This is a genomic window from Streptomyces sp. AC555_RSS877 (assembly GCF_019049245.1).
Taxonomy (GTDB): domain Bacteria; phylum Actinomycetota; class Actinomycetes; order Streptomycetales; family Streptomycetaceae; genus Streptomyces.
Window position 1 is genome coordinate 119,220 of record NZ_JAGMUK010000181.1, and the last position, 50,970, is coordinate 170,189.

Annotated in this window: 44 protein-coding genes and 4 pseudogenes; 25 read left to right on the top strand and 23 right to left on the bottom strand. The window is 69.2% G+C overall.

Features of this window, described 5'->3' with window-relative positions:
• Positions 1-190: 190 nt before the first annotated feature.
• Positions 191-523, top strand: coding sequence for an antibiotic biosynthesis monooxygenase (locus tag KUM49_RS39055; RefSeq protein ID WP_217241685.1), 333 nt, complete (start codon positions 191-193; stop codon positions 521-523).
• A gap of 171 nt (positions 524-694) precedes the next feature.
• Here the strand turns inward: KUM49_RS39055 and KUM49_RS39060 are convergent, their stop codons facing one another.
• Positions 695-1,555 (bottom strand): helix-turn-helix domain-containing protein, encoded by an 861-nt coding sequence (locus KUM49_RS39060; protein ID WP_217241686.1) that lies wholly within the window; start codon positions 1,553-1,555, stop codon positions 695-697.
• A 127-nt stretch (positions 1,556-1,682) separates the two neighbouring features.
• Here KUM49_RS39060 and KUM49_RS39065 point away from each other — a divergent pair, with 127 nt between their 5' ends.
• Positions 1,683-2,678 (top strand): aldo/keto reductase, encoded by a 996-nt coding sequence (locus tag KUM49_RS39065; RefSeq protein WP_217241687.1) that lies wholly within the window; start codon positions 1,683-1,685, stop codon positions 2,676-2,678.
• A gap of 69 nt (positions 2,679-2,747) precedes the next feature.
• Here the strand turns inward: KUM49_RS39065 and KUM49_RS39070 are convergent, their stop codons facing one another.
• Positions 2,748-4,292 (bottom strand): fused MFS/spermidine synthase, encoded by a 1,545-nt coding sequence (locus KUM49_RS39070; RefSeq protein ID WP_217241688.1) that lies wholly within the window; start codon positions 4,290-4,292, stop codon positions 2,748-2,750.
• A gap of 283 nt (positions 4,293-4,575) precedes the next feature.
• On the opposite strand from KUM49_RS39070, the gene KUM49_RS39075 reads away from it, so the two are divergent.
• Positions 4,576-4,860 (top strand): hypothetical protein, encoded by a 285-nt coding sequence (locus KUM49_RS39075; RefSeq protein ID WP_217241689.1) that lies wholly within the window; start codon positions 4,576-4,578, stop codon positions 4,858-4,860.
• A 65-nt stretch (positions 4,861-4,925) separates the two neighbouring features.
• Here KUM49_RS39075 and KUM49_RS39080 read toward each other — a convergent pair whose 3' ends face one another.
• The 4 genes from KUM49_RS39080 to KUM49_RS39095 all read right to left on the bottom strand — a co-directional run bounded on the left by KUM49_RS39080 (position 4,926) and on the right by KUM49_RS39095 (position 11,261).
• The gene (locus tag KUM49_RS39080) at positions 4,926-6,128 is read right to left on the bottom strand and encodes a sensor histidine kinase (RefSeq protein WP_254402451.1); all 1,203 of its coding nucleotides are present in this window, start codon (positions 6,126-6,128) and stop codon (positions 4,926-4,928) included.
• 140 nt (positions 6,129-6,268) lie between these two features.
• Positions 6,269-7,471, bottom strand: coding sequence for a sensor histidine kinase (locus KUM49_RS39085; RefSeq protein ID WP_254402452.1), 1,203 nt, complete (start codon positions 7,469-7,471; stop codon positions 6,269-6,271).
• Positions 7,472-7,780: 309 nt separating this feature from the next.
• The gene (locus KUM49_RS49225; RefSeq protein WP_217241692.1) at positions 7,781-9,436 is read right to left on the bottom strand and encodes a VCBS repeat-containing protein; all 1,656 of its coding nucleotides are present in this window, start codon (positions 9,434-9,436) and stop codon (positions 7,781-7,783) included.
• Between the two features lie 16 nt (positions 9,437-9,452).
• Positions 9,453-11,261, bottom strand: a complete 1,809-nt coding sequence (locus KUM49_RS39095; RefSeq protein WP_254402474.1) for an alkaline phosphatase D family protein — start codon at positions 11,259-11,261, stop codon at positions 9,453-9,455.
• Between the two features lie 165 nt (positions 11,262-11,426).
• Between KUM49_RS39095 and KUM49_RS49230 the strand changes: the two genes are divergently transcribed.
• Positions 11,427-12,158 carry a DUF4232 domain-containing protein gene (locus tag KUM49_RS49230; protein WP_254402475.1) on the top strand — a complete coding sequence of 244 codons (732 nt, stop codon included), beginning with the start codon at positions 11,427-11,429 and terminating at the stop codon, positions 12,156-12,158.
• Positions 12,159-12,672: 514 nt separating this feature from the next.
• Here the strand turns inward: KUM49_RS49230 and KUM49_RS39105 are convergent.
• The 3 genes from KUM49_RS39105 to KUM49_RS39115 form a co-directional block, all read right to left on the bottom strand.
• Complete coding sequence (locus KUM49_RS39105; protein WP_308406954.1) at positions 12,673-13,098, bottom strand: class F sortase; 426 nt, start codon at positions 13,096-13,098, stop codon at positions 12,673-12,675.
• A 217-nt stretch (positions 13,099-13,315) separates the two neighbouring features.
• The gene (locus KUM49_RS39110) at positions 13,316-14,155 is read right to left on the bottom strand and encodes a DUF4397 domain-containing protein (protein WP_217241694.1); all 840 of its coding nucleotides are present in this window, start codon (positions 14,153-14,155) and stop codon (positions 13,316-13,318) included.
• A gap of 106 nt (positions 14,156-14,261) precedes the next feature.
• Positions 14,262-14,867, bottom strand: a complete 606-nt coding sequence (locus KUM49_RS39115) for a sigma-70 family RNA polymerase sigma factor (RefSeq protein ID WP_217241695.1) — start codon at positions 14,865-14,867, stop codon at positions 14,262-14,264.
• A gap of 162 nt (positions 14,868-15,029) precedes the next feature.
• On the opposite strand from KUM49_RS39115, the gene KUM49_RS39120 reads away from it, so the two are divergent.
• On the top strand, positions 15,030-16,037 hold the full coding sequence (locus KUM49_RS39120; RefSeq protein ID WP_217241696.1) for a MerR family transcriptional regulator: 1,008 nt from the start codon (positions 15,030-15,032) through the stop codon (positions 16,035-16,037).
• 99 nt (positions 16,038-16,136) lie between these two features.
• Here the strand turns inward: KUM49_RS39120 and KUM49_RS50910 are convergent.
• Both KUM49_RS50910 and KUM49_RS39125 read right to left on the bottom strand, forming a co-directional pair.
• Positions 16,137-16,239 (bottom strand): annotated as a pseudogene (locus KUM49_RS50910) (integrase); the annotation flags it as partial.
• Positions 16,240-16,317: 78 nt separating this feature from the next.
• Positions 16,318-17,151 carry a PIG-L family deacetylase gene (locus KUM49_RS39125; RefSeq protein ID WP_217241729.1) on the bottom strand — a complete coding sequence of 278 codons (834 nt, stop codon included), beginning with the start codon at positions 17,149-17,151 and terminating at the stop codon, positions 16,318-16,320.
• 255 nt (positions 17,152-17,406) lie between these two features.
• Here KUM49_RS39125 and KUM49_RS50030 point away from each other — a divergent pair, with 255 nt between their 5' ends.
• The 4 genes from KUM49_RS50030 (at position 17,407) to KUM49_RS39140 (ending at position 20,903) form a co-directional block, all read left to right on the top strand.
• Positions 17,407-17,535, top strand: a complete 129-nt coding sequence (locus KUM49_RS50030) for a hypothetical protein (protein ID WP_302185555.1) — start codon at positions 17,407-17,409, stop codon at positions 17,533-17,535.
• A 176-nt stretch (positions 17,536-17,711) separates the two neighbouring features.
• Positions 17,712-18,281 carry a TetR/AcrR family transcriptional regulator gene (locus tag KUM49_RS39130; RefSeq protein WP_217241697.1) on the top strand — a complete coding sequence of 190 codons (570 nt, stop codon included), beginning with the start codon at positions 17,712-17,714 and terminating at the stop codon, positions 18,279-18,281.
• 577 nt (positions 18,282-18,858) lie between these two features.
• Entirely contained in the window at positions 18,859-19,560 is a 702-nt protein-coding gene (locus KUM49_RS39135; RefSeq protein ID WP_217241698.1) for an SDR family oxidoreductase, read from the top strand.
• 368 nt (positions 19,561-19,928) lie between these two features.
• On the top strand, positions 19,929-20,903 hold the full coding sequence (locus KUM49_RS39140; protein ID WP_217241699.1) for an NmrA family NAD(P)-binding protein: 975 nt from the start codon (positions 19,929-19,931) through the stop codon (positions 20,901-20,903).
• Between the two features lie 168 nt (positions 20,904-21,071).
• Here the strand turns inward: KUM49_RS39140 and KUM49_RS39145 are convergent.
• A pseudogene (locus tag KUM49_RS39145) lies at positions 21,072-21,416 on the bottom strand (PQQ-binding-like beta-propeller repeat protein); the annotation flags it as partial.
• 991 nt (positions 21,417-22,407) lie between these two features.
• On the opposite strand from KUM49_RS39145, the gene KUM49_RS39150 reads away from it, so the two are divergent.
• Positions 22,408-23,472 (top strand): LacI family DNA-binding transcriptional regulator, encoded by a 1,065-nt coding sequence (locus tag KUM49_RS39150; protein ID WP_217241700.1) that lies wholly within the window; start codon positions 22,408-22,410, stop codon positions 23,470-23,472.
• Here KUM49_RS39150 and KUM49_RS39155 read toward each other — a convergent pair.
• The 4 genes from KUM49_RS39155 to KUM49_RS39170 form a co-directional block, all read right to left on the bottom strand.
• Positions 23,435-24,835: a glycoside hydrolase family 32 protein gene (locus KUM49_RS39155; RefSeq protein WP_217241730.1), complete on the bottom strand. Its 1,401-nt coding sequence runs from the start codon at positions 24,833-24,835 to the stop codon at positions 23,435-23,437. The genes KUM49_RS39150 and KUM49_RS39155 overlap by 38 nt on opposite strands.
• 5 nt (positions 24,836-24,840) lie before the next feature.
• Positions 24,841-25,701, bottom strand: a complete 861-nt coding sequence (locus KUM49_RS39160; protein ID WP_217241731.1) for a carbohydrate ABC transporter permease — start codon at positions 25,699-25,701, stop codon at positions 24,841-24,843.
• A gap of 65 nt (positions 25,702-25,766) precedes the next feature.
• Complete coding sequence (locus tag KUM49_RS39165) at positions 25,767-26,660, bottom strand: carbohydrate ABC transporter permease (protein ID WP_254402477.1); 894 nt, start codon at positions 26,658-26,660, stop codon at positions 25,767-25,769.
• 98 nt (positions 26,661-26,758) lie between these two features.
• Positions 26,759-28,168 carry an extracellular solute-binding protein gene (locus tag KUM49_RS39170; RefSeq protein ID WP_217241702.1) on the bottom strand — a complete coding sequence of 470 codons (1,410 nt, stop codon included), beginning with the start codon at positions 28,166-28,168 and terminating at the stop codon, positions 26,759-26,761.
• 208 nt (positions 28,169-28,376) lie between these two features.
• Between KUM49_RS39170 and KUM49_RS39175 the strand changes: the two genes are divergently transcribed.
• Both KUM49_RS39175 and KUM49_RS39180 read left to right on the top strand, forming a co-directional pair.
• Complete coding sequence (locus tag KUM49_RS39175; RefSeq protein WP_217241703.1) at positions 28,377-29,954, top strand: glycoside hydrolase family 32 protein; 1,578 nt, start codon at positions 28,377-28,379, stop codon at positions 29,952-29,954.
• Positions 29,955-30,367: 413 nt separating this feature from the next.
• Entirely contained in the window at positions 30,368-30,568 is a 201-nt protein-coding gene (locus KUM49_RS39180; RefSeq protein WP_374200256.1) for a hypothetical protein, read from the top strand.
• A 215-nt stretch (positions 30,569-30,783) separates the two neighbouring features.
• Here the strand turns inward: KUM49_RS39180 and KUM49_RS39185 are convergent, their stop codons facing one another.
• The 3 genes from KUM49_RS39185 to KUM49_RS39195 all read right to left on the bottom strand — a co-directional run bounded on the left by KUM49_RS39185 (position 30,784) and on the right by KUM49_RS39195 (position 34,294).
• Entirely contained in the window at positions 30,784-31,617 is an 834-nt protein-coding gene (locus KUM49_RS39185; RefSeq protein ID WP_217241704.1) for an alpha/beta fold hydrolase, read from the bottom strand.
• A gap of 100 nt (positions 31,618-31,717) precedes the next feature.
• Positions 31,718-32,557, bottom strand: a complete 840-nt coding sequence (locus tag KUM49_RS39190) for an alpha/beta fold hydrolase (RefSeq protein ID WP_217241705.1) — start codon at positions 32,555-32,557, stop codon at positions 31,718-31,720.
• Between the two features lie 588 nt (positions 32,558-33,145).
• On the bottom strand, positions 33,146-34,294 hold the full coding sequence (locus KUM49_RS39195) for a serine hydrolase domain-containing protein (RefSeq protein WP_217241706.1): 1,149 nt from the start codon (positions 34,292-34,294) through the stop codon (positions 33,146-33,148).
• 563 nt (positions 34,295-34,857) lie between these two features.
• Here KUM49_RS39195 and KUM49_RS39200 point away from each other — a divergent pair.
• The 4 genes from KUM49_RS39200 to KUM49_RS49240 all read left to right on the top strand — a co-directional run bounded on the left by KUM49_RS39200 (position 34,858) and on the right by KUM49_RS49240 (position 40,020).
• Positions 34,858-37,986 (top strand): BTAD domain-containing putative transcriptional regulator, encoded by a 3,129-nt coding sequence (locus tag KUM49_RS39200; protein WP_217241707.1) that lies wholly within the window; start codon positions 34,858-34,860, stop codon positions 37,984-37,986.
• Between the two features lie 894 nt (positions 37,987-38,880).
• The gene (locus KUM49_RS39205) at positions 38,881-39,462 is read left to right on the top strand and encodes a sigma-70 family RNA polymerase sigma factor (RefSeq protein ID WP_217241708.1); all 582 of its coding nucleotides are present in this window, start codon (positions 38,881-38,883) and stop codon (positions 39,460-39,462) included.
• 105 nt (positions 39,463-39,567) lie between these two features.
• A complete protein-coding gene (locus KUM49_RS49235; RefSeq protein ID WP_254402453.1) occupies positions 39,568-39,756 on the top strand; it encodes a hypothetical protein in 189 nt (62 codons plus the stop codon).
• 12 nt (positions 39,757-39,768) lie between these two features.
• A complete protein-coding gene (locus tag KUM49_RS49240; protein ID WP_254402454.1) occupies positions 39,769-40,020 on the top strand; it encodes a hypothetical protein in 252 nt (83 codons plus the stop codon).
• 31 nt (positions 40,021-40,051) lie between these two features.
• Here KUM49_RS49240 and KUM49_RS39215 read toward each other — a convergent pair whose 3' ends face one another.
• A complete protein-coding gene (locus KUM49_RS39215) occupies positions 40,052-40,564 on the bottom strand; it encodes a hypothetical protein (RefSeq protein ID WP_254402455.1) in 513 nt (170 codons plus the stop codon).
• Between the two features lie 615 nt (positions 40,565-41,179).
• Between KUM49_RS39215 and KUM49_RS39220 the strand changes: the two genes are divergently transcribed.
• From KUM49_RS39220 to KUM49_RS39235, 4 genes and pseudogenes are all read left to right on the top strand, one after another.
• On the top strand, positions 41,180-41,419 hold the full coding sequence (locus tag KUM49_RS39220) for a hypothetical protein (protein WP_217241710.1): 240 nt from the start codon (positions 41,180-41,182) through the stop codon (positions 41,417-41,419).
• The gene (locus KUM49_RS39225; protein ID WP_217241711.1) at positions 41,419-41,796 is read left to right on the top strand and encodes a fic family toxin-antitoxin system, toxin component; all 378 of its coding nucleotides are present in this window, start codon (positions 41,419-41,421) and stop codon (positions 41,794-41,796) included. Before KUM49_RS39220 ends, KUM49_RS39225 begins: the two co-directional genes overlap by 1 nt.
• 79 nt (positions 41,797-41,875) lie before the next feature.
• Positions 41,876-42,166, top strand: coding sequence for a hypothetical protein (locus KUM49_RS39230; protein ID WP_254402456.1), 291 nt, complete (start codon positions 41,876-41,878; stop codon positions 42,164-42,166).
• 177 nt (positions 42,167-42,343) lie between these two features.
• Positions 42,344-42,744, top strand: a pseudogene (locus KUM49_RS39235) (relaxase domain-containing protein); the annotation flags it as partial.
• 1,487 nt (positions 42,745-44,231) lie between these two features.
• On the opposite strand, the pseudogene KUM49_RS39240 reads toward KUM49_RS39235, so the two are convergent.
• Together KUM49_RS39240 and KUM49_RS39245 are read right to left on the bottom strand one after the other, a co-directional pair.
• Positions 44,232-44,454 (bottom strand): annotated as a pseudogene (locus tag KUM49_RS39240) (ABC transporter ATP-binding protein); the annotation flags it as partial.
• 380 nt (positions 44,455-44,834) lie between these two features.
• Positions 44,835-45,152, bottom strand: a complete 318-nt coding sequence (locus KUM49_RS39245) for an Imm51 family immunity protein (protein WP_217241712.1) — start codon at positions 45,150-45,152, stop codon at positions 44,835-44,837.
• A 354-nt stretch (positions 45,153-45,506) separates the two neighbouring features.
• On the opposite strand from KUM49_RS39245, the gene KUM49_RS39250 reads away from it, so the two are divergent.
• Positions 45,507-45,980, top strand: a complete 474-nt coding sequence (locus KUM49_RS39250; RefSeq protein ID WP_217241713.1) for a hypothetical protein — start codon at positions 45,507-45,509, stop codon at positions 45,978-45,980.
• 145 nt (positions 45,981-46,125) lie between these two features.
• Positions 46,126-46,725, top strand: coding sequence for a hypothetical protein (locus KUM49_RS39255; RefSeq protein ID WP_217241714.1), 600 nt, complete (start codon positions 46,126-46,128; stop codon positions 46,723-46,725).
• Between the two features lie 579 nt (positions 46,726-47,304).
• Here KUM49_RS39255 and KUM49_RS39260 read toward each other — a convergent pair.
• Complete coding sequence (locus KUM49_RS39260) at positions 47,305-48,318, bottom strand: LacI family DNA-binding transcriptional regulator (protein ID WP_217241715.1); 1,014 nt, start codon at positions 48,316-48,318, stop codon at positions 47,305-47,307.
• 288 nt (positions 48,319-48,606) lie between these two features.
• On the opposite strand from KUM49_RS39260, the gene KUM49_RS39265 reads away from it, so the two are divergent.
• From KUM49_RS39265 to KUM49_RS39275, 3 genes are all read left to right on the top strand, one after another.
• A complete protein-coding gene (locus tag KUM49_RS39265) occupies positions 48,607-49,626 on the top strand; it encodes a sugar ABC transporter substrate-binding protein (protein WP_217241716.1) in 1,020 nt (339 codons plus the stop codon).
• Positions 49,626-50,702 (top strand): ABC transporter permease, encoded by a 1,077-nt coding sequence (locus KUM49_RS39270; protein WP_217241717.1) that lies wholly within the window; start codon positions 49,626-49,628, stop codon positions 50,700-50,702. The genes KUM49_RS39265 and KUM49_RS39270 overlap by 1 nt, the downstream gene beginning before the upstream one ends.
• On the top strand, positions 50,672-50,970 hold a 299-nt coding region (locus KUM49_RS39275; RefSeq protein ID WP_374200258.1), incomplete at its 3' end, for an ATP-binding cassette domain-containing protein. The genes KUM49_RS39270 and KUM49_RS39275, both read left to right, overlap by 31 nt.

The window sequence follows — 50,970 nt, forward strand, 5'->3', positions numbered from 1 at the left end:
AACAAGGGTTGCCGCAGCTGTGCGAAATTCCGGCCCCGATGTGCGGGAGCTGACAGACCAGGAGCCGGGCAAGTTCTGCGGCCTCACCCGTCGGCGGACCTGACTGCTCATCGTGTAACGCGGTGGCCACCGAAGAACCATGTCAGTAGTCTTGGCGTCATTCGCTCCTTACCGATGGAGGGCCCTTCACATGACCACCTCGTTCGTCCGTCCTGAACCGCCGTACTACGCGGTGATCATCACCTCCCGGCCGACCGCGGATCTCGAAGGCTACGCGGCGATGAGCAAGCGCATGGCCGAACTTGGCGAGGTGCAACCCGGCTATCTCGGCCGCGAGTCGCTGACGGACGAGGACGGCCGGGACCTCGTCGTCATCTACTACGCAGACGAGGCATCGATAGCGGCGTGGAAGGCCCACCCCGAGCATCTCCAAGCACAGCGGCTCGGACGTGAACGCTGGTACTCCTCGTACAGCGTTGAAGTCGCGCGAGTGGAGCGCGCCTACGCATACAGCCGCGACTGAGGCAGTGATCCCGACGGCCGGTTGACGCCCGCCGAGCCTGTGGGTCGAAGGTCCGGGGGCGGAAGCTGACGCCGCACACAAGGAGTGCCTTCGGTGCCGCGGAGGGGCGGGGCCAGAGAGACCGGCATAACCTGACCGCCGGACCGAGCCGGTGCCTCATGGCCGGCCGCTTCACCGGGTCGTCGGGTCCGTTGCGCCCGTGGGGAATTCCTCGACGCCGATGACGCGCAGCAGCTCCAGCCGCTCGCGGGTCTCGGCGTCCGCCGGGGTGAGCACCAGGAGTTGCTGACCCTGGTCGGGAGTGACCAGGGTCTCGCAGTCCATCAGCAGGCGGCCGACCCGCGGATGCAGCAGGGTCTTGCGGTCGGCACGCCGGACCGCCACCTCGTGCTCGGCCCAGAGCCGGCGGAAGTCGGCGCTCGCGGCCTGCAACCGGTCGACGAGTCCGGCGACCGTGGAGTCGCCGGTCCGGCGTCCGGCGGCCGCACGCAAGTCGGCTACGAGCCGGCGGGCGTGGCGTTCGTGTTCCTCGGGCGGGGTGACGGCGCGTACTGCGGGGTCGGTGAACCAGCGGTACGCGACGTAGCGGCGGTCGCCGGAGAAGCCCGTGTGGTTGCCGGTGAGCAGGAGTGAGGCCCGGTTCTGGGCGAGGACTTCGCCCAGGTCGGACAGGACCAGGGCCGGGGTGTCGCCGAGCAGGTCGAGCATACGGATCAGGCCGGCGCGGGCCAGGCGGGCCACTCCGTCGGCGGGTGGGGGCTGGTGGCCGGCCAGGTGGAACAGGTGGACGCGCTCGTCGTCGGAGAGGCGCAGCGCCCGGGCCAGCGCGCCGAGCAGCTGGACCGAGGGCTGGCTGCTGCGGCCCTGCTCGAGGCGTACGACGTAGTCCACCGACATGCCGGCGAGCGTCGCCACCTCTTCCCGGCGCAGGCCGGAGGTGCGGCGGCGGGGGCCGTCGGCGATGCCGACATCGGCCGGACGCATCGCCTGGCGGCGGCGGCGCAGGAAGTCGGCGAGCTGGTCACGTTGCATGTTCCCCATGGTCCTCGCAGCGGCCGGGCCGATCCAGGGAGCGTCTCTCCCAGGATGAACGCTCCGCTCCCGTACATCGCGGCGCGGGCGCAGGGTGGGTGGCGGATCGACGACGAAGGAGAACGCGATGCAGACACGAACCCTGGGCACCACCGGCCCGGCCGTTTCCGCGCTGGGCCTGGGCGCGATGGGCATGTCGGGCGCCTACGGCGAGGCCGACCGCGCGGAGAGTATCGCCACCGTCCACGCCGCGCTGGAAACCGGCGTCACGCTGATCGACACCGGCGACTTCTACGCCATGGGCCACAACGAGCTGCTGATCGCCGAGTCGCTGCGCGGCCGGGACCGGGACGGCTACCAGTTGAGCGTCAAGTTCGGCATGATGCGAGGCCCGGGCCCGGAGTTCGGCGGGATGGACGGGCGTCCCGAGGCGGTGAAGAACTTCCTGGCCTACTCGCTGACCCGCCTGGGCACCGACCACATCGACATCTACCGCCCCGCCCGGCTGGACCCGGCGATACCGATCGAGGAGACGGTGGGCGCGATCAAGGAGATGATCGACGCCGGCTACGTCCGTCACCTCGGCCTCTCGGAGGTCGACGCGGCGACGATCCGCCGGGCGCATGCCGTGCACCCGGTCGCCGACCTGCAGATCGAGTACTCGCTGATCTCCCGCGCCGTGGAGGCGGACATTCTGCCCACACTCAGGGAGCTCGGCATCGGCCTGACCGCGTACGGAGTTCTCAGCCGCGGCCTCATCTCCGGGCACTGGTCAGTCGGCCACACCGCCGGCCCCGGCGACAGCCGCGGCTTCAGCCCGCGGTTCTCGAGCGGGAACGTGGAACACAACCTCGCCCTCGTGGAAGCACTGCGCCAGGTTGCCGACGCGAAGGGGTGCACGGTCGCTCAACTGGCCATCGCCTGGGTGGCCGCGCAGGGCGACGACATCGTGCCGCTGGTCGGCGCTCGCACCCGCGAACGGCTGGCCGAGGCGCTGCCCGCGATGGACCTGATCCTCACCGCGGACGACCTCGCGGATATCGAGAAGGCGGTGCCGCCCGGCGCGGCGCGCGGCGACCGATACCCGTCCGCGTTCATGTCCGGTCTCGGCGCCGGCAACTGAGTCCGCGGGATGACACGGCGGAAGGAATCGACCTCTCAGGTACGTCGGCAGGGGCTTGGACGTGTCCTGTCACTGGCCGCTGGGTGCCCTGTAGGGCTGGAGGAGTTGGTCGACGGGTGCGTAGTCGTCGGTGAGCAGTCGGGCATCGCCGATCCAGGAGGTGAGGTCGTTGCCGGTGGCGATTTTCCAGCCGGTTTGCCGGGCGTCCAGTGCTTCCTGGGTCGCGCGGAGGTCGACTGGTCGGTTGGAGGCGAGCACCACCATATTGCCGCCCTTGGAGGTGGCGGTCGGGTCGAGGCCGATATCGGCGGGTTCGCCGGCGAGGGCGACGTGCTCGAACGTCTCGCTGAGGGTGGCTACTTCGGCACGGGCGAAGGCCAGACCACCGTGATCGATGAGATTGGCGACGTACAGGCCGTCCTCGTTGAGCACTCGCCGTACGTCCGTCATCGCTTCCACCGTGGTGAGGTGCCACGGCACGCTGACGCCTCCGAAGGCGTCGCCGACGACGAGGTCACGACTGCCGGCATCCAGCCGCCGCAGGCCGAGCCTGCCGTCCTCGACGCGTACGTCGATACCGGCTGCTGATCTCAGGCCGAGTTGGTCGCGGTCGATGCCCACGACGCCACTGTCGATCTCGGATACGAGGCTCCGCGTCCCGGGCCGCGTGGCCGCGAGGTATCGGGGAAAGGTGAGTCCGCCGCCGCCGAGGTGGTGGGAAGCAAGTGGCTGACCCTTGGGAAAGGCGGCATCGACCACCGACGCGATGGCACGCACATACGTGAACTCCAGGAAGGTCGGGTCGTCGAGGTCGACGTAGGAGTGCCGCACGCCGTCCAGAACGAGTGTGCGGCCGCTGGCCCGGTCGGGGTCTGCGACGACCCGTGCGCAGTGGTACCTGGTCTCCGCGTCGCAGCCACCGGGGGCGACCAGGGTGGAGAGGCCGCCGGCAACGACGACGAGTGTGAGGGCAGGGGCGCTTCTCCACCCGCGCGTTCGCCACTCAACCAGCGCCGAGCCGACCACCAGCAGTGTCCCGAGGCCGATCAGGATGCCGCTGACCGGCAACCGCGACACGAGGACGAAGCCGGTGAGGACGGTGCCGACGATGGCGCCCACGGTGCCGACGCCGGACAGTCGGCCGACGACCGTTCCCGTCTCGGCGAGGCTGGTGAGACGCAACTTGGTCACGATCGGCGTCACCGCAGAGAGCAGCGCGCCCGGCACGAGGATGGTCAGCGACGCGATCAGCAAGAGCAGCGCCGGCGCCCACTCCGCGGTGGTGCGCAGTACGGCAGGGGTGAGAGCCACGACCGCTCCCGACACCCCGAGCGAAGGGCCGATGAGCCGGCGTGGATTGACCTGGTCGGCGATGCGCCCACCCAGCCAGGAGCCGAGGGCGATGGCGGTGAGGGCGATGCCGATCACCATGGTGCTGGTCTCGAGAGTGAGGCCGAGGTAAGGAGCCAGCAGCCGCAGAGCGACGATCTCGACCACCAGGACTGCGGCCGAGGACCCGAACACCAGCACGGCAGCGGCACGAGAGCCCACGCCGTCGTCGCGAGGCATGCCCTCGGCGACAAGCGAGGAAGACGATCCGGTCACAGGCGACATCCTTGCACGCTACCCGTCTCCGGACAGGAGTTGAGAGAAGCCGCCGGTCACGGGATCTGATCCGGAGACGGCGTGTCTGGTGCTACACCCCTGGTGGTACACCGGCAACCACCCTGGTTGCAGGCGCAGTTCAACCCCTGGGTGGGCGAGAGGGAGCAGTCCTTCCCACTAGCTTTCCCTGTACCCGGCCAACATCGCCTCGGGCGAGCGACCGCACCACCGCTGGGGGACGGGCTCCCCTGCATTCGGGAACCGAAGGGACCTGGAAATGAAGCGACAGCTCATGAGTACGTTCGCCATCCTGACCTTGGCCGGCTCCGGCCTCGTGGCCACGGCGAACAGCGCCTCCGCCGCCGCGTCAGCGATCTCGTGCACGAGGGTGTTCGACGACGGCAACACACTGGGGCTGAAGTGCACCGGCGCACCCTTCTTCGTGGCCGCGAAGTGCAAGAACGGGAAAACCGCACAAGGCGCCGTCGCGGCTTCAGGGACGACGTCGTACGCATACTGCACGAGCTACAACTCCTCACTCGCCAGCCCTCGGTCCTACCGCGGATATGAGGTGTAGATCTGGGCCAACCGTAGGGCGGCCGACCGCGTGCCGGCCCGCGCGTCAGGGGCCGAGACGCTTGGTCACTTGTCGCGGGACACGGGGACGGTCAGTGCGACTTCGAAGCCGCCCTGCGGGCCGGGCCCGGCGGTCACTGTCCCGCCGTAGATACCGGCCCGCTCACGCATGCCGATGAGACCATGGCCGGCGTGCTCCGCGGTGGTGGCGACGGGAATTGACTCCTGTCCGTCGTCGGACACGAGGACATGAACCGCGGCCTCGTCGTAGTGCACCGTGACGCTCGCGTTCGCTGTCGGCGCGTGTTTCATGACGTTGGTGAGAGCTTCCTGGATGACTCGGTAGACACACAGGTCGGCGCCGGGCGGCAGCGCGAACGGGGCACCTGTGATCCGGAGGTCGACGGGGACGCCCGCGGCTTGGACGCGTCGGGCCAACTGCTCCAGTCGCCCGAGACCGGGGGCCGCGTTGAGGTCGCTCGCCCCCTCCTGGGCACGCTCGGCTCCTTCCCGGAGCACGACCAGCATGCGGCGCATCTCCTCCATCGCCTCGTGGGCGCTGCCCGAGATGGTCCCCAACGCCTCGCGGGCCGTCCTTGGATCGGAGGTGAAGACGTATCCGGCCAGGCCGGTCTGGACGGAAATCGCGGACACGTGGTGGGCGATCACGTCGTGCAGTTCACGGGCTATGCGCATGCGCTCGGCCATGACGGCCCGCTGCGCCTTCTCCTCCTGTTCCAGGCGCAGTTGCTCGCTGAGCACCGCGAGCCGCTCGCCGCGCTCCGCGAGCCGGCGCGAGCGGTCACCGGTCACCCACAGGACGGCGACCGTCACCGTCACGAAGACCACACTCTGCGGGCCGATCCCGGGCTCGGCGAGCCGCGTGCCCCACAGCAGTACGAGCAGCGACCCAGCGGCGCACGTCGCCACGACCCTGCGCGGGCGCAACGCCGCGACGGTGTAGAACGCCAGGCCCAGTCCGCAGACGACGACCACGTGGTAGTAGCCCAGGGTGACATAGCACAGCGTGCAGGCCGCGGTGGAGACGAGCACGGTCAGGGGAGCCCTGCGGCGCACGGTCAGCGGAAGATAGACCGCTGCGATCAGCACGTAGGCCCATACGTCGGTTTGCCGCCAATAGCCATGCGAGTTCGGCCAGTTGTGCAGCATGGTGCCCATGATTCCGAGTGACACCACCGCGTAGACGATGTCTGCCACCTGCGAGAAGGCCTGGCGAACCGTCCCGCTCCACGTGAGCTGCGCGAACATCGTCCGAGCGTAGGCCCCCAGCGATCGATCCACCCGGCTTTCCACGACAGCTCCACCCCAGGTCGTACACCGGCGACCGGTCCGGGCGGACTCCCGGCATGCACTGGATCTGGCGGGAGTTCAGGGGCCGAGACGCTTGGTCACTTGTCGCGGGACACGGGGACGGTCAGTGCGACTTCGAAGCCGCCCTGCGGGCCGGGCCCGGCGGTCACTGTCCCGCCGTAGATACCGGCCCGCTCACGCATGCCGATGAGACCATGGCCGGCGTGCCCCGCGGTGGTGGCGGCGGGAATTGACTCCTGTCCGTCGTCGGACACGAGGACATGAACAGCGGCCTCGTCGTAGTGCACCGTGACGCTCGCGTTCGCTGTCGGCGCGTGCTTCATGACGTTGGTGAGAGCTTCCTGGATGACTCGGTAGACACACAGGTCGGCGCCGGGCGGCAGCGCGAACGGGGCACCTGTGATCCGGAGGTCGACGGGGACGCCCGCGGCTTCGACGCGTCGGGCCAACTGCTCCAGCCGCCCGAGACCGGGGGCGGCGGTGGGGGCGCCTGCCCCCTCCTCGGCACGTTCGGTCCCTTCCCGGAGCACGACCAGCATGCGGCGCATTTCGACCATGGCCTCGTGGGCGCTGGCAGCGATGGTGTCCAGCGCATTGCGGGCCGTCCTTGGATCGGAGGTGAAGACGTATCCGGCCAGGCCGGTCTGGACGGAGATCACTGACACGTGGTGGGCGATCACGTCGTGCAGTTCACGGGCAATCTTCATGCGCTCGGCCATGACGGCCCGCTGCGCCTTCTCCTCCTGTTCCAGGCGCAGTTGCTCGCTGAGCACCGCGAGCCGCTCGCCGCGCTCCGCGAGCCGGCGGGACCGGTCGCCGGTCACCCAGGTGACGGCGACCATCACGGTCACGAAGGCCACACTGAACGGGCCGCTCCCGGGCTCGGCGAGGCGCGCGCCCCACAGCAGCACGAGCAGCGATGCGGCGGCGCACTTCGCGGCGACCCGGCGCGGGCACTGCGCCGCGACGGTGTACAGGGCCAGGCCCAGTCCGCTGACGACGACCACGTGGTAGTAGGCCAGGGCGAAGTAACACAGCACGCAGGCCGCGGTGCCGACGAGCACCGTCAGGGGAGCCCGGCGGCGCACGGCCAGCGGAAGATAGACCGCTGCGATCAGCACGTAGGCCCATACATCGGTCTGCCGCCAATAGCCGTGCGGGTCGGGCAGGTTGCGCAGCGCAGTGCTCGAGATCCAGACCGACACCACCGCGTAGACGGTGTCTGCGACCTGTGGGAAGGCCCTGCGAACCGCCGGGCTCCACGTGCGCTGCGCGAACATCGTCCGAGCGTAGGCCGCACGCGATCGCTCCACCCGGCTTTCCTCCCCAGCTACACCCGTGGTGGTAGACCGACGACCACTCTGGTTGCAGGCGTGGTTCAACCTATGCGCGCCGTCGCGTGGATGCCGTGTCGCGGGCCTCCGGTACCAGGAACTGCGCAGGCCGGCACGTGGACCCGCGGAGGGTGGCCGACGCAGAGGCGGAGGCGGGGATGAAAGATGTCATGCGCCCCCGCCAGGCGGCCGGACCCCGTGGACGGCGACGCCAGGCAGGGCGCCGGACGGCCTCGCGTCGGCCGGCAGTCGTGCTCACAGCAGGTCTGCCCAGCCCGTCCAGCCGCTGGTGGCTTTCGTGACGCGGGGTTTGAAGGTGCCGGTGCCGGTGGCCGCGTAGAAGTACAGGGCGCCGGAGGAGTTCGTGGCCATGAGATCGGCCTTGCCGTCGCCGTTGGCGTCGCCGGGCGAGAAGAGTTTGCTGTACTGCTGCCAGCCGGTGCCGATCTTCACCCGGGCCGAGAAGGGGGCGGAAGCCGAGCCGGTGCCCGCGTAGCGCCACAGGGTGCCGGAGGTGTCCCGGGCCAGGAGGTCGGGGCGGCCGTCGCCCGTGAAGTCGCCTGCGCCGACAAGGGCGTTGTACTGCTGCCAGCCGGTGCCGAGCTTGACGCGGCCGGCGACGGACATGCCGGAGGCGTTGCCCTGGTAGAGGTAGAGCGTGCCGGTGCTGGTCACGGCGAGGAGGTCGCCCTTGCCGTCACCGGTCAGGTCACCGGGGCCGACGATGCGCTGGTACGAGGTGGAGTCGGCGGCCAGCAGGGGGTCCGCGAGGGCGTAGTACGCCGGGTTGGTCAGCTTGCCGCTGCTGACCGACTGGACGACCAGGTCGGCGAGGCCGTTCTCGCGGAGTGCGGAGGCGTACGCGAGGCGGGTGCTGGCGGACGGCCATGCCCCGCCGACCAGGAGCTTGCCGGTCAGCGTGCCGGTGCCGGTGACCTCGTAGCTGTAGACGTTTCCGGCCGACGTACGGCCCATGGTTCCGAACTTGCCGAAGTGCGGGTTGTTGCCGGCTCCCGCGAACTGTGTGGCCTTGCCCCAGCCCTTGCTGCGGGCGGAACGGGTGCCGAAGGTGCCGTTGCCGTTGCCCGCGTAGAACCACAGGTTGCCGGAGAAGTCCCTGGCCAGCAGGTCGGTCTTGCCGTTGCCGTCCCAGTCGCCGCCGCCGATGATCTGGTTGTACGACGCCCACTCGGTCTTCGCGTCCTTGACCTTGGCGCTGAAGGTTCCGCCCTTCTTGCCCAGGTAGCGGTAGAGGGCACCGGCCGGGGTGCGGGCCAGCAGGTCGCCGACGCCGTCGCCGTTCAGGTCGCCGGCGCCGATCATTTCGTCGTACTGCTGCCAGCCGGTGCCGATCTTCACGGGGCTGCCGAAGTCGCCGGTGCCCTTGCCCGGGTAGTAGTAGAGGGTGCCGGTGGGGGTGCGGGCCAGCAGGTCGGCCTTGCTGTCGGCGTTCATGTCGCCCGGGGCGGCGATCTTGTTGTACGTCTGCCACCCGGTCGCGACCGTACGGCGTGAACCCAGGCCGCCGGTGACGCGTGCGTAGATGCCGGGATGGAAGGACAGCACGCCGCTCGGGCTGAGGGTCAGCACGTCCTGGACGCCGTCCGAGTCGAGGTCGCCGGGGGTGAGTACGTCCTTCACCTTCGCGACGTCCGCGTCCAAGACCATGGTCTCGGCCGGGCCGGTGTTGATGTACAGCTGGCCCGCGACATTGCGGTAGACCAGGTCGGACGTGCCGTCGCCGTCGTAGTCGCCGCGCGCCGGGGCGATCGCGTCCGCGTCGCCGGGCAGCACCGCGAAGACGCCTGCCGCCAGCACCGCCGCCGTGCCGGCCAGCACGGATGCCTTCATGGCGAGGGGGCGCCGGTGTCTGTGACCCCCGTCGCGCAGCCGGGGTCGAGTGGTGAACACGTTCTCTCCCGGAGGGTCAGGGGGTGGTGGAGGGCGTGGCGGAGGGGGTCGTCGACGAGGTGGTGGAGATGTTGCCCGCGGACTCGGTCGCTGTGGCCGACGGCTCTCCCGACGTGGCCGAACCCGTCGGATCCGCTGAGGCCGTCGTCTCGGCCTGGGTGGCCGTGTCCGTCGGCGTCGCGGACGCCTCCGCGCTCGTGCTCGCCGAGGACGAGGACGAGGACGAGGACGGGGTCTGGACCCCGACCTGATACACGCCCGGGACACCGTCCTCCACCCGGAAGGTCGCGGCCTGGGTGGTCTTCCCGTTCCTCGTCGACACGGTGGAGACCGTCCTCAGTTGTGCCTCGATGCGGTCCGCGGTGATGTCGAAGAGGAGGTAGCCGCGCCGGGCGTCGATCATCTTCCAGTGCGGGTTGTCCGCCAGCTTGGGCGCCCACTCGGCGGCGAAGGCCGCCAGGTCCTCGTCTCCGGCACTGGAGATGGACGTCCCGACGAACTCCGCGCCGACCACGGGTGAGTTCACGTCGTCGAAGTCCAGCTTGAGGTCGCTGACGATGGTGCGGTGCCGGTCGCCGGAGAGCACCACAGGGTTGCGGACGTCCTGGAACTCCGCGAGCAGGGAGGCCCGTTCCCTCTGGTAGCCGTCCCAGGCGTCGTACGCCCACTCCTTGCCGACGCCGGCGAGGAAGTCGGTCTCGGCCATCATCACCTGGGAGGCGACCAGGTTCCACTGCCTGCCGGAGCTGCGTGCGCTGTTCACCAGCCAGTTCCGCTGGGTGTCGCCCATGATGACGCGGCCGGTCGCCGTGGCCCCGTCGGCGGTGGTCGCCTGGTCGTCGCGGTACTGCCGGGTGTCCAGGACGTGCAGTCGGGCGAGGGTGCCGAAGTCGAGCTTGCGGTACATCAGGACGTCGGGGCCGCTGGGCTTCTGCGCGGCACGGATCGGCATGTGCTCGTAGAAGGCCTGGAAGGCGGCCTTCCGGCGGGCCAGGAACTTGTCGGTGGGCCAGGCCACCGGGTCGTTCGCCACGTCACCGGCCCAGTCCTGCTCCACCTCGTGGTCGTCGAAGACGACGACGAAGGGGGCGGCGGCGCGCATCGCCTGCAGGTCCGGGTCGGTGCCGTACTGCTCGTGCCGGGCGCGGTACTCGGTGAGCGTGACGGGCGAGCCCGTGCCTTCGTGGCGGCGTACGCGGTAGGAGTAGGCGGGGCTCTCGTAGATGTAGTCGCCGACGAACAGCACGAGGTCAGGATTCTGGTCGCGCATGTCCTGGTAGGCGGTGAAGTAGCCGTGCGCCCAGTTCTGGCAGGAGGCGAGAGCGATCCGCAGTTTCTCGGGGGTGCTTCCGGCGGCGGGGGCGGTGCGGGTGCGGCCGGTGCGGGAGGTGCGGCTCAGCGCCTTGAACCGGTACCAGTAGTCGGTGGCCGGGGTCAGGCCCGTGACGTCCACGTGGACGCTGTAGCCGAGGCTGCTGCTCGCCGTCGCCGTACCGCTCTTGACGATCTTCGTGAATCCGCTGTCCGAGGCGAGCTCCCAGGTCACCGCCACGGTGGGCGGCAGGATGCCGGAGCTGCCCGGATTCGCGGGCAGCACCCTGGTCCACAGCACGATCGCGGTGGGCAGCGGGTCGCCGGAGGCGACGCCCAGCTTGAAGACCGTGCCGCTGACCGACGTACCGGCACCGGCCGTGGCGGTGGCCCCGCCCACGGAGGCCGAGGCGCTGCCCGACAGCAGTTGGCCGGCGGCCACCGCGCTCGCGGCTCCCAGCGTGACCGCTCCCGCGCCCAGGAAACGCCTACGGTGTATCGCTCCCGGGTCCATGCTGTTGTCGCTCGGGTGCACTGCCGTGCCTTCCCCCCAAAGGCGGTGCCGTGCGCAGCGCCGGTGAACGTGATCGTCGTGGATTCTATGCAATACCCTCACACTTGTGGGACCGGGTCCGTCAATTCGTTCGAGCAACCGGCAGGAGACATGCGCCGACCACTGATGTCCGCAGGCAGCACGGTCCTGTTTGTCGTCCTTGCCGTCGGCACGGCGGGGTGCTCGTCGTCGTCCGGTACCGCGGACGGTTCGGGAAGAGATTCTCGTACTGCCTCCGATTCCGATTCCGGTTCCGGTTCTGCTTCGGGCTCGGGCTCGTCGAGCGCGGCGGACGAGGGCGGGCCGCAGGCCGACGGTTCGCAGAACGGCGGGGCACTGAGCGCCGACGGAAGCGGAACTCCGGGCGGTAGTGACAGCGGTGGCAGCAATGGCAACGGCAGCGCGTCCTCCTCACCCGGGGTGCTCTTCGGAGCCGACTCCCTCCCCAGCCCCGCCGCGGACCACTGCCGTACGAAGAACCTGAAGGCCGTGGCTCGCAGCACCGGTCAGGGCCGGGCCTCGGTCGTGATCACCAACAAGGGGGCCGGCTCCTGCACGGTGAGCGGCTTCCCCTCCCTCCTCTTCGTCAGCGAGGCCGGCCGGACCGAGCTGCCCGTGGACTGGGACGGATCAGCCGCCGACGCCGCGAAACTCACGCTCGCTCCCGGGGACTCCGCTTCCGCCACGCTCACCTTCACCGGCCTCGACGAGTGCGACCCGATCACCGGACTCGACATCGTCCCTCCCGGAGAGTCCCGCCCCCTCACACCTGCTTTCACTGACACCGGCGGGAAGAAGCGGGCGGTACGCATCTGCGACACCGGAGTACGAGTGAAGGCGTTCTCGTCCGGGCGGTGAGGTTCCCCGGGCGGCTCCACCACCAGATGACGGCGATGCCCGTGAGAAGGCCGAGTGCGTATCCGATCGTCCGACCGTCGAGGTTCGTGGGGCGCCGGGTGCGATGTGGCTGGGCCGATGCCACGGAAAGGCCGTGAGTCGACTTCACGGACGGTGGTGCGGGAGTCTTCTCGGTTGCGGACAACTCCGCTGTGATGTGCTGCCATACCCGCTCCGGAGGGGTGGTCGGGAGGTCTGACTCCTCCACGCCACGGGCGGAGACGACGACCCGTGTGATGAGGCGCAGTTCCTCCTGGCAGCGGCTACATGCGGCGATGTGCTGCAGGGCGCCGGGGCCGTTTCTCGAGATGTCATTTCCCAGTGCCAGTTCCAACAGGTGTGCGGGCTCGACATGTGGCACCGTCACCCTCCTGTCCTGTCCTGTGCTCCGCCCCGCCCCGCCTCGCCTCGCCCCACTTTCCCGCCCCGGCCCCCGGCCCGGGCGATGTCCGTGTACGGATGCGCTCGCCCGGATTCAGGCCGCGAGCGGCTCGGCGGTGACGACCAGGTTGGCCTGGTAACCGCCCTTCTCGTGGAGGAACGGAGGCGCACAGGTGACGAGGGTGAGAACCGCGGGGCCGCTCCGGCGGAAGGTGGCGGACGGGAGGTCGTCCTTCGGTACCGTCGAACGCGCGGTGACGCGGTAGCGAGCCGGCTCGGCGTCGGCGCGCAGCACCTCGATCCTGTCGCCGGGCTCCACGTCGTAGAGCGCCGCGAACTCGCCGAGGGCTCCTGTGTCGCTGTCCACGTGTCCGACCAGCACGGACGACCCGTGCGCGCTTCCGGGAGCCGGTCCGAAGCGATACCAGCCCGCGACGGCCGGATCGGCCGGGATGGCCATGGCGCCCGCTTCCGTCACGCCCACTGGCTGGACACGGGCGTCCAGGCCCACGTCGCGCACCAGAATGCGTTGGGGAGGATGCCGGGGTTGAGCCTGCGGTGGGGGACTCGACCGTGCCCCGGTGGCGGGGGAGAGCGTGGGTGCGGCGGCTCGTGCCGGAGTAGGCGTGCCGAAGTCGCCCGGGGCCGACGCATGTTCCGACGGGGCGGCCCCCAGAGTGAGGACCGCCGCCAGGGCGGCGGTCGCCACTGTGAGGCCGGTGAGCCGTCGTGTCGTGTCACCCACGCCGGCTTGCGGCCCGGCGGGTCACCAGGACGCCCGCCAGGGCGACCCCCCCGGTCGCGGCCGCCCAACCCAGCCACTGGTCGGAGGAGTTCGCATTCACGGCGGCGCCGTTGCCGCCCGCGTGGACGGCGTTCGGCGTGGATTCCATGCCGCTGAGCGTCTGTGTCGCAAGCGCGAGATTCTTGTCGGCCGCGCTGCCCCAGGCGTAGACGATGTTGCTGGTGCCCTCCTTGAGGTTCAGGTCGGCCGGACCGATCGCTACGGTGTTCGTGCCGGCGAGCACGACATCGGCCGAGACGGTGCCGGCGTCGACGACAGTGGTGTCCTGCTTCGGATTCTCCAGTCCCTTGAAGACCGGCTGTCCACCCGCTCGGACATCCACGGCCGGGGCGGCGGCGACATGACGTACGGTCAGCCGGGCGTCGCCGGCGGCGATCTGGGAGGTGTCGTTGACGAAGGCCGTCAGCTGAGGCTTGCCGTCGGCGGAGAGGTGGGCCGCGATCGTGGCGTTCGCTCCGGCCGGCACCTCGATCTTCTTCTCGATGGCCGGTGTGCCGTCGGGGCTCTGCCCCGCTTCGAAGACCTGGATGTCGTAGGTGCCGGCGTCGAGGGACTGCGGGTCGGTCACGGTGCCGGGCTTGAAGTCGCTGAGCAGTTCGTTGCCGTTGGCGTAGACGTCGACGGTCAGTCCGGGGACGCCGTGGAAGACGGACACCATCGCCGAGTCGTCCGTCGCGGCGGCGGGGGCCGCCATGACGGGGGCGGTGATGCCGAGAGTCAGGGCGCATGCGCCCGCCGAGGCGGCGAGGATGAGGGGGGCCCGGAAGGTCATGTGGATCATCCCTTCGGTGAGAGGTTCCGCCGGTTGCGGAGTCTCGTAGCTGTTTCTCGCGCGGGCACCGCCCTGGATGCGCGCGGCGGCGGATTCCGGTGCTCGCCTACGCGGCGATCTCGCGGACGCGGCCTTGCTCGATCCCCTCACGCAGCCGGTGCAGGCCACGCCGGGTGTGGCTCTTCACGGTGCCCAGGGGGATACCGGTCTGCTCGGCGATCTGGGCCTGGGTCAGGTCCTCGTAGAACGCCATGCACAGCACCTCGCGTTGGTGGCGCGGCAGCCGGGACAGGGCATCGACCAGGAGCACCCGGTCCAGGACGTCGTCCGGCGCGCCCACCTCGTGGCCGTGCACGTCGGCGTCGGACGCCATCGAATCGATCAGCGTGAGACGCCTCGTCCTGGCTGACAGTGCGTCGATGATCTTCCGGCGCGTGATGCCGACCAGCCAGGCGCCGAGCGGTCCCCGCTCCGGACGGTAGCCGTCCCGTCCGCGCCAGGCGCCGAGGAACACCTGCTGGGTCACGTCCTCGGCCTCATGGGAGTCGCCGAGCGAACGGGTGGCCATGGTGTGGACGAGTGAGCCCCAGCGCCGGTAGACGGCCGCGAACGCGATCTCGTCCGCCGCACACAGGCCCCGGGCCAGTTCCTCCTCGCACGGCGTCTCGTCCGCCGGGGAGCGGGCACCGGTGGATCGCGTGTTCGTGGTCATGGGCTTGTTCCTCCTGCCGTGCGTCCGTGCGGGGGCCGGGAGGCTGCCTGCCGAACCGGTCCGGTCGGCGGGCGCCGTAGCGACCGAGCGCCTGCCTGTCAGTGTTGGGAGCGGAAACGACGCGCACAACATGCGTCGATTGTGCGTCGTACGATGGAGGGCATGAGCCTGGAGAGAGACGACGGTGATCACGAGGATGCGCCGCGTGGTGGCGGGCTGACCACGGGTGAGGTGGCGAGGCGTCTGGGGGTGGCACCGACCACGGTTCGTTCATGGGACAGCCGCTACGGTCTCGGCCCCACGGCCCACACCGGTGGTCGGCATCGCCGCTGGACCGCCGTGGACGTGGCGCGGCTGGAGCGGATGTGCGCGCTGACGGCGACCGGGTTGGCGCCCGCCGAGGCCGCCCGCATGGCGCTCGGAGGGGTGGGTCCGGAGGCGCCCACGCCCCAGGCGGGTTCCGTGGGTCCCGTTCGGTCCCCGCGGCCGGCGGCCGGCGGCCGGAGCCGGGCCGTCACCGGTCTTCGCCTGGGCGACGTGCGTCAGGAGTGCAAGGGGGTCGCCCGAGCGGCCCTGCGTCTCGACGCCCCCGCGCTCGACGGGTTGCTGAACGCCGCGATCGAGGAACACGGCCTGGTCGCGGCGTGGTCGGAGGTGATCATGCCGACTCTGCAGGCGGTCGGCCGCAAGTGGGAGAGCTCGGGCGAGAGGTACGTCGAGGTCGAGCACTTCCTGTCCTGGCACGTGTCCGGCGTGCTGCGGCGCCACACCCCGCCCGCGGTCGCCGACCGGCGCGGCGCCACGACGGTCCTCGCCTGTGTGCCGGCGGAGAACCACACGCTGCCGTTGGAGGTCCTGGCCGCCGCCCTGGCCGAACGCGGCCTCCCTGTACGCATGTTCGGTGGCGCGCTGCCCGTCGAGTCACTCGTGGCCGCGGTACGCAGGACCGGTCCGGTCGCGGTGGGGCTGTGGGCGCAGTCGCGCACCACCGCGAGCCGGCCACTGGCTCAGCACGTCGCCGCGATCGAATGGGGTGTGCGGGGTGCCCGCAGGAAGCCGGTCGTCCTGACGCTCGGGCCCGGCTGGGCCGGGCAGACCGTGCCGGGGTCCCCGCATCCGCCCGGACTGGCACAGGCCGTCACGGCGGTGGAGTCCGTCGCGCTCAGGTGATGTGGTGGGGCAGGGAGAGGAAGCCGTCGGTGCCTCTGCGATCGAGGGCAGGGCGTCGCTGCCGTCCGTACCGGACCGCGATCGCCACGACCGGGCTGGTGTAGCCGCGCCGTGACGGAGGCCGTGCGGGCGGGAGACCGGAGGCAATGGCGAACCGCTCGAAGAGGTCGGTGACCTTGCCGGGATGCGGCCAGGAGCCGTCTCCTGGGAGACGGCTCGGGGCGCAGCGGGTGCAGGCTCCGGTTCTCCGCGTGTCCGAGGGACGGCCGCCGGCCGGAGCTCAGCGCAGGCCGGCGAAGAGGTCGTTCTCGGGCAGGGGCGCGCCGGTGGTGTCGTGGACCCTGACGAACGTCTCCACGCCCATGAGCTGCGTGAACCGCTCCTTGCCCATCCGCAGGAAGAAGATGTTCTCACCCTGGCTGGCATGCGCGGCGAGCGCGTCGAACTTCTGGCTGCCGAACTCAGTCGTGTCCACCCACGTGGTGATCTCCTCCTCGGGCAGGCCGATTTCCGGCCCTTCTGCGGCCTCGGACGGATCCGGCTCCTCCCAGTCCGCGCCGAACTCCCGCATGATCTGCCCGAACTCCTTCATCATCGAGCGCGGCGCCGTCGTCCAGTACACCTTCGACGCCATCCCGGTCAGCGACAGTGCTGCCATCGTGATCCGGTTCGCCTGGATGTGATCGGGGTGGCCGTAGAACCCGTACTCGTCGTAGGTCACGACGACATCAGGCTGGTAGCGCAACATCAGCTCGGCCAACCGAGCGGCTGCCTCATCCACGGGTGTACTCCAGAACGACCCGGGCGCGGTGTTGGCCGGCCAGCCCATCATCCCGGAGTCGGCGTACCCGAGCAGCTCGAGATGACCGACCCCCAGGACGTCACAGCTCGCCTCGAGCTCGCCTCGACGTATCGCGGCAACGGCAGCCGGATCATGCCCGGGGTCGCCCGGCTTGGCACCCCCCGGGCCGTCACCGCAGCTACCGTCGGTACACGTGACGAGCACTGTGCGGATGCCCTCCGCCGCATAACGGGCCAGGACACCCCCTGTTCCCGTGGCCTCGTCGTCCGGGTGGGCGTGCACTGCCATCAGCGTCAAAGGCCGGTCAGTCATAAGATCCATCTCCTGGGGCGTCAAGCGATCAGTGCCAGTCTGCGGCACAGCGGTGTCTGACCGCCCGCAGCCCGCGGAAGGGCGAGCCCGGGCAACCGCCCTACGGCTACCACGCAGGAACTGCCTGAGGGTCTCGCCGCCCGTCGATCGCCATCCGTCGATCGTCGGATGGCCGAAGGCGGACGGTGCAGCCCTCGCGCAGCAGGTCCATGGGACCCGGTCGGCCGCTACCGGTCACGGTGAAGGTCTTTGATCATGGGCGGGGCGTCGAGGACGAATCCGGCGAAGACCGAGACCGAGACCGAGACCGAGACCGAGACCGAGACCGAGACCGAGACCGAGACCGAGACCGAGACCGAGACCATGATCGTGGCCGCGGCCTAGCGGAACGCGGCTCATCCGGCGCGCACAGCGTCATGGCTCGGCGACCGCCTCTCCAGCCAGGGCCGTCGCCGAACCTCTGCGTGGGCTTCAAGCGTCCGCACGGCGCCAGACGTCTTCCCGGCACCGTGGGAAACCGATCGGTTTCTATTTCGTCCGATTCGAGTTAACCTCGCGGTATGACCACCGACGTGAAGCCAAGTCCCAGAGAGCGGCTGCTGGAGGCGGCGGCCACGCTCACCTACCGAGACGGCGTCGGCATCGGCGTCGAGGCGCTGTGCAAGGCGGCGGGGGTGTCCAAGCGCTCCATGTATCAGCTGTTCGAGAGTAAGGATGAGCTGCTGGCGGCGAGCCTGGAGGAGCGCGCCGCTGACTTCGTGGCCGGGCTACTGCCGGCGGCGGATGATGGCCGCTCACCCCGCGAGCGGATCCTGCAGGTCTTCGAGAGGTTGGAGTCGCAGGCGGGTGTCCCCGAGTTCGGGGGCTGCCGGTACCTGGCTGTGCAGATCGAGCTCAAGAATCAGACCCACCCCGCGAGCCGGGTGGCCCACCGGATCAAAGCGAACCTGACGGCCTTTTTCCGTTCTGAGGCCGAACAGGGTGGCGCGAGCGATCCCGACCTGCTGGCCCGCCAGCTCATCCTGGTCTTCGACGGCGCCAGCGCCCGCGCGGGCATTCAGGCCGACAATCTGACCGGGCTCGTCGCCCCCACTGTGGCCGCCCTGCTTGATGCGGCGGGCATGCGCTGACGCGCCCCGTCTTCGAGCAGACAGGTCCGTCGTCCGGCATCGGGAAGGAAACTGCGCTCGCACTGGTCACAGCGGGTTCGACGTGGTCGGCGCAGGTCGCGACACCTCGCCTGTCACCCCCCTCGGCGGAGTGACGTTCCCCGGCCAGGGCACGCTCGACAACTTCACCGCCATGCGCCGGGCCGGCTGCTCCGCCACGCTGATCATGGGCCCGTGGACCCACGCCAACTGGCAGTACTTGGTCGGCGACGTCAAGACGCGTCCGAGATCCACACGGCTGACATGGATTTCCCTCCCACGCACCGGCGACTGGGTCCCAGGTCCTTGCGCCGCCGGCAGTCGGCCGCCCTTGGTCGCCGACCGTCGGGCGCGTCGGTGACACCGAGCCGTACGGCGCGCCACTCCTCAAGTCGCTCCGGTGAACTCCGCCTGACGTCCGGCAGGGTTACGTCGATCACGCCCGACGCCACCTCGACACCGCGCGCCGTAGTCATCCGCCACTCACCGACTTGCATGACAAAACCGATCGGTTTACGGTGGATGAAACCGATCGGTTTCTCATTCTCTGGAGACAGTCATGACAGCGATCAAGGGCGCCAACATCTTCGTCACCGGAGGCAGCCGGGGCATCGGCAAGGTGCTGGTAGAGGAGCTCTACGCGCGCGGCGCCGGCAAGGTCTACGCCACGGCCCGTGACCCGCGCGCGGTGACCCACCCCGATGCCGTTCCGCTGGCGCTCGAGGCCACTGACCCGGCATCCGTGGCAGCGGCCGCCGAGCAGGCCCAGGACGTCACCATCCTGATCAACAACGCCGGGGCCTCCGTCCGCGCTTCGTACCTCACGTCCCCGATGCAGGACGTGCGCCGGGATCTGGAGACCAACTTCTACGGGCCGCTGCTGGTCACCCGGGCCTTCGTGCCGATCATCGAGCGCAACGGCGGGGGCCACATCCTCAACGCCCACTCCGCCCTGTCCTGGCTGGCCGACGGCACGCCCTACGGCGCCTCCAAGGCCGCCCTGTGGTCGCAGACCAACTCCCTGCGCCTGGAGTTGCAGCCGCGCGGCATCGCGGTGACCGGACTCCACATGGCCTACGTGGACACCGACATGACCTCGGGCGTCGACGCACCCAAGGCGGACCCCCGCGACATCGCCGTGGCCGCACTGGACGGCATCGAGGCAGGGGCGCACGAGGTGCTGGCCGACGACACCACCCGCTGGGTCAAGTCCCAGCTCTCCTCCGACCTGGAGGCCATGTACGCCCAGCTGGCGAAGTAGTAGCACGCACTCGCGCACGGCGAGGGGATCGGCGTGGACAGTCCGTCACCCACCGCTTCGTGGACGTGGACGGTGTCCGGATGTACATCGCCGAGCAGGGGCAGGGGCCGCTGGTTCTGCCGGAGAAGGTTCGCGCGGTGGGGTCGGAGAATTCGTTGGCGGCCGTCGCGCCTCAACTGCACGGCCCGGTGGTTCTGCCGGGATACGGCCACTGGACACAGCAGGAGCGTCCCGCCGAGGGCCCACTCCGCACTCCTCGACTTCCTCACCCGTATCGACGGCTCCGCGTCCCGATGACGCTATGCGGCATCCGCCTCGTGGCTTTCCCAACAGCTGACTCCCCCCACCACCAGACAGAGGACACCTTGATGCCAGAGCGCAATCCCATCCTGATCACCGGTGCCGCCGGCGAAATCGGTGGTGTGAGCCGAACGATGGTCGACATGCTGCTTGAACAAGGGCACCTGGTGCGCGCGTTCGTGCGCCAGGACGACGAACGCGCCCACTCGCTCCGCCAGGCCGGGGCCGAGGTCTTCGTCGGTGACCTGCTCACCATCGCCGACGTGAGTGCCGCGTTGAGGGGCGTCCGCCGCATCTACTTCAGTATGAGTCTGTCGCCGTACTACACCGACGCCGTCAGCCTGATGGCCGCGGCGGCGCGGGCCCAGGGCGGCATCGAGGTCTTCGTCAACATCTCCGAGTACGAGCAGTCGTTCATGACGTTCGAGAAGATGACCGCTCCCGAGGAAGAACGGCGTGCGTGGCTCGGCGGACTCGTCGCCGACTGGTCGCCGCAGCAACGGGCCCACTGGGTCGCCGAGCAGGTGCTGGAGTGGTCCGGCCTGCCGACCGTCAACATACGGGCGGCCATGTTCGTCGAGAACCCCCTGATGACCTGGCTGGCGCTGCAGCCGCTGGGCAACGGTGAACTGCGCCTGCCCTTCGGCCACCACAAGCTCGCTCCCATCGCGGGATACGACGTGGCGGAGCTGTGCCTGAAGATCCTGGCCGCCCCGGAGCAGCACATCTCGAAGTCCTACGACCTCAACGGCCCGGAGCTGAAGGACATGCACGGCTTCGCGGAGGACTACGCGGCCGTTCTGGGACGCGAGGTCACGTACGTTCCCGAGGACGTCGAAACCTGGAACGAGACCTACGTGGACACCGCCCTGGCCGCGTTCCCGCACACCGCGGAGCACCTGAAGACCCTGACCCGGCTGATGGGCGGCGGCGGATACCGCGGAGCCACCGACCAACTGGAAACCCTGCTCGGACGCCCGCCGAAGACCGTGCGGTGGGCGTTGGAGAACCATCCGCGCATCCGGAAGCTGGCGTCTGCCTGAGAGAGGGATGCCAGGTCGAGGAGGATGGTCTGTTGTGGGGCGGGGCAGATGAACGTCACTCCCGTCTACTCCGTCTGACGGACCGTCCCTCATCGATCTGCTCCGTCCGCCACCCCTTGCGGCGCTCGCGGCCGCGCTTTCTCTGCCTGCACGGCCGGCGGGGATGGGCTACCGGTGTCGAGCGGTGTTCTGCTCGGTGAGGGTGGTCACGCGTCCGCCGGAAGTGTGGAGGGCCTCGACGGCGCCCCCGCCGGCTGATGCACTCCCGCGCCTCTCGCCGGTGGTGCGGTTGAGGGCGTACACCCGTCCGTCCTGGGCGCCGACGTAGACGCTGCTGCCCGAGACGCGGGGTTCGGTGGTGATGTGGCCACCGGCCGGTGCTGACCAGTCGCGGGCACCGGTGGCCACATCGAAGGCGTAGAGGCGCCCGTCGGCGCCGGCGACGTAGACCTGCGACTGGTCCGGGACGGGTGATGAGGTGCTGCGTCCGGCGGCCGCGGACCAACGGGTTTCGCCGGTGTCCTGGTGCGCGCCAGTACCTTGCCGAAGGCTTCCAGATCCCGTTCCGCCGCCGCGACCGAGCGGGCCTGGCGCAGCGCACGGTCACGCTCGGTCTCCAGCTGTGCGCAGCGGTCCTCCAGCGAGATGATCGTTGCTTCGAGGACCCGGATCGTGTCTTTGTTGTCCAGACGCACCTGCTGGACTTCGATGTGGCCGCGGCGGGCCTCATCCAGCCGCAGTTGCAGGTCCCGCAGCTGAAGTTCCCGCACCGGCAGCGTTGCACCGTCCGCAGAGGCACGGTTCTGCGCGGCCGCAGCTGCCGCGGCAGCACGGTGCAGGGCACCTACCCGTTTCCGCTCCACCCCCTGACGCCGGGGCTCGGTGATCAATGTGGTGACCACGGTGCGCAACAGGCCCAGGGGGATGGGCTTGTGACCGTTGCGGAACTCTCCCCACGTGGCGCGCTTGTAGGTGCCGAACTCGGCGACCAGCTCGTTCAGCGTCCTGCCCGCGGTGATCTCCCGAAGCCAGGCAGCCAGCGCATCGCCCTCCGGGCTCCGACCCGCAAGCGGCCCGTTACGCCGCCCTCCCCGAACCCTTGTCTGGCCCCCGCCGGGCATGCACACACCCCTTCACCGGTGCCCGTCCAGGCACGTCCACCCCGTACCACCCCGCTCAGCTGCGGCAACACCGCCACCCAGTCGTGGACAACAGATCGCCGGTCCAGGCTGGTGCTCCACCCTCACACACCCCCGCACCACCCGGGTTCCCGTGCACATATTGCGCCGCAACCGTCTGATCACGGCCATATCCCGACCACTTCCGACCACACCAGCCGAACACACATAGCCCGTCGTCGACGACCGGACCACGAACCCTCACCCCAGGCTGCCGTACGTACTCCTGGTCATCGGCGCCCGCACACCCGACTGCGGCGGCGGGCTTTGCGACATCTCCCGCGGGTAGGCTCTGCCTGATCAGGCGAAGTCGGTGGGGACGAGGCATGGGCGGGGTCGAGAAGACGCGGGGTGGCGGGGCTGAGCGGGCGACCTCGCGGGATGTTGCCCGGCTTGCCGGGGTGTCGCACACGGCCGTGTCCTTCGTCTTCAACGGGCGTGCCCAGGGCAACCTCTCCGCCGAGACGCAGGAGAAGATCCGCAAGGCGGCCGAACAGCTCGGCTACCGGCCGAACGCGGTCGCCCGTGGCCTGCGCCGGAGTCGTACCGCCGTGATCGGTCTGGTCACGGACGAGATCGCCACCTCGCCGTTCGCCGGGCGGCTGCTGCGCGGGGCCATGGACATGGCGTGGAGCAGTGAGCACCTGGTGCTCACCGTCGACTCCGGGCAGGACCCGGTCGCCGAGGACGCGGCCGTCGCCGAACTGCTCGACCGGAGGGTCGACGGGATCATCTACGCCGCGCTGTCGTTGCGCCGCGCCCGAGTCCCGGAAGGGCTGCACCGCACGTTTGCCGTGTTCGCCAACTGCCTCCCCGAGGACGGCTCCCTCCCGGCCGTCATCCCCGCCGAGCGGGCCGGTGGCCGCAGCGCCGCCCGCGTCCTTCTCGACGCGGGCCACCGCCGTGTCGCCCTGGTGGGCGGTCTGGACGACATCGCGACCGCGGAACGGCTGCGCGGCTTCCGGGACGCGCTGCGGACGGTGGGGCTGACCGCCGAGAAGGACTGGATCATGCGGACGGGAGGGGAGATCGCCGCCGGGTACCAGGGCGCGCTGCGCCTGCTGGACGGTGTTCCCGCCCACCGGCGGCCCACGGGGATCGTCTGTTACAACGACCGGGTCGCCGCGGGCGTCCTCCACGCCGCCGCGCGCCTGGGCCTCGACGTGCCCGCCGAGCTGTCCGTCGTCGGCTATGACGATCAGGAACACATGGCGGCTTTCCTCAGTCCGCCCCTCACCACGGTCGCTCTGCCCCATCGCGCGATGGGAGAGACGGCCGTCCGCCTGCTCCTGGACGCCATCGACAGCGGGACCGTGCCGCCGGTCACCACCCGGCGGCTGGAGTGCCCCGTCGTCACGCGGGGTTCGGTGGGACCAGCTCCCAGCCCGTGATCTCGACGTCCGTCCCCGTCACGGTCAGCTCCGCGATGTCGTCGTCCCGTCGGTACACCCGTTCCGTGGCCGTCGCCCGGTCGCCCGCGAACAGTTCCAGCAGGGAGCCGTCCACGAGGATCCGTACGGTGAGGGTCTCGCCCGGCGGGGTCGGCAGGACCAGGGCGGCCGTGCCGTCCGGGCGGGAGTGTGGCCAGGCCGTGCGGTCCAGGGTCACCTTGCCGGACGCCGGGTCGAGTCGCAGGGTCAGTTCGGCCCCGGACGTGGCCCGCAGCAGACTCACGGTCGCCGCTGAACGGGCAGTCACCAGCAGGTCGTACGCGAGGGGGAGTGGCCGGTGTGGTCCTGGTGCGGCCGTGAACGGGACGGCCGCTCGCAGTAGTTCGAGCTCCGGAGCCGGTACGACCCGTAGCGTGCCGTCCTCGTGGGTGTCCATCACCCGGGGTGCCGTGAGGACGCCGGACCAGCCCGCGCGGTCCACCTCCTCGGGAGGGCGTGACTCCCAGGACCAGCCCCAGAGCAGGGCGCGGCCGGACTCCGTGTCCTGGAGGACGGAGGGGGCGTAGAAGTCACGGCCGAGGTCCAGCGGGCCGCCGCCCCTACCGGCCGCGAACCTAGGTCCACCGTCCGCCCGCTCCACCAGACGGCCCGTGACGTACGCGGTGCTCAGCGGGTCGCCGTCCCACAGGGCCACCGCCAGCACCCAGTCGCCCCCGGGGGTCGCCCACAACTGCGGGCACTCCCAGCCGATCGCCCGCCTGCCGAAGGCGCGGGCCGCCGCCGGGTCCCGGCCGTCCAGCAGGACCCCGGCGAACCGCCAGTCGTACAGGTCCTCACAGTCGTACACCAGGACGGACGGGGTGCCGTCGGCGTGGCCGGCGCCCATCAGCGCCCAGCGGCGTCCGGCGAAGCGGAAGACGAAAGGGTCCCGGAACATCGTCACGTCCAGGCCGGGTGGTGGGCCGGCGACCACCGGCACCGGCAGTTGCTTCCACTTCTGGAGGCCGTCGTCCTCGGTCACGGCGAGACAGATCGCGCTCAGGCCCTGGTGGTCGTGGTCGATCCCGGAGTACACCGCTGTCGGTACACCACCGTCGTCCACCACGCAGCCGGACCAGCAGCCCGCCTCGTCCGGGCCGTCGGGCGTGGGGCGCAGGGCGATCCCGTGGTCGTCCCAGTGGGCGAGGTCGCGGCTGGAGGCGTGGCCCCAGTGAACATTCGTGTGCACGGGGGCGTCGGGATTGTGCTGGTAGAAGAGGTGGTATCGATCGCCCCAACGGAACGGGCCGTTCGGGTCGTTCATCCAGTTGGCCGGCGGGCGGACCCTGAAACGAGGGCTGTTGGCGTCGGTCGACCGGCTCACGGAACTCAACGATTGACTCCTGCGGATGTGATGCCCTCGCGCAGAGGGCGCTGGCCGACGACGAACACGGCGACGGCAGGGATCATGGAGAGGACGACTCCGGCGAGGACGACGGAGATCGAGCCGGTGCCGAGGTTGCCCTGGAGGGAGACCAGGCCCAGGGGCAGCGTGAGGTTCTCGGTGGAGGTTTCGAGGATCAGCGGCCGGAAGAACTCGTTCCAGTGGTAGTTGAAGGCCAGCACGCCGACGATGGCGAGACCGGGGGCCGCCAAGGGGGCGTACACCGACCGGAAGACGCGCCACGGACCCGCGCCGTCGATCATCGCCGCCTCGCCCAGGTCCTTCGGCATGCCCAGGAAGTACTGGCGCATCAGGAAGGTGCCGAAGGCCGTCGGGAAGGCCGGGACGATGAGGCCGAGCAGGGTGTCGGTCAGACCCATCGTCTTCAGTTCCAGGAAGACCGGGACCATCGTGACCTGCAACGGCACCATCATCGTGGCCAGGACCAGCGCGAACAGCGGCTTCTTGAAGCGGAATTCGACGCGGGCGAAGGCGTAGCCCGCCAGGCCCGCGGTGATCATCTGGCCGGCCGCGATCAGCGCGGTCACCAGGGTGGAGTTCAGTGCGTACAGCCAGACGTCGATCTGGTCGAAGACCCCGCGGTAGGCGTCGACGGTGGGGTCCGTGGGGATGATCTTCGGCGGCAGGTCGAAGGACTCCGCCGGCGTTCGCAGTGACGTCGACACCGTCCAGATGACCGGGCCGAGCGTCAACAGGGCGCACAGCGCCAGGCCTGCGATCCGGCCCCAGGGCGCCAGGCCGTGCCGTACGCGTGACGCGGTGGGGCTCGTGCGGGGACCCGGCATCGAACCCGACGCCGCACCCGATACCGAACCCGAGAGGGAACTCGTGCTCATCTGACTCACCCGGCTCACTGGTAGTGGACGTAACGCCGGCTGAGCCGGAACTGGAGTGCGGTGACCGCCATGATCAGGGCGAAGAGCAGGACGCCCACGGCGGACGCCTCGCCGAAGCGGAGCTGCTCGAAGGCCGTCTCGTAGATGACCATCACGACCGTGCGCGTCGAGTCGCCGGGACCGCCCGCCGTGAGGACGTACGGCTGCTCGAAGACCTGGAGGGCGTTGATGATGCCGACCACGGACGCCACCAGCAGCGTGGGCGACAGCAGCGGCAGCGTGATGGCGAGGTGTTTGCGCACCCCGCTCGCGCCGTCCAGCGAAGCCGCCTCGTGCACCTCTTTCGGGATGTTGTTCAGGCCGCCGACGAACAGCAGGAACGAGAAGCCGAACTGCTGCCAGACGTACGCCAGGACCACGGCCGCCATCGCCCCGTTCTCCGAGGTCAGCCAGGGGACCGAGGGGATCCCGGCCGTGCCGAGGAGCCAGTTCACGGGGCCGAAGTCCTGGTTGAACAGGTACTTCATCACCACCGAGATGGACGCGGCGGACAGCACCAGCGGGAAGAAGAACGCCGAACGGAACACGGCCCGCAGCCACTTGGGCATCCGGCCGTTCACCGCGATCGCCAGCACGAGCGCGATCAGCAACTGGAGTGCGACCGCGAGCACCATGAACACGAGCGTGTTGCGGAAGGAGACGAGGACCGTCGAATCGGTCAGGATCTCCCGGTAGTTGGCCGCTCCGGCCCACTGCGGGTCGTCGATCACGTCCCACTGGAAGAGGCTGAGGACGACCGAGCCGACGATCGGTACGACCGTGAAGACGACGATGCCGACGACGGTGGGCGCGAGGAACAGTACGGCGAGGAGGCGGGTGCCCCGGGTGCGGATGGTGGTGGCGGCCATGGACCCGGATGCCTTACGGGTCCGACCGGTCCTGCGGTTCCTGCGGCTCTTGCGGGTGCGGGCGGGCTCCGGCCCCACGGGCCTGATCTCGGTGTTCGTCACACTTCACGCTCCATGGCCTTCTCCAGGTCCCCCTGCAGCCGGCGCAGCGCGGGACGCACCGCGCCGGGGCTCGCAAGGGCGGTTCCGGTGTGCTTGATCAGCAGCTGCTCGACCTCGTTGACCTGCGGCGGGGCCGGGATCGGGCCGGTGGTGGGGATCTTGTCGAGGGTGTCGTAGAAGACCTGCCAGTGGGCCGGTCCTGTCTCCCGGTAGCGGGCCTCGTCGACCATGGAGCGGCGGGCCGGAGTGGTCTGGTTGGCCGCGAAGAGCTGGGTCATCACGTCCTTGCGGGCGGTGTACTTGATGAACTCCCAGGCCTCGTCCCGCATCTTCGACGTGCGCAGCATCGCGTACCCGGCGGCGCCGAACTGGTGACGCCGGGTACGCCGGCGCGGGAAGTACTGCACGTCGTAGTCGGCCGGTTTCATGCCCGCCTGATGCAGGCCGCCCGCCCAGAAGCCGCCCGCGGGCGTGACACCGACGCGGCCGGTGGAGAAGACGCCGACGAGGTTGCGGCCGTCGCCGCCCTCCGGCCGGGTGCACAGGTCCTCCTGGACGAGGGAGGAGAGGTAGTCGTAGACCTCCGCGACGCGGTCGGAGTCGGCCAGGGGTGTCGTCCACCGGTAGCCGCCGCCCCGGCCGCGCCGCTGTGCCTCGGGATAGAAGGAGTTCCAGAGCCAGTCGCCGCCGGGGGCCTTGGACTCGGTGAGGAGGTTGGTGTCGTTGGCGAAGAGCCAGGGGACCACGCCGCCCCACAGCCGGTTGGTCCAGAAGTACGGGGTGAACCGGTCGCCGTTGCTCCGTTTCATCGCTCGCAGCAGCGTGGTGAAGTCGTCGTGGGTCCAGTCGTCGTCGGGGAGGTCGGCACCCGCGCGTTCGAGGACCCGGCTGTTGAGGTACATGTCGGCCGCGTTGAACTCGACCGGCAGCTGGTAGAGGCTCCCCTCGTACATCATCGACTCGACCAGCGAGGGATGGACGTCGGCGAAGTACGTGCGCAGCTCGGCCGCGTCCCGCTTCGCCCACCTGTCCAGCGGTACGCCGAGCCGCTGGGCGAAGAGCTGTACGCCCTCGGTGGCGACGTACACGAGGTCGGGTGCCGTGCCCGCGGCGATCTGGGTGAGGATCTTGGAGAAGAAGTCCGACCAGTCGTAGGCCTGTACGGGGTTGATGCGGATCCTGATGTCGGGGTGGGTCTCGCGGAATCCGTCGCGCAGGGCGCGCTGCGCCTCGGGGTTGAAGGCGGAGCCCAGGGTGGCGATGACGAGCGAGCCGTCGTCGCGGCCGGGGATGTCGGCGGCGGTGAGGCGGTCCCAGCCGGCCGCGACACCGGCGAGAGCGGCGGCTCCGGCGCCGTATGCGCCGTAGCGCATCAGGGCCCGTCGGGAGAGGAGCGAGTCGGTCATCGGCGAGCCTAACTCGTGTTAGCCGAGGTTTGATTCCACGATGATGAGAACCCCGCTGGGGCTCTGTCAAGGGATGTGAGCGGATAGGAAGTTGGGGAACGGCCGGTGCGCGAGGGCTTGACCTTTAACGTGTTAGGTATACGGTTCCGGTCGACATGAGCCGCGTCCCGACGACGACGTCGGGGAAGGGAGCCGCACGATGCGTGGCATGAAGAGGAGTTCGCTCGGCCCGGGGGAGACACTGTCCAGGCGGTCGTTGCTGACGGCCTCGGCCGTCGGCGCCGCCGGTGTTCTGCTGCCGGACCTCGTGAGACCGGCGGTGGCGGTGCCCCGCGAGGCGACGGCCGCGTGCACGGGCAGCTACCGCGCCGAGTACCACTTCACGGTCCCCGACCAGTGGATGAACGACCCGCAGCGCCCGATCTGGATCGACGGCGAGTACCACTACTACTACCTCTACAACCCCGACTACTCGACGGGCGGCACGACGGCCGGCACCGCCTGGCGCCTGGCCACCAGCACCGACCTCGTCTCCTTCACCGACCGGGGCATCGCCGTGCCGAAGGACACGACCCCGGGCGGCGATGTCTGGTCCGGCTCGGCGGTGGTCGACACGGACGACACGGCGGGCTTCGGCGCGGGCGCGGTGATCGTCCTCGCCACCATGGCGCCCGACGACGTCACCCAGGCCCAGTACCTGTACTACTCGACGGACGACGGCCGCACCTTCACGAACCACGGCACCGCCCCGGTCCTCCCCAACCCCGGCGTACGGGACTTCCGCGACCCCAAGGTGATCCGCGACGAGGAGCGCGGGCGGTGGGTGATGCTGCTCGCCGAGAACGACAAAGTCGGCTTCTACCACTCCGCCGACCTCAAGGCGTGGACGTACGTCGGCGGCTTCATAAAGGGCGGCATCGGCGTCCTGGAGTGCCCCGACCTGTTCCGGATCAGGGCGGACGACGGGACCTGGAAGTGGGTGCTGGGCGTCAGCGCCAACGGCAAGGGCTCCGGGCTGCCGAGCACGTTCGCGTACTGGACGGGTTCCTTCGACGGTACGACCTTCACCGCCGACGCGTCCGATCCCCAGTGGCTGGACCACGGCTGGGACTGGTACGCGGCGGTCACCTTCGACAAACGTGACGCGCGGGGAGCCCTGGACCCTGACGTGCGGTATGCGATCGGCTGGATGAACCACTGGGACTACGCGAACACCACGCCCACCATCGAGTGCGACGGCTTCAACGGCACCGACTCGATCGTCCGCGAGGTACGACTGAAGCACGCGTCGGGTACGTATTACCTGGCGTCCCAGCCGGTGGCGGCCCTGGACGACCATGTGTCGCGCACGGTGGACCTCGGCGACATCGCGGTCGACGGCACACGACCGCTCGACTACACGGGTGCCGCGTACGAGCTGACCTGTGAGATCACCTGGGACCAACTGATGGGCGCCGGCCTCCAGTTGCGGCGGTCGTCGGACGGTGGGCGGCACATCGACGCGGGAGTCTACGGCGACTACGCCTTCGTCAACCGCGGTTACACCGTGAGCCCCGACACCTCCGGCCGCTGGCAGGAGAGCCGCACGCCGTTCGACCTGTCCGCCGGCACGGTCCGCCTGCGGATCCTCGTCGACCGCACGTCCGTCGAGATGTTCGTCGACGACGGCCGGTACGTGCACTCGACCGAGGCCTTCCCCGACCCGTCCGACACCGCACTGGCGCTGTTCACGATCGACGGGCAGGCGGTGTTCCGGAACGTGGTGATCCGGGAGTTCACGGTCTGATCCGACGGGGAGGTGGCCGGGGCGGGCCGAGAGGCTGCCGACGACCGGCGCGCCAGGGCTCTCTGCCCTGTCCTGGTACTGCAGCGGGGCCGGTACCAGGGACCATGAAGGTAGTGCCCATGTCCTCCGCGGCACGTAACGCGAGGGCCCATGTCTCCCGGGCGGTGCCACAAGGCAGTGCTCGGCGAGGCATCGGAAGGGGCCGATGAGTGATGGCGCGAAGACCAAGGAGGTGCCGACGAACGGAGGCGTCGTGACCGACCTGGAGGGCATGACGACGGCGACCCCGGTGTCCTTGTCGGTCGACAGGTTCAGACTCACGGGCGCTCCAGGATCCACTGCGGCAACCCGGTGCCCGGGACCGACGGGATCGAGGCGACCCGACAGGTCATCCGAGCTCCCCACAGAGCAGAGTGCTGATCCTCACCTCCTTCGACCTGGATGAATACGCCTTCGCCGGCCTCAACGCCGGAGCCTCGGGCTGCCTGCCGAAAAACACCAGGCCGCAGCCGGTGAAGTCCCATCTGGGCGGATCCTGCAAAAAGCTCGAACTCCGCGACCGGATACAGGCCGTGGTCTTCGCCTACGAAAGCCGCCTCATCCACCCGGCATGACGCCGCCGCCCGGACCCAACCGCGATGTCCTCAGCGCCGGGCGGTACCTGCGCTACACGATCCGTCCGACGTAGCTGTCACGACAAGGGTGGTGCCCGAAGAACTCGTCCACCCCGCCGTCATGGCTACGACGGCGGGGTGCGCACGGTTCACGGTGGTCCTGCCGACGAGCGGCCCGCGAACGAACGAGCAGGCTCAGGGTCGTCGGCCGTCGGTCACTTGGCCAGGAAGGTGAGGAGGGCCTGGGTGACTTCCTGGGCGTGGGTCCACAGCAGGCCGTGGGGGGCGCCGTCGATGACGACGTAGTCCGCCTGCGGGAGTGACTGGTGGAAGCGTTCTCCGGTTGCCTCGATGGGCAGGATGCGGTCTGCGGTCCCGTGCAGGATCAGCGCCGGGACGTCGATCTTGGGGAGGTCGGCACGGAAGTCGGTGGACCAGGTCGCCACGCAGGCCAGGGAGGCGTACGAGGAGGCTCCGGCGGCGACGTTCCAGCTGTTGCGGACGGCGTCCTCGCTGATGCGGGTGCCGAGGTTCTCGTCGAGGTTGTAGAAGTTCTCGTAGAACGCGGTGAAGTAGGCGTATCGGTCGGCGGTCACGGCCCCTTCAATGTCCTTGAAGATGGTGCCGTCGACGCCGCCGGGGTTGTCGTCGGTCTTGAGGAGGAAGGGTTCGAGGGAGGCCAGGAAGGCTGCCTTGGCGATCCGGGCGGAGCCGTAGGTGCCCAGGTAGCGGCCGACCTCGCCGGTACCCATGGAGAAGCCGACCAGGACGACGTTGGTGAGGTCGAGGGTCTCCAGGACCGTGTTGAGATCGGCGGCGAAAGTGTCGTAGTCGTAGCCGGTGGTGGGCTGGCTGGAGCGGCCGAAGCCGCGCCGGTCGTATGTGATCACGCGGTAGCCGGCCGACAGCAGGGCGGCGGACTGCTTCTCCCAGGAGTGGCCGTCGAGCGGGTAGCCGTGGATCAGCACGACCGGCTGCCCGGTGCCGTGGTCCTCGTAGTACAGCTCGATGCTGGTCGAGTTCTCCTGGCCGACGGTGATGAACCCCATGGTGGTACTGCCTTTCGGTGAGAAATGCGTCTGGTGGTGAAGTGCCCGGACGGGCATGACTGTGGGCACGTGCGATGCCGCGACAGGGCGGAGCTGCCGGTCAGCGGACCGTGCGGGCCGCCTGCTCCACGATGCTTGCGACGGCCTCGGGGCGGGACACGGACACCGCGTGCGACGCGTCGACGACCGTGGTGCGAGCCCCGGCACGGGCCGACATGTAGCGCTGGGCGGCCACGGGGATGTTGAGGTCCTCGGTGGTGACCAGCGACCAGGAGGGGATCGTCTTCCAGGCGGCCTTCGTCGACTTCTCCTCCAGCGCGGCGGCGGCGATCGGACGCTGTCCTGCTGCCATGAGCCTGGCCTTGTCCGCCGGCACGTCCGCAGCGAACTGGTCCCGGAACTTTGCCGGCTTGATGTACACGTCGGCGCCCTGACCACCGTCGGGCAGCGTGTAGTTGACGGACTCGATCGCCTGGCCGAGGGTGCTGCCGGGGAACTTGTTCGTCAGCCCGAGCGAACTCTCGCCCGTGTCGGGCAGGAACGCGGCGATGTAGACCAACGCCTTCACCTTGCCCTCCAGGCCCGCGGCAGCCTGGCTGATGACGGTACCGCCGTAGGAGTGACCGACCAGGACCACGGGCCCGTCGATGTGCTCGACGACGCTGCGCAAGTAGGCGGCATCAGTCGCCGGACCACGCAGCGGGTTGGCCGCGGACACCACGGGATAGCCCGCACGCTGCAGCCGGGTGACGACACCGTCCCAGCTCGCCGCATCGGCGAACGCCCCGTGCTCCAGCACGATCGTCGGACGTATCGGGTGGTGGGACGCCGCACCGGCTACGCCGGGCAGGGTGACTGCGGCCACAGACAGCCCCACGGCCGCTGTGACACCGAGCAGGGCGGATCTGCGGCTCGGACGGGCCAGGCGGGTGATGCGCATGCGTGAATGTCCTCTTCCTTGGTTGTCGTCCCTCACCGGACCGTGCCGGCGAGGTGGGCCGGTGCGTTCGAGAAACGAAGCACCGAGTTCCTTTGTGGATGACCGAGTTGTCGTGCGTTCCGTCTGCGCCAGGTGGTCAGCGCGAATCGGACGGGTGGTGGGCGACACGCGACAGCGGCCCGGAGAGCGGCTGCCGGGCTGCCGCCCGACCAGCCCCTGGAGCACCGCCTGCCCTCCAACTGGCCGGGGCAGAGCGTCTTTCGTCCTGTCCTACGATGAGAAGACACGGCCGGTTCACTTCGAGAACGGGATGTTCGTTCGCGGGCGTCGAACGTGGCGGCGGGGCACGGTGGTCAGCCGCTTCCCGATGTGATCGAGCCCGCGCCCTGGGCACGCTCGCCGTGCGCTTCTCGGGGGCGCTGATCAACGCCCTGGTCATCGGGTGGTGCGCCCTCGCACTGCGGCGGGCGCACAACACGAGAACGGCACTCTGACGGGCGAGTTGAACCGGTGAGTCTCGGTTTCGCCCTCGGAGCTCCTGGTCCGGGCCTCCGGGCCTCCGGGCCTCCGGGGTGGAGCGGGCGGGCCTCAGCCGGTGGAGTCCAGGACTTCGTAGACATGCCTCATGTAGCTGAGGGTGCGCTCAGAGCCGAGGATTCCGTCGCCCAGCCGGTTCATCGTGTACGAGAACGTGACGCGCCGGTCGAGGTCCATCATGACGATCGAACCGCCCCGGCCGACCCAGAAGCAGATTCTTCCGGTGGGCATGTGCGGCATCGTCCTCGCATCGGCGAGCGCGAAGCCGATGCCCCAGCGCACGGGAACGCCCAGGAACAGGTCGACGCCGTCGGCCTGTACGTCGAGGGCCTTGTCCACCGTGTCCGCGGAGAGGAGCCGGTGGCCGTTCACCTGGCCGCGCCGTGAGATCACGGAGAGGGCACGGGCCATGCCTCGCGCGTTGCCGTGTCCGTTGACGGCTCCGAGTTCGGCACGACGCCACTGCGGGGTGTCGACGTGCTCGTCCCGGGCGGGGCTGCCGAGCAATGTCTTGATGAAGATCCCCTCGGGATCGAGACCGGCGGGCATCCCGGAGAGCTGCGACGGGGCCACCAGTTCGGCGATACGCGGCCAGTCGGCCTGCCGCGCACCGATCTGGACGTCGGCTTGTGACGGCTTGGCGATCTCGGTGTCGACGAACTCGGTCAGGGTACGGCCGCTGACCCGCCGGACGAGCTCTCCCACCAGCTGTCCCTGAGTCTGCACGTGGTAGCCCGAGGCACTGCCCGGCTCCCACCAGGGCGCCTGCGCGGCCAGCCGGGCGCTCGCGGTCGGCCAGTCGTACAGATCGTCGATGGTGAAGGGCTGCTGCCAGCCGGAGAGCCCCGAGGTGTGTGCCAGGACATGCCGCACCTCGATGTCCTGCTTGCCCTGAGCAGCGAATTCGGGCCAGTAATGCGCGACCGGGCGGTGCAGATCCAGTGCCCCCCGGTCGACGAGTACGAGGGCCGCCAGACTGCTGAGGGTCTTGGTGGTCGACCACAGGCTGACCAACGTGTCCTGGTGCCACGGAACTGTCCGCGCTTCGTCGGCATGCCCACCCCACAGATCGACTTCCATGACTCCGTCGACATCGACGGCGATCGACGCCCCCAACTCCTCGCCGCACTCCAGGTGCGCTGCCAGCGCCGCCCGGACCGGTTCGAACCGGGCAGTGCTCGTTCCTTCGACGATGACCATGTCTTTTTCCCATTCCTGACGACGACCGTTCGATCACTCAACGGAATGAACGTCACGCCGGTTCACGCTTCCTCGCAGGTGAGAGGCATGTGTGGTGGGCTCGTCCCGAGCCATCTGGCGCACACCGTGCTCAGCGCACCACAAGCCGCGTCTCCCTCGTGGACGAGGAAGCCGGCCAGCGCCTGGCCGCCGGCAAGAGACTGCCTCTCAGGACGGGTGGGATGGGGCGTGGCTGCAGGCGCCGTGGCCGGCGAAGGCGCCCCTGTCACCAGAGCGCATCGACGCTCGTCGGCGAAGTCATCGCGCCGGGTGACGTCCTGCTAGTGTCCTGTCCGGTATGCGGGCAGCGGACGACGGGGTCCTTGCCGCTCCGATCACCTGCTCCGGCCCCCACCTTGGCGGACAGGTCACCGCGACGGGGGCGCGCGGGTGTCCGGGTCTGCCGGCGCCCGGTTTTCGTCACCGCGGGAGCGGGTCGCCCACATGCCCGCGGGTCATGGTCAAGGATGTGCCCCCGATGGCGGCGCCGTCGAGCGGGATTCTGAGTGGGTACGGTGACAACTGTGAGGCACGGTCTCGACTTCGGGCTGCTGGGTCCGCTGGTGGTACGGCGAGCGGGCACGGTACTCGATCCGGGTCGGCGCAGGCAGCGGCTGTTGCTGATCCGCCTGCTGCTCGCCGACGGCCGGGCGGTCGCTCCGCAGACGCTGTGCGAGGAACTGTGGCCACAGCAGCCGGGAAGGACACCGGGCGGAGCGTTAGGCTCTCTGCACGCCCACATCAGCAAGGTTCGCGCGGTCCTGGAACCCCAACACCTGCGCCGACAGGGTGCCTTCGAGGTGCTGGTCACCGAACCCCTGGGCTACGCCCTGCGTGTGCCGCCCGAGAGCCGTGACACCGTGCGCTTCGAGCGGGCCCTTGCCCAGGCACACCGGTTCATGGAGCAGGGCCGGCCCGAAGGCGTCGTGGAAGAGGCGGGAAAAGCCCTGGAGATGTGGCGCGGCATCCCGTTCGCCGACGCCGCGCACCACCTGTTCGCCACCCACGAGGCAGCACGCCTGGAAGAACTGCGGCAGACCACCCGCGAGATCCGCACCACTGCCCTGCTCCTGCAAGGACGGATCACCGAAGCCCTGGACGCGGCACAGGAGATGACCACGGAGCATCCCCTGCGGGAAACCGGCTGGGCCCTGCTGCTGCGCGCCCTCTACCTCGTCGGCCGGCACCCCGAAGCGCTTCAGCGCTACACCGATCTGCGCCGGCACCTCGCCGACGAACTCGGCCTCGAACCCGGCCCATCCCTACGGGCTCTGCACCACGGCATCCTTCACCACGACCTGCCACCCCTTCACTCAGCCGATGAACTGCACAGATTCGGCGCGGCATCCGCCCCCGGCGGGAGTGCCGGGCACGGCCGCGATCCGAGCGGGGCGGCCATGTCCGGGATGCCGGACGATGGCGGGGCAAGCGCGCCCGTCGGCCCGGCCGCCGACGCACCGGCCGACGTGGCCGATCGGTCCGGTGCGAGGTGCGGCCCGGCCACGGATGATGAGGGAACCACGTCGCCGCCCCTGGCACGGCCGGCACAACTGCCGCGCAGTCTCCCGGTGTTCGCGGGGCGGGCGGCCGAGGGGGCGTGGCTGTCGGCCGTGAGCGGTGCACCGGGCCGGCCCGGACCGACCGCTGCCCCTGTCGTCGTCATCAGCGGTGCTCCCGGTGTCGGCAAGACCACCTTCGCCGTTCACCACGCCCACCGCGTCGCTCCCTCCTTCCCCGACGGTCAGCTTTTCGTCAACCTGTGCGGATTCCACCCCCACGCACCCGCCGTCGAACCCGGCAACGCCCTGCACGGCTTCCTCACCGCCCTCGGCGTTCCCGCCCAGCGCATCCCCGAAGACACCCCCGGCCGCAGCACACTCTTCCGCAGCCTCCTCGCCGACCGGCAGATCCTCCTCGTCCTGGACAACGCCCGCGACGAGCAACAAGTGCGCCCCCTGCTCCCCGCCGGAGCGGGCTGCCTCACCCTGATCACCAGCCGCAACCAACTCCCCGGCCTGATCACCACCGACGGCGCCAAGCCCCTCACCCTCCCACTGCCCTCACCAACCGAGGCCCACCAAGCCCTCGAACGACGCCTGGGAACCGAACGACTGGTCGCCGAGCCCACCGCCACAGCCGACATCATCCGCCTGTGCGGACGACTTCCCCTGGCCATGGCCGTGGTCGCAGCCCGTGCCGAACTCGATCCGTCCTTCCCCCTTCACGCCATCGCCGACGAGCTGCGACACACCCACGGCGGCCTCGACGCCTTCACCGGCTTCGACACGACCACCGACGTGCGCGCCGTCTTCTCCTGGTCGTACCAGTCCCTGGACGAGCCCACCGCCCGGCTCTTCCGCTTCCTGGCCCTGCACCCCGGCCCCCACATCACTGCCCCCGCCGCCGCCAGCCTCGCCGGCCTTCCCCTCCCTCGAACCCGCCGCGCACTCGCCGGGCTGGTCAGTTCCTGCCTCGTGGAACAACCACTGCCCGGCCGCTACAGCCTGCACGACCTCCTGCGGGGCTACGCCGCCGAACTGACCCACACCCACGACACCACCCAGGAACGCCACCACTCCACCCTCCGGGTCCTGGACCACTACATGTTCACCGCCCACGAGGCCAACCAGCTCCTGAAACACGACACAACGCCCGAGCTCGACCTCGGTGCACCCAACCCGGGCGTCACCCCGGAGAACCTCACCACCATCAAGCAGGCAACCCGATGGCTCACTGCCGAACACCGGGTGCTGAACGGCCTGCTCCACACCGCCGTCAGCCAGAAGCTGGACCACCACACCTCCGGGCTGGCCTGGTCGCTCAAGGACTATCTCTACCGCCAGGAATTCTGGCCCGAGGCCGTCACCGCACTGACCCCCGCTCTCGAAGTGGCCCGGCGCCAGAACAACCGTCTCGAAGAAGGCCGTTGCCTTCGCCACCTCGGCGGCGTCCACGGCTATCTCGGCCATCAGGAACAAGCCCTGCACCACCTGCGACTCGCCACCACGATCTTCGAAGAGCTCGACGCAACCGGTGACCTGGCCCGAGCTCACTACGTCACGGCGTGCGCGCTGTTCCTGTTCGGCCGGATCCAGGAGGCCGTGACGTCCTCCGAGCGGGGACTGGAGCTGTCCCGGGAGACAGGTGGAGAGTTGTGGTTGGCCGAGTGCCTCGTCGAACTCGCCTGGTTCCGCTCCAACCTGGGGCAGCTCGAGAAAAGCCTTCAGTACAGCGAGGAGGGCATCGCCTTGTTCCAGCGCCTGGACGCGCCGTGGCAGCTGGCCCAGGCCTGGGACGTTTCGGGCTACAACCTCCGTATGCTCGGCCGTTACGAGGAATCGGTCGCCACCTACCAGCGGGCGACGCGGGCGTTCGAGGAACTGGGCGACCACAGGAACGCCATCGGCTCACTGATGCGTCTGGGCGACACCCGGCTGGCCCTGGGCGATCGGGAAGGCGCACGAGCGGACTGGGTGCACGCCCTCGAAAGCGCCGATGAGCGAGCCATGTCGCACAGCGCCCAGCAGGTCCGTGACCGGCTCACCGCCCTGGACATGGACGCGGATCCCACGCCCACCGTGCCGGAGAGGGCGGCCGGGGGCCATAAGCTCCCGGTTCCGAGGAGTGGTGATCCTGCGCGCCAGGTGTATTGATCACGAGCGATGTCAACACCGACCGGGATGGTTCAGCAGATGATCACTCGTCCGCGCATCCGCTGAGCTCCAGCGGGCGCGGGCCTCCTCTCACCCGCAGGCAGGGGCGCAAGGCATCCCCACGTCGGCGGCCGGGTCGGGGTCGGCCAAGCAAGTGGTGCGAGGCTTCGAACGAGTCGTAACGGACTGCAGCGTTGCTTTGAGCCCCTCAACCTCGCGAATGCCTGACCACCTGGGCACAGGGTCGGCGAGCGAGGTGTCGCCACCTGGCCCGCGGCCCCGATGTGTAGGCGTTCGGTCTGCTGAACGTGGCGGGCGGCCCTCCGGTTCACCCTGTTCTCATTGCTGTCCTCGGAGATTTCGCCGAAGACAGCGTCAATGCTCTTCCGCCAACGGCCGACGGCTTCCTGGTCGCTGGCCATCCAGGTTTCCCATTCACTGAGTCACATGTGCCGACCGCCGGGCCCCACACAGCCCCTACGGGCCCGGTGTGCGACGCGGGCACTCAGCGCGTGAAAACGGCGTCCAGGGCGGCCGGTTCGCCGTGCGTCGGCAATCGTGCGGCGGATGCGCGGCGGCGGACCGGCCGATTGGTGCGGTGCCTGGTCGACGCGTACCAGCGCGTCATGACGGGTGTCGCGACGCGAGCGGGCGCCAGCTCCGCGCCCGCGGCCTGATCGCCAGGGCGGCGGTCCTTCGGTGTGCGATTCGGCCCGGAAGCGCGCTCCGCAGCGGACGCCAGGACTTGGCCGACGGCGGTCAGCGAGAGACGTCAAGGGCCACGACAAGGAGACGACAAGGTTTCGCCAAGGGCCCCCTACGAGGGTTGAGCCACTCGCCCGCGCATGCGGGAGAGCAGGCCACAGAACACTTGAACACGATTGGGTACCACCCATGAACGGGATCATGGAAGCGGGGACCACCCCCCTCGCTCCGGCTCGGGCGCATGCCCGGAACGTCACTGCGGACGCCGGCTGCGATGCCTTCATCCGAGACGTCTACGATCAGTACGGACTTCTGCTCGTCCGGTACGCCACGCGTCTGCTGGACGGCGACTGGCACAAGGCGGAGGACATCTTCCAGGAGACCGCGGCCCGTGCCTGGAAACACGCCCGGTTCCTGGGCACCCGCGGCGACCACATCCGTCCGTGGCTGTTCACCGTGGCCAGGAACCTTGTCATCGACCACCACCGGGCTCGGCAGATCAGGCCGCTTGAGCTGATGCCGGTCGAGGACCTGGACACATCCTGGGATGGCATGAATTCCACGATCACCTCCCACGCGGTGATGGAAGCACTGGGGGAGCTGAAAGAGCAGCATCGGACCATCATCCGCCTCATGTACTACCTGGAATGCAGCGTCGCCCAGGCAGCCGAGCACCTCGGCATACCGCCCGGCACCGTCAAGAGCCGTGCCTTCTACGCCGTGCGGGCACTGCGCAAGGCCCTGGAGAAACAAGACGTACTCGGCGAGTAGCCATGGCACGGGCCGGCTCCACAACGCTAAGGAGCCCATGTTCCTGTTCGAGCTCCAGGAGTGGTTCGGAACCCGGACGCCCGAAGCCACGGCCCACTACGCGAAGTGCACCCGAACACGCTGGCCAGGGCCTACAACGACGCCGGTTGCTGTGCCCGCAACGCCCGCAACGTCCGCGCAGTCGAAGTGCTCGTCGACCGTGACGCTGTCGCCTCCAGGGCCACCGCGAACGTCGAACCCCGGCAGTACTACGACCTCGGCCACGGCTGGTGCACCTACACCTTCTTCGAGTAGTGGCAGCACCGAATGGCCTGCGAACGCTGCGACTTCCACACACCGACGGCGTTCAGCAAGGGCCAACTCCTGGAGGCCGAGGAGAACCTGCAGGAGATGCTCGCGGCCATCCCTCTGAAGGACGACGAACGAGCCGCGGTGGACGACGGCCAAGCCGCCCTTGACCAGATACTGGAGCGACTCACCGAGGTCCGTACCCCGGCCGGGCCGACGCCCCAGGCAGATCGGGATCCCCGCCCGGGCCACCCTGGTGCCGGTCATTGAGATCAACCGGAGACTGACAGGGGAGTAGCACTCATCGGCCCAGCCGGTGCCGAACGTACTCCGGCTGGGCCTCACCGACCTCGATGCGGTTCTCGTCGAGTCCGTTGACGATCCGCAGACAGCCCCCAGCGAAGGCGAACTCCACCGCCACCGTTCCAGCCGCCAGGTCACGGCCTGCCGGCCGCCACTCAAGGAGTGCGACCTCGCGCATTTCCTGGCCGACGAACGGTTCGAGGCGCTCATCGCGCTGAGACCACTGGGGGGCCAGCTCGAACCACTCCCACCCGGCGATGTCCGCCGCGGTGTCGATCGTGCCCCAGCCGATCGAGAGCTCGTCGAGCTTCCAGTGGCAGACCTCCACTTGGATGCCGTCGAAGTCCAGCACCACCGGGCAGTCGGCGAACCAGTCCCCGTCCTCGGCGAACCGCACCACGGCGAACCCCGTCAACCGCCTACCGGCGAGCGTCGCCAGACGTGATCCGTGCGCCTGCCGAATCGCATCGAGCCCGACCAGGAGGGACGGCTCGAAACCAGAGATCCCCATGTCCACAGCCTGAGTCTCTCGGCCTTCTGCCCAGTCGGCCAACACATATCGGCCTGCGGGATCCTCCCGGAGCGGCCGGGGGAAGAAGAGGAGATGTCAAGCTGGCGGCCGACACTGCGGCCATCGTCCCGCGCGGGCGGTGGCACCGCCTCGCACTGGACAGCCCCAGCGACATCATGTCCGTCACCCGGCCGCGTGGCAGCCGTCTGGAGAAGCGAACCGAAGCCGAACTTGATCTTTAACGTTCGGCCTCGAATGGTGCGTCGAACTTGATCAATCGGTCCGGTAGCTGCCGCACACAGTAGCTGCATTCGCCAACCCGCTCACTCCCTCCGACGGGCCCGCCGCACCTTCGCCCAGACCGTCCAGCTCCTGGAGCTCTTCCTCCAACGCCAAGGCCGCGCGCCCGTCGCTCGCGAGCCATCCGCGTCGACGGTGACACCGTCAAGATCGGCGGATGGCTCGCCAAAGGCCGCACGAAACGCCGCGCGAGGCAACCCCCTGACGACCGCGTGTGCCTGGTCGCCGCCTTCTTCGAGGGGGGCTGGGCGGACGATGGTGCACCTGACGCTGCTGTCGCCCACCCCTTCCGGTAACACCTGTTACCATGTCGGTATGGCCAAGACACAGCTGGGCGCGCGCGTGGACGAAGAAGTCGCGGAACTTGCGAAGAAACGCGCCGCGGACCTCGGACTGAGCATCGGCGACTACCTCGCCCGGCTCGTGCACGATGACGCCAGCGGCCTGCGCGCCCGCGCGGTCGACGGCGCCGCCCGCTTCCTGGCCGAACATCAGAGCGTCTTCGACGAAGCCGAGGACGCCCAGCACGCACCGCGGGGAGCACGCGCGGCCTGATGGATCTGAACATCGACGTGCCCTGGATCCTGCAGGTTGCCGAGGCGGCTGGAGCGAACGATCCGGCACCTGACGACTACGGCGTTCCCATCTCGGCGGTGGCCCGCCACCAGGCCGAGCTGTTCGAGCAGGCCGTCTACGACGGCCCCTACGCCAAGGCCGCCGCCCTGGTGCACACGCTGGGCCGGTGCCGCTGGCTGGAGCGCTCCAACCTCGCCGTGGCCGCCGCATCGGGCGTGATGTACCTCGAGGCCGCCGGAATCACGGTCAAACCCGCCCGCGAGGACGCCATCGCTCTCAAGGACCTGCTTTTGGACCCGGCCTGCACCGCCGGGAGGATCGCCGCCCTGCTGCGAGCCTGGCCCACCACCACCTGAAGCGACTCGCTGGCCCGCCCCGCACACTGGGGCGGGCCTCGCTGCGGCAGGACACCAACCACCGGGGGAGGAAGCGCAGATGGATGTGGGCTCGGTGCTCGGCAACATAGGCCGGGTCGCGGCCGGGGTGGGCCGGTTCGTGTGGCAGGCGATGACCGCGCCGACCACGGGCACAGAGGATGACGCCCGGTTCGAGATCGACAGGCTCGCGGAGAAGATCGAAGGCGAGGTACCGGAGGAGCTGCGGGACCTGGCCTGGGGTCTGGTCCTGGAGGCGCTGTACGAGGTCCCCCGGGAGATCGAGCAGTTGGTGGAGGAACACCAGAGGCCGGACGACGAGGAGGCCGACGAGCCGTCGACCAAGTCCTGATGCCGGAATCCGGAGGGCCCGTCACCCCCCACAAGGAGCGACGGGCCCTGCGGCCTACCGGGGAACGGCGCCTACATCCCGTCTCGGCGGCGTAACCGCCGGGCGGACCGTGCCCGTCCGGCGGGAGTTCAGCCCTGGTCCTGGGGCTGTTCGCGGGACTCCTGCAAGCTGACTCCCATGCGCCAGGACATCGCCCGGGACAAGGCGCTGGCGTGACGCGAGGAGTCGGGGGCGGAGATCCGCTGGGGGAGCGGCGGCAAGCACCGGCGTCAGGTGAAGGACGGGTTGCTCGTCGCGTTGTTCCGGCACTACGAGTCGAGAGCAGTCGAGTCGAAGCCGCTCCTTCATGATCATGCGTTGGTGTCGATCTGTGCCCGGCTGCCGGACGTCAGGGGGACGTGGGGGAACTTGTCGGCGGACTCGATGCTGGAGCACATCGTGGCGGCCGGCACCCCGTATTCCCTCTACTTCATGGAGGAGGTATCCGCCCGGTTCGGGTGGGCGTGGGAGTCGCGCGAGGTGACGCCAGGCAAGCGCCCGGTATGTAAATCGCGGGCCTCGGCCGGCGCCTCATCGGGACCAGCCCGCGCTGCAGCGTCCTCAACGCTGAGCTTCAGCGAGTCAGACTGCCAGGTCGTCAACCATCGGTGAGATCGCTCAGCCTTCACTGAGACAGGACGTCTGCCGTCCGTGATGGTCGCGGGTCGGTATCGGCACCCGGCGTAGTTGGTGGGGCGCGTCATTCGAACCGTGCGGTATTCCTGCCCGGTGCCGGCCCGGTCAGGAGTGCCCTGATGGCGCCCCGGTCTGCGGGAAGGCCGATGTCGTCGAACCATGAGGTGATGAGCTGGGTGTGTCGCCAGCACACGTCGCGGTCGGCGAGAGCGCTCAGATAGCGGTGCTGAGCGAGAGTGAGGTTGGTGCCCTGGTCATAGCCGGAAGGGAAAGCTGCTGCGAGTAGCGGTCCCCAGTCTTGGGCGACGGTGAGGTTGCTGCAGAACGGCACAGAGGCCATGGCGGCTGGCAGGAGCTCCTCGAAGTCGGCAGCGCGTTCGATGGCCACGGACAGAAGGGCATATCGCAGACGGCCTTCGATATGCGGAAGCGGTTCCCCGGCCCAGGGATCAGCGGCGGTGGGTTCGAGGAACCAGGAGTCGATGACTTCGGGTTCGAGTAGAGCGTGGAGGATTGTTCGCGTCGCATTGGTGTTGTCGGCGCATGCGGGTGACAGGGCGGCGCAGGCACGGATGGCGGGGTCGGGGTCCTCGAGCCAGATCGTGGTGTCCTGGCCCCACGTGCCGATGGTCAAGATGGTGTTGGCGCGTTCCCGCCGGTCGGTGCTTTCGAGCAGCAGCCGTCGCAGAATTCGGGTGGTTCTGGAGATGCGACTTGCCAGCTCAGGGGCTTGAACTAGCGCTGCGGTGGTGCGGAGGGCAGCAGCGCGGACGGTGGGGTCAGGGGCCAAGAGGTGAGCGGAGACGGCGTCGTGGATCGTGCCGCGGACGGCGCGGACCGAATCGGTGACGCCCGGATCATTGCCGTCCTCCTCCTCCTCGCTCGTCTCGCCGTATGCCGCCGAATCCGCGATCTGACCCAGCCATTCCAGCAAGGCAGCACGCAGCGGTCGAGGCTGGTCATCCCAGGTGGAGTAGTTCTCGTGGCGGGCGAGGGTGCGGGGGTCGTTCAACACCGCGGATACGTACAGGGCGGCTGGCGCCGTCGCGCTGTAAAGGGACTCCTGATGCAGGACGGACATGTCCAGCAGCTCCAGCGCCCCCGCTTGCACCTCCGGGTCCTCGTCCAGGAGCTGAAGCAGGCGAAGTGGAGTGTCCTGCGCAACCCCGTAGGCATGCTCAAGTTCGGTCCAGTCCGTTCCCTCGATCGCGGAACGTGGATCAGGCAATGGCCCATGGAGCGTCTGATCGGCACTCTGGTAGTCATCCTGGCTCGTCACAGGGCAAGGATCGCCCCTGCCACTGACACGCCTCGCGGTCGGGTATGGGAGGGACTCCAGCAGGCCCGATGCCTGCGGGGGCGTCCCGGTTGTGGGCGAGATGCGGCCGGCGATGTCTTTCCAGTGGAGGGTGTAGTCGCACCAGCGGTCCAGGAGCACTTCGTCGTGTCCCACGGCGAGCAGGCCGGCGCCGGTGGCGGCGCGGTAGTCCTGGACGGCGGCCACCAGCGCGGCGGTGGGGGACGCGTCCGGCATGGCGATCATCTCGTCGCGGATCAGCCAGCGTGAGCGTCGCACGAGCCAGGCAGGCGCGTTGCAGCTGGCCGTCGCTGACCTACATGTGACTTAACGGTTCCCCGGAACTGACTGACTGTTCCATAGCGCTATGGCTGCCGCTAGTGCGGTGACCGCAAATGGGTTCGCCGAGTGACGATTGGAGCGATGCGAAGGGCAGTTAAAAGGTGGACATTTGCGTGAGGATTCCGGGTGTGATCGGCCATCTTGTGACTTTCCTGTTCGGCCTGGGGTGGACGGGCTCTTACCGATGTTGCGCCGACGCCGACCGGCCGAAGTGGAACTGACTGCTGCGGTACGGAAGTCGGTGACCGGGTTCGGGGAGGAGGCGGCCGCTTTGGAGTTCGATGCCAAGGCCCTGTCGCCACCCCCGCTGCGGGCATCTTCCTCTGGGCCGCCCGCTGATCCAGACGAAACGCCCTAGTCGTCGAACTCGAAGCCTGATGTCTCCGCACGGGCAACAATCTCGCGAACGGCGCTGGGACTTGAGATCACGGTTTCAAGAGCAGCTCTGAGCTGCGCGAGGTCACTTGAGCTCCCGAGCGCACAGAACATGCCGCCCTCGCTGTCGAAATCGAGGCGCTCAGCAATATCTGGCCAGGCGAACTGCACAAGTCCTTCCCAGAAGTACCCACTTGGCTCGTGCCCGGTGGCAAGTACTGCAGCATCGGCGACCAGGTCACCGACAGAGAGCGTCAGCGAGTACTCGCCGTCAAAGTCATGCAGGGTGATCGTCACAGCGCGATCCTCCCACGCCCAGTGCACAGGCAGTCCAACTCACCGAACCGCTTGTCTGCTCTTGCCCCTGGTGAACCTTCCCGTCACAGCACTAGCGTGCCCGAGCGAGACAGGTACAGGCCCGAGGGTGTCGATCCGGTACCGGTCGTCCGTGTCGAGCAGCAGATAGCCGGTCAGCTGCCACGCGTCCGCTTGGCTCAGGCTGCGGGTGTACTGGGTGCTTTTACGGTCGAGCTTTCGACCCCATGGGATTGACGTTGGGGCAGGGTGTGGACGACGTGCGGCGGGAGGTGTCTCTGACACTGCACCTGCGAGGATGAGGGGGCAGCCGCGACCAGCTGAAAGGGGTCCCCCGTGACCGGGATTCAGGAAGGACTGTGCCTCTTGGGTCCCGCCATGGTGACCGTGTTCGTCATCGGCGCGGGCAACGAACCGCTGCCGCCGCAGGCGTTCCAACTCGCCGGACTCGTGCCCGACGAGGTGCACCCGTTCATGTTGATGGAGCAGCCCACGGCGATCGCCCCCTTGGGCCTCATGTCGTACGACCTCACCTTCCGCGACACCTCGCTCCCCCTGCACGTCTACACGCGCGAGACGTTGCGCCGCCTGTGCGCGGACGGCCGAGCCGTGGCCTGGGCCGGCTTCGAGGGGTCGTTCCACTACGACCACCTCCTCACCGAGGACATGGCATCCTCGGTCTACGGATGCTGCGTGAGCGGCGCTGAGCCCGAGGTCGCACGGGACTTCACGATCCTGCGCGGCGCGGCTTGGAGGAAGCGGATAGCCGAAACCCGCGCGGCCCTGGAAGAACTTCTGCGTCAGCCTTGAGCTGCCGCTCTGCGCTTTCCTGGCAGTCCACACATTTCCGCCGTTGGTTGTGTACACATCACTCGATCGTTACCGTGACCGCATGACAGGTCGGGGGATGCGGTGGGTGGGGCTGGCCGGGGGGTTGGTGGCGTCGCTGGCCGCGATGTCCAGCGTGGTGTTGCCGTGGGTGAGGGGCGGCGAACGCTCAATTCCTGGCGTGGATGCAGGTGAGCGCCTGGAGTCCTACGTCAGCGATGCGATCCTGCCGGTCGTGCAGTTCTACCTGGTTCCCGCGTTCGCGTGGTCGTTGGTCGCCCTTCTGCTGGCAACGACAGTGGGAGTACGGGCGCCCTGGGCTCGGTTCGTGGCTGCCGCCGTCGCGTTGCTGCCCACGGCCCTCCTGGGCTTGGGGATAGTGACAGCTGCTGATCCGGGGCCTCAAGCCGAGGCGTATGAGGTGCGGTCACAATGGATATGTGCGGCTGTGATCGCCGTGCTGCTGCTCCTGCTCCTGGCCGCGGTGGTTGCCCTGTTGCGCCGCGTGTACTGGATCTATCACTGGTTCGTCGTCATGTTCCTCGTGGGGCTTGGGGCCCTGCACCTTGTTGCGATCGGTCTCCTTGCGGCCACGCTGCACTCTGATGTGCAGGTCACCGGCTTCGCATGGCTGACTGGTGTCGGATACATCCTGGCGGGCGTCTTCGCCGCCATCGGGACACGTGGAGCGGCCGCGTTGGCTGAGGAAGATCGGTGTCAGCCGTGAAGCGCCGTTGTCCCTTGGACGGCCTGGTCGGACAGGATTCCTGACTGGGCGATCGGGCGAGGATCGGTGTCCCGGCCGCCGTGCCGCTCGTGGGCCGTGTGGCTTGGCGGCTCGGCTGGTGGGTGATTCAGCAGGCCATGGTGCGGACGAGGTCGAGGTCCAGCTCGGTGTTCGGCTTGCGCAGGGTGAAGAGCCACGGGCCGCTGCAAGCGCCGCGAGAAGGCACAGCCCGAGGCTGTGTCGCGGTACGAGGTGTGCGTCGGCCGGACAGAGGTTGGGCAGCCCCCGGCGTGCAGCGCGCACCGGGCCACCGTCACCGGCGACGCGGCAGGTCCAGCTGGTGCGACGACGATCTCTGCGCCACACCGCACCTCGCCTCCCCGCCGACTACCGCCTGCAGCACCGCCACGGCAGTCAGGTCACGGTACGCCGACACGAGCCGCGACCACGTCCTGCCCGCGGTCGCCCCGCCTCCGCGACCTGCCAGTGCTCAACGGTTGTCTGTCCCCGGATATCCGGCAGTCGGGCCATCTGACCCGGCGGCTCGCCCGCCCCCGCTCCCGCCCCGCCTTCCCCCTGTCACCCAGGTTCGGCCGTGGTGCCGCGCAGGACGAGGCGGGGGGCGAGGACGACCTCGCGGGGTTCGGTGCGTTTCTGGTCGAGGCGCTCGACCGCGGCGGTCACCGCGTGCCGGGCCTGTTCCTGGGCGCTCTGGCTGACGGTGGTCAAGTTGAAGCAGCTCAGCCGGGAGAGCGTGTCGTCGTCGTAGCCGACGACGGAGACCCGGCCCGGGACGGCGACGCCGGCGCGGGTCAGGACGGCCAGTACCCCGATGGCCGACTGGTCGTTGAACGCGACGACCGCGCTGGGTAGTTGGGGGCCGTGGAGGAGGTGGCGGGCGGCGTGCTCGCCGGCCGCCTCGGTCTGGTCGCCGGTGAGTACCCGGATGTGCTCGCCCAGTCCGTGGCGGCGCATGGCGGTTCGGTAGCCGCGGCGCCGGTCGGTGGCGATGACGCCCTTGCCGCCGTCGACGTAGACGATCTCGCGGTGACCGAGACCGACGAGATGGTCGACGATCTGGCCCACGCCGTCGTCGTCCGCGGTGCGTACGACGTCCAGGACGGCGTCGGCGATGCGGCGGCCGACGGCGATGACGGGGGCCTTGTTGTCGAGGGCGGCGAGCGTGTCGGCGGGCGAGGTCGGGCCGAGCAGGATCAGTGCCTCGCTGCGGAAGGCCAGGAGTGTCTCCACCGCGGTCTGTTCGTCGCGGGTGCGGGTGAGCGTGCTGAGGACGAGGTCGTAGCCGACCTCCTCGGCCGCGGTGTGCAGGTGCTCGACCAGTTCGGCATGGAACGGGCTGCGGATGTCGACCATGACGCCGAGCAGTCGGCTGCGCCGGCTGGCCAGTGTGCTGGCGGTGCGGTCCACCTGGTAGCCGAGGTCGGCAGCCGCCTTGAGGACACGCTGCCGGGTTCGCTCGCTGGGGCCGGGCACCCCGCGCAGCACCAGGGACACCGACGCCGTGGACACGCCCACCCGCGCGGCTACGTCCTCCAACCGCGGACGCTTGTGCCCGCCGTTGCGGTGACGCATGGAACCACTGTCGGCCACTTGTACCTCCGCGCGGCAAATCTCCTCGAGCAACACCCTTGACACGATCACGAAACAAGGCTGATAGTACCAGGACTTAAAGCGCTTTAAATTGTCCTGACGTTCTGAAGAGCTCAGCCAGTGAGCGCGAGGCCGCACAACGGCCTCGGCGACATCGGCCTCCTCGCTCCACCACTGCTCCCGAGGCCTTGATCGCCACTCCTCTCCGGTGGCCCACCCGAAAATCCGCGGATCCCCCTCTCTCCTCCATGCACAGTGAGGTGCACGCCCATGACCCGCACACCGCTTCCCCGCTCCCGCAGAATCGCCCCCGCAGTGGCGGTGGCCGCCGCGGCCGCCCTGACCCTCGCGAGCTGTTCCAGCAGCTCGGGCGGGAAGAAGGCCGAGGAGAGCGCCGGCGACGTCTCCGCCGGCAAGGCCTCCACACCGCGCATGACGATCGCGATGGTCACCCACGCGCCCTCCGGCGACACCTTCTGGGACACCATCCGCAAGGGCGCCGAAGCCGCCGCGGCAAAGGACAACGTCAAGCTGATCTACTCCAACGACGAGACCGCCGGTGACCAGGCCAACCTGGTGCAGAACGCGATCGACCAGAAGGTCGACGGCATCGCGGTCACCCTCGCCAAGCCCGACGCCCTGAAGGACGTGGTCGCCAAGGCCAAGAAGGCTGGCATCCCCGTTGTCGGCCTCAACGCGGGCCTGGGCGTCTGGAAGCAGCAGGGTCTGCTGTCGTTCTTCGGCCAGGACGAGTCCGTCTCCGGCGAGGCCCTCGGCTCCAAGCTCAACGGCTCCGGCGCCAAGCACGCCCTGTGCGTGATCCAGGCCCAGGGCGACGTCAACCTCCAAGAGCGCTGCGACGGCGTGAAGAAGACCTTCAGCGGCAAGACGGACATCCTCTACGTCAACGGCACGGACATGCCGTCGGTGAAGTCGACCATCACGGCCAAGCTGAAGCAGGACTCCTCGATCGACGAGGTGGTCACCCTCGGCGCACCCATCGCGCTGACGGCCACGCAGTCGGTCTCCGAGTCGGGCAGCAAGGCCAAGGTCGCGACCTTCGACCTGAACAAGGCCCTGGTGTCCGCCATCGAGGAGGGCACCATCCAGTTCGCGGTCGACCAGCAGCCCTTCCTGCAGGGCTACCTGGCCGTCGACTCCCTCTGGCTCTACAAGACCAACGGCAACTTCAGCGGCGGCGGCCAGCAGCCCGTGCTGACCGGCCCGGCCTTCGTCGACAACTCCAACGTCGACGCCGTCGCCCGGTTCGCCGCCAAGGGAACCCGGTGATGAGCGTGACCCATCAGGCTGCGCCGGCGGTGACCACACCGCCGGCCTCCGGCCCGAAGCAGACCGGTGGCAAGGCCTCTCAACGCCCCCTGATGTTGCGGTTGTTGGCCCGCCCCGAGGTGGGTGTCTTTCTCGGCGCCGCCGCGGTGTACGTGTTCTTCCTGATCGCGGCACCGCCGGTGCGTGACGGCAGCTCGATGTCCAACATCCTGTACCAGTCGTCGACCATCGGCATCATGGCCCTGCCGGTCGCCCTGCTGATGATCGGCGGCGAGTTCGACCTGTCGGCTGGTGTCGCCGTGATCACCTCGGCGCTCACCGCGGCCATGCTCAGCTTCCAGCTGACCACGAATGTCTGGGTCGGTGTGATCGCCGCCCTGCTGGTCTCGCTGGGAGTTGGCTTCTTCAACGGCTGGCTGCTGGTGAAGACCGGGCTGCCGAGCTTCCTGGTCACCCTGGGCACCTTCCTGATCCTGCAGGGCGTCAACCTGGCGGTGACCAAGCTGGTCACCGGCAATGTCGCCTCCGATGACATCAGCGACATGGACGGCTTCGACCAGGCCCGTGAGCTCTTCGCCTCGTCCTTCGCGGTGGGCGGCGTCCAGGTGAAGATCACGGTCGTGTGGTGGCTGGTCTTCGCGGCGATCGCCACGTGGGTGCTGCTGCGCACCAAGTACGGCAACTGGATCTTCGCGGTGGGCGGCAGCAAGGAGAGCGCGCGGGCCGTCGGTGTGCCGGTGACGTTCACCAAGATCTCCCTGTTCATGCTGGTCGGCCTCGGCGCCTGGTTCGTCGGCATGCACCAGCTGTTCTCCTTCAACACCGTGCAGTCCGGCGAGGGCGTGGGCCAGGAACTCATCTACATCGCCGCGGCCGTCATCGGCGGCTGCCTGCTGACCGGCGGCTACGGCTCCGCGATCGGCCCGGTCTTCGGCGCCTTCATGTTCGGCATGGTCCAGCAGGGCATCGTCTACGCCGGCTGGAACCCCGACTGGTTCAAGGCATTCCTCGGCGTGATGCTCCTCGGTGCCACGCTCATCAATCTGTGGGTCAGCCGCGCGGCGACCCGGAGGTGACCCACCCCATGACAACGACCCACGACGCGACCCCCGAAGACACCCTCGCCAGGGACACGGAAGCCCAGGACGACGCCCCGGTCGTCGAACTGAAGGCCACGGGCAAGTCGTACGGCAACGTCCGCGCCCTGCACAGCGTCGACCTCCAGGTCCGGCCCGGCCGTGTCACGTGCGTCCTCGGCGACAACGGCGCCGGCAAGTCCACCCTCATCAAGATCATCTCCGGGCTGCACCAGCACACCGAGGGCGACTTCCTCGTCGACGGCAC

What these genes read in the sequence shown, in the direction of transcription:
- KUM49_RS39070 (WP_217241688.1), bottom strand. Translation starts at nt 4,292, where the DNA reads ATGTCGCCTGTGACCGGATCGTCTTCCTCGCTTGTCGCCGAGGGCATG.
- KUM49_RS39260 (WP_217241715.1), bottom strand. Translation starts at nt 48,318, where the DNA reads ATGCGTCACCGCAACGGCGGGCACAAGCGTCCGCGGTTGGAGGACGTA.
- KUM49_RS39150 (WP_217241700.1), top strand. Translation starts at nt 22,408, where the DNA reads ATGGGCGGGGTCGAGAAGACGCGGGGTGGCGGGGCTGAGCGGGCGACC.
- KUM49_RS39265 (WP_217241716.1), top strand. Translation starts at nt 48,607, where the DNA reads ATGACCCGCACACCGCTTCCCCGCTCCCGCAGAATCGCCCCCGCAGTG.
- KUM49_RS39130 (WP_217241697.1), top strand. Translation starts at nt 17,712, where the DNA reads ATGACCACCGACGTGAAGCCAAGTCCCAGAGAGCGGCTGCTGGAGGCG.
- KUM49_RS39225 (WP_217241711.1), top strand. Translation starts at nt 41,419, where the DNA reads ATGGATCTGAACATCGACGTGCCCTGGATCCTGCAGGTTGCCGAGGCG.
- KUM49_RS49230 (WP_254402475.1), top strand. Translation starts at nt 11,427, where the DNA reads ATGTCCGCAGGCAGCACGGTCCTGTTTGTCGTCCTTGCCGTCGGCACG.
- KUM49_RS39205 (WP_217241708.1), top strand. Translation starts at nt 38,881, where the DNA reads ATGAACGGGATCATGGAAGCGGGGACCACCCCCCTCGCTCCGGCTCGG.
- KUM49_RS39195 (WP_217241706.1), bottom strand. Translation starts at nt 34,294, where the DNA reads ATGGTCATCGTCGAAGGAACGAGCACTGCCCGGTTCGAACCGGTCCGG.
- KUM49_RS39125 (WP_217241729.1), bottom strand. Translation starts at nt 17,151, where the DNA reads ATGACTGACCGGCCTTTGACGCTGATGGCAGTGCACGCCCACCCGGAC.
- KUM49_RS39140 (WP_217241699.1), top strand. Translation starts at nt 19,929, where the DNA reads ATGCCAGAGCGCAATCCCATCCTGATCACCGGTGCCGCCGGCGAAATC.
- KUM49_RS39175 (WP_217241703.1), top strand. Translation starts at nt 28,377, where the DNA reads ATGAAGAGGAGTTCGCTCGGCCCGGGGGAGACACTGTCCAGGCGGTCG.
- KUM49_RS39060 (WP_217241686.1), bottom strand. Translation starts at nt 1,555, where the DNA reads ATGCAACGTGACCAGCTCGCCGACTTCCTGCGCCGCCGCCGCCAGGCG.
- KUM49_RS39220 (WP_217241710.1), top strand. Translation starts at nt 41,180, where the DNA reads ATGGCCAAGACACAGCTGGGCGCGCGCGTGGACGAAGAAGTCGCGGAA.
- KUM49_RS39055 (WP_217241685.1), top strand. Translation starts at nt 191, where the DNA reads ATGACCACCTCGTTCGTCCGTCCTGAACCGCCGTACTACGCGGTGATC.
- KUM49_RS49240 (WP_254402454.1), top strand. Translation starts at nt 39,769, where the DNA reads ATGGCCTGCGAACGCTGCGACTTCCACACACCGACGGCGTTCAGCAAG.
- KUM49_RS39190 (WP_217241705.1), bottom strand. Translation starts at nt 32,557, where the DNA reads ATGCGCATCACCCGCCTGGCCCGTCCGAGCCGCAGATCCGCCCTGCTC.
- KUM49_RS39230 (WP_254402456.1), top strand. Translation starts at nt 41,876, where the DNA reads ATGGATGTGGGCTCGGTGCTCGGCAACATAGGCCGGGTCGCGGCCGGG.
- KUM49_RS39185 (WP_217241704.1), bottom strand. Translation starts at nt 31,617, where the DNA reads ATGGGGTTCATCACCGTCGGCCAGGAGAACTCGACCAGCATCGAGCTG.
- KUM49_RS39095 (WP_254402474.1), bottom strand. Translation starts at nt 11,261, where the DNA reads ATGGACCCGGGAGCGATACACCGTAGGCGTTTCCTGGGCGCGGGAGCG.
- KUM49_RS39170 (WP_217241702.1), bottom strand. Translation starts at nt 28,168, where the DNA reads ATGACCGACTCGCTCCTCTCCCGACGGGCCCTGATGCGCTACGGCGCA.
- KUM49_RS50030 (WP_302185555.1), top strand. Translation starts at nt 17,407, where the DNA reads ATGGGCGGGGCGTCGAGGACGAATCCGGCGAAGACCGAGACCGAGACC.
- KUM49_RS39120 (WP_217241696.1), top strand. Translation starts at nt 15,030, where the DNA reads ATGAGCCTGGAGAGAGACGACGGTGATCACGAGGATGCGCCGCGTGGT.
- KUM49_RS39085 (WP_254402452.1), bottom strand. Translation starts at nt 7,471, where the DNA reads ATGTTCGCGCAGCGCACGTGGAGCCCGGCGGTTCGCAGGGCCTTCCCA.
- KUM49_RS39255 (WP_217241714.1), top strand. Translation starts at nt 46,126, where the DNA reads ATGTCCAGCGTGGTGTTGCCGTGGGTGAGGGGCGGCGAACGCTCAATT.
- KUM49_RS39115 (WP_217241695.1), bottom strand. Translation starts at nt 14,867, where the DNA reads ATGACCACGAACACGCGATCCACCGGTGCCCGCTCCCCGGCGGACGAG.
- KUM49_RS39215 (WP_254402455.1), bottom strand. Translation starts at nt 40,564, where the DNA reads ATGGGGATCTCTGGTTTCGAGCCGTCCCTCCTGGTCGGGCTCGATGCG.
- KUM49_RS39270 (WP_217241717.1), top strand. Translation starts at nt 49,626, where the DNA reads ATGAGCGTGACCCATCAGGCTGCGCCGGCGGTGACCACACCGCCGGCC.
- KUM49_RS39065 (WP_217241687.1), top strand. Translation starts at nt 1,683, where the DNA reads ATGCAGACACGAACCCTGGGCACCACCGGCCCGGCCGTTTCCGCGCTG.
- KUM49_RS39080 (WP_254402451.1), bottom strand. Translation starts at nt 6,128, where the DNA reads ATGTTCGCGCAGCTCACGTGGAGCGGGACGGTTCGCCAGGCCTTCTCG.
- KUM49_RS39075 (WP_217241689.1), top strand. Translation starts at nt 4,576, where the DNA reads ATGAGTACGTTCGCCATCCTGACCTTGGCCGGCTCCGGCCTCGTGGCC.
- KUM49_RS39160 (WP_217241731.1), bottom strand. Translation starts at nt 25,701, where the DNA reads ATGCCGGGTCCCCGCACGAGCCCCACCGCGTCACGCGTACGGCACGGC.
- KUM49_RS39135 (WP_217241698.1), top strand. Translation starts at nt 18,859, where the DNA reads ATGACAGCGATCAAGGGCGCCAACATCTTCGTCACCGGAGGCAGCCGG.
- KUM49_RS39110 (WP_217241694.1), bottom strand. Translation starts at nt 14,155, where the DNA reads ATGACCTTCCGGGCCCCCCTCATCCTCGCCGCCTCGGCGGGCGCATGC.
- KUM49_RS39165 (WP_254402477.1), bottom strand. Translation starts at nt 26,660, where the DNA reads ATGGCCGCCACCACCATCCGCACCCGGGGCACCCGCCTCCTCGCCGTA.